Origin of the sequence: Rhizobium sp. CF122 (assembly GCF_000282035.1) — a bacterium.
In the GTDB taxonomy this organism is placed as follows: domain Bacteria; phylum Pseudomonadota; class Alphaproteobacteria; order Rhizobiales; family Rhizobiaceae; genus Rhizobium.
Map to the genome: position 1 here is coordinate 110,653 of NZ_AKKA01000068.1, position 55,363 is coordinate 166,015.

The 55,363-nt window shown below is 59.9% G+C and carries 57 protein-coding genes, 1 tRNA gene and 1 pseudogene (2 of these 59 running past the window's edge); 25 read left to right on the plus strand and 34 right to left on the minus strand.

Going from position 1 to position 55,363, the window contains the following annotated elements; translation table 11 throughout:
* Positions 1–730, plus strand: the 3' portion of a protein-coding gene (locus PMI09_RS12170; RefSeq protein ID WP_007793674.1) for a ferredoxin--NADP reductase. Its footprint begins 83 nt before the window's first position; only the last 730 of its 813 coding nucleotides appear in the window; its start codon lies off the left edge, out of view; the stop codon is at positions 728–730.
* Between the two features lie 44 nt (positions 731–774).
* Here the strand turns inward: PMI09_RS12170 and PMI09_RS12175 are convergent, their stop codons facing one another.
* The 5 genes from PMI09_RS12175 to PMI09_RS12195 form a co-directional block, all read right to left on the minus strand.
* The gene (locus PMI09_RS12175; protein ID WP_007793677.1) at positions 775–1,392 is read right to left on the minus strand and encodes a GntR family transcriptional regulator; all 618 of its coding nucleotides are present in this window, start codon (positions 1,390–1,392) and stop codon (positions 775–777) included.
* Between the two features lie 138 nt (positions 1,393–1,530).
* Positions 1,531–2,739 carry an ABC transporter permease gene (locus PMI09_RS12180; RefSeq protein WP_007793682.1) on the minus strand — a complete coding sequence of 403 codons (1,209 nt, stop codon included), beginning with the start codon at positions 2,737–2,739 and terminating at the stop codon, positions 1,531–1,533.
* The gene (locus PMI09_RS12185; RefSeq protein ID WP_007793684.1) at positions 2,729–3,445 is read right to left on the minus strand and encodes an ABC transporter ATP-binding protein; all 717 of its coding nucleotides are present in this window, start codon (positions 3,443–3,445) and stop codon (positions 2,729–2,731) included. The genes PMI09_RS12180 and PMI09_RS12185 overlap by 11 nt, the downstream gene beginning before the upstream one ends.
* Positions 3,446–3,457: 12 nt before the next feature.
* On the minus strand, positions 3,458–4,756 hold the full coding sequence (locus PMI09_RS12190) for an efflux RND transporter periplasmic adaptor subunit (RefSeq protein ID WP_007793688.1): 1,299 nt from the start codon (positions 4,754–4,756) through the stop codon (positions 3,458–3,460).
* A 533-nt stretch (positions 4,757–5,289) separates the two neighbouring features.
* Positions 5,290–5,484 carry a hypothetical protein gene (locus PMI09_RS12195; protein WP_007793691.1) on the minus strand — a complete coding sequence of 65 codons (195 nt, stop codon included), beginning with the start codon at positions 5,482–5,484 and terminating at the stop codon, positions 5,290–5,292.
* Positions 5,485–5,994: 510 nt separating this feature from the next.
* On the opposite strand from PMI09_RS12195, the gene PMI09_RS12200 reads away from it, so the two are divergent.
* Positions 5,995–6,070 (plus strand) — tRNA-Lys (locus tag PMI09_RS12200).
* Between the two features lie 72 nt (positions 6,071–6,142).
* Here PMI09_RS12200 and PMI09_RS32190 read toward each other — a convergent pair.
* Complete coding sequence (locus PMI09_RS32190) at positions 6,143–6,334, minus strand: hypothetical protein (RefSeq protein ID WP_081499066.1); 192 nt, start codon at positions 6,332–6,334, stop codon at positions 6,143–6,145.
* 319 nt (positions 6,335–6,653) lie between these two features.
* A complete protein-coding gene (locus tag PMI09_RS12205) occupies positions 6,654–6,860 on the minus strand; it encodes a hypothetical protein (RefSeq protein ID WP_007793693.1) in 207 nt (68 codons plus the stop codon).
* 825 nt (positions 6,861–7,685) lie between these two features.
* Here PMI09_RS12205 and PMI09_RS12210 point away from each other — a divergent pair.
* On the plus strand, positions 7,686–7,937 hold the full coding sequence (locus tag PMI09_RS12210; protein WP_007793700.1) for a GlsB/YeaQ/YmgE family stress response membrane protein: 252 nt from the start codon (positions 7,686–7,688) through the stop codon (positions 7,935–7,937).
* 70 nt (positions 7,938–8,007) lie between these two features.
* On the opposite strand, the gene PMI09_RS12215 is transcribed toward PMI09_RS12210, so the two are convergent.
* Entirely contained in the window at positions 8,008–8,289 is a 282-nt protein-coding gene (locus tag PMI09_RS12215; RefSeq protein ID WP_007793703.1) for a hypothetical protein, read from the minus strand.
* 216 nt (positions 8,290–8,505) lie between these two features.
* On the opposite strand from PMI09_RS12215, the gene PMI09_RS12220 reads away from it, so the two are divergent.
* From PMI09_RS12220 to PMI09_RS12245, 6 genes are read left to right on the plus strand one after another with little or no spacing between them, the layout of a single operon-like run.
* On the plus strand, positions 8,506–10,398 hold the full coding sequence (locus PMI09_RS12220; protein WP_007793706.1) for a peptidylprolyl isomerase: 1,893 nt from the start codon (positions 8,506–8,508) through the stop codon (positions 10,396–10,398).
* Between the two features lie 15 nt (positions 10,399–10,413).
* On the plus strand, positions 10,414–11,430 hold the full coding sequence (gene trpD / locus PMI09_RS12225) for an anthranilate phosphoribosyltransferase (protein WP_007793708.1): 1,017 nt from the start codon (positions 10,414–10,416) through the stop codon (positions 11,428–11,430).
* Between the two features lie 9 nt (positions 11,431–11,439).
* On the plus strand, positions 11,440–12,252 hold the full coding sequence (gene trpC, locus PMI09_RS12230; RefSeq protein WP_007793712.1) for an indole-3-glycerol phosphate synthase TrpC: 813 nt from the start codon (positions 11,440–11,442) through the stop codon (positions 12,250–12,252).
* Between the two features lies 1 nt (position 12,253).
* On the plus strand, positions 12,254–12,754 hold the full coding sequence (gene moaC / locus PMI09_RS12235; RefSeq protein WP_007793714.1) for a cyclic pyranopterin monophosphate synthase MoaC: 501 nt from the start codon (positions 12,254–12,256) through the stop codon (positions 12,752–12,754).
* On the plus strand, positions 12,751–13,974 hold the full coding sequence (locus PMI09_RS12240; RefSeq protein ID WP_007793716.1) for a molybdopterin molybdotransferase MoeA: 1,224 nt from the start codon (positions 12,751–12,753) through the stop codon (positions 13,972–13,974). The genes moaC and PMI09_RS12240 overlap by 4 nt, the downstream gene beginning before the upstream one ends.
* A gap of 54 nt (positions 13,975–14,028) precedes the next feature.
* Positions 14,029–14,445 carry an ACT domain-containing protein gene (locus PMI09_RS12245; RefSeq protein ID WP_007793719.1) on the plus strand — a complete coding sequence of 139 codons (417 nt, stop codon included), beginning with the start codon at positions 14,029–14,031 and terminating at the stop codon, positions 14,443–14,445.
* A gap of 6 nt (positions 14,446–14,451) precedes the next feature.
* Here the strand turns inward: PMI09_RS12245 and PMI09_RS12250 are convergent, their stop codons facing one another.
* The 6 genes from PMI09_RS12250 to PMI09_RS12275 form a co-directional block, all read right to left on the minus strand.
* On the minus strand, positions 14,452–15,153 hold the full coding sequence (locus PMI09_RS12250; protein WP_007793722.1) for a class I SAM-dependent methyltransferase: 702 nt from the start codon (positions 15,151–15,153) through the stop codon (positions 14,452–14,454).
* 19 nt (positions 15,154–15,172) lie between these two features.
* A complete protein-coding gene (locus PMI09_RS12255) occupies positions 15,173–15,604 on the minus strand; it encodes a GNAT family N-acetyltransferase (protein ID WP_007793724.1) in 432 nt (143 codons plus the stop codon).
* Positions 15,605–15,659: 55 nt separating this feature from the next.
* On the minus strand, positions 15,660–17,528 hold the full coding sequence (locus tag PMI09_RS12260) for a DEAD/DEAH box helicase (protein WP_007793728.1): 1,869 nt from the start codon (positions 17,526–17,528) through the stop codon (positions 15,660–15,662).
* 97 nt (positions 17,529–17,625) lie between these two features.
* Positions 17,626–19,485: a CHASE2 domain-containing protein gene (locus tag PMI09_RS12265; RefSeq protein WP_007793737.1), complete on the minus strand. Its 1,860-nt coding sequence runs from the start codon at positions 19,483–19,485 to the stop codon at positions 17,626–17,628.
* 7 nt (positions 19,486–19,492) lie between these two features.
* Positions 19,493–20,026, minus strand: coding sequence for a FecR domain-containing protein (locus tag PMI09_RS12270; RefSeq protein ID WP_007793741.1), 534 nt, complete (start codon positions 20,024–20,026; stop codon positions 19,493–19,495).
* A 108-nt stretch (positions 20,027–20,134) separates the two neighbouring features.
* A complete protein-coding gene (locus PMI09_RS12275; RefSeq protein WP_007793745.1) occupies positions 20,135–21,280 on the minus strand; it encodes a citrate synthase in 1,146 nt (381 codons plus the stop codon).
* A gap of 85 nt (positions 21,281–21,365) precedes the next feature.
* Here PMI09_RS12275 and PMI09_RS12280 point away from each other — a divergent pair, with 85 nt between their 5' ends.
* Complete coding sequence (locus tag PMI09_RS12280; protein WP_007793748.1) at positions 21,366–22,454, plus strand: citrate synthase/methylcitrate synthase; 1,089 nt, start codon at positions 21,366–21,368, stop codon at positions 22,452–22,454.
* 52 nt (positions 22,455–22,506) lie between these two features.
* Here PMI09_RS12280 and PMI09_RS12285 read toward each other — a convergent pair whose 3' ends face one another.
* The 6 genes and pseudogenes from PMI09_RS12285 to PMI09_RS12310 all read right to left on the minus strand — a co-directional run bounded on the left by PMI09_RS12285 (position 22,507) and on the right by PMI09_RS12310 (position 29,340).
* Complete coding sequence (locus tag PMI09_RS12285; protein ID WP_007793750.1) at positions 22,507–24,345, minus strand: ABC transporter ATP-binding protein; 1,839 nt, start codon at positions 24,343–24,345, stop codon at positions 22,507–22,509.
* A gap of 222 nt (positions 24,346–24,567) precedes the next feature.
* A pseudogene (locus PMI09_RS12290) lies at positions 24,568–25,037 on the minus strand (SRPBCC domain-containing protein); the annotation flags it as partial.
* Between the two features lie 73 nt (positions 25,038–25,110).
* Positions 25,111–26,739 carry a CTP synthase gene (locus tag PMI09_RS12295; protein ID WP_037082873.1) on the minus strand — a complete coding sequence of 543 codons (1,629 nt, stop codon included), beginning with the start codon at positions 26,737–26,739 and terminating at the stop codon, positions 25,111–25,113.
* 140 nt (positions 26,740–26,879) lie between these two features.
* On the minus strand, positions 26,880–27,383 hold the full coding sequence (secG, locus tag PMI09_RS12300) for a preprotein translocase subunit SecG (protein ID WP_007793758.1): 504 nt from the start codon (positions 27,381–27,383) through the stop codon (positions 26,880–26,882).
* Positions 27,384–27,490: 107 nt separating this feature from the next.
* Complete coding sequence (gene tpiA, locus PMI09_RS12305; protein ID WP_007793760.1) at positions 27,491–28,261, minus strand: triose-phosphate isomerase; 771 nt, start codon at positions 28,259–28,261, stop codon at positions 27,491–27,493.
* Between the two features lie 194 nt (positions 28,262–28,455).
* Positions 28,456–29,340 carry a phospholipase gene (locus PMI09_RS12310; RefSeq protein WP_037082913.1) on the minus strand — a complete coding sequence of 295 codons (885 nt, stop codon included), beginning with the start codon at positions 29,338–29,340 and terminating at the stop codon, positions 28,456–28,458.
* Positions 29,341–29,556: 216 nt separating this feature from the next.
* Between PMI09_RS12310 and parE the strand changes: the two genes are divergently transcribed.
* The gene (gene parE / locus PMI09_RS12315; RefSeq protein WP_007793765.1) at positions 29,557–31,629 is read left to right on the plus strand and encodes a DNA topoisomerase IV subunit B; all 2,073 of its coding nucleotides are present in this window, start codon (positions 29,557–29,559) and stop codon (positions 31,627–31,629) included.
* A gap of 5 nt (positions 31,630–31,634) precedes the next feature.
* Here the strand turns inward: parE and PMI09_RS12320 are convergent, their stop codons facing one another.
* The gene (locus PMI09_RS12320) at positions 31,635–32,090 is read right to left on the minus strand and encodes an OsmC family protein (RefSeq protein ID WP_007793768.1); all 456 of its coding nucleotides are present in this window, start codon (positions 32,088–32,090) and stop codon (positions 31,635–31,637) included.
* Positions 32,091–32,093: 3 nt separating this feature from the next.
* Positions 32,094–32,711, minus strand: coding sequence for a GntR family transcriptional regulator (locus PMI09_RS12325; RefSeq protein WP_007793772.1), 618 nt, complete (start codon positions 32,709–32,711; stop codon positions 32,094–32,096).
* A 204-nt stretch (positions 32,712–32,915) separates the two neighbouring features.
* On the opposite strand from PMI09_RS12325, the gene PMI09_RS12330 reads away from it, so the two are divergent.
* The gene (locus tag PMI09_RS12330; protein ID WP_007793774.1) at positions 32,916–34,094 is read left to right on the plus strand and encodes an AI-2E family transporter; all 1,179 of its coding nucleotides are present in this window, start codon (positions 32,916–32,918) and stop codon (positions 34,092–34,094) included.
* Here the strand turns inward: PMI09_RS12330 and PMI09_RS12335 are convergent, their stop codons facing one another.
* On the minus strand, positions 34,095–34,553 hold the full coding sequence (locus PMI09_RS12335) for a GNAT family N-acetyltransferase (protein WP_007793778.1): 459 nt from the start codon (positions 34,551–34,553) through the stop codon (positions 34,095–34,097).
* A gap of 119 nt (positions 34,554–34,672) precedes the next feature.
* Here PMI09_RS12335 and PMI09_RS32195 point away from each other — a divergent pair, with 119 nt between their 5' ends.
* Positions 34,673–35,083 carry a hypothetical protein gene (locus PMI09_RS32195; RefSeq protein ID WP_007793782.1) on the plus strand — a complete coding sequence of 137 codons (411 nt, stop codon included), beginning with the start codon at positions 34,673–34,675 and terminating at the stop codon, positions 35,081–35,083.
* Here the strand turns inward: PMI09_RS32195 and PMI09_RS12340 are convergent.
* From PMI09_RS12340 to PMI09_RS12350, 3 genes are all read right to left on the minus strand, one after another.
* Positions 35,080–36,216 (minus strand): DUF2336 domain-containing protein, encoded by a 1,137-nt coding sequence (locus PMI09_RS12340; protein WP_037082877.1) that lies wholly within the window; start codon positions 36,214–36,216, stop codon positions 35,080–35,082. The genes PMI09_RS32195 and PMI09_RS12340 overlap by 4 nt on opposite strands.
* Before the next feature lie 100 nt (positions 36,217–36,316).
* Positions 36,317–36,919, minus strand: a complete 603-nt coding sequence (locus PMI09_RS12345) for a flavin reductase family protein (protein WP_007793787.1) — start codon at positions 36,917–36,919, stop codon at positions 36,317–36,319.
* Positions 36,919–37,503, minus strand: coding sequence for a nitroreductase family protein (locus PMI09_RS12350; RefSeq protein WP_007793791.1), 585 nt, complete (start codon positions 37,501–37,503; stop codon positions 36,919–36,921). The genes PMI09_RS12345 and PMI09_RS12350 overlap by 1 nt, the downstream gene beginning before the upstream one ends.
* Positions 37,504–37,616: 113 nt before the next feature.
* Between PMI09_RS12350 and PMI09_RS12355 the strand changes: the two genes are divergently transcribed.
* Positions 37,617–38,717 (plus strand): hypothetical protein, encoded by a 1,101-nt coding sequence (locus PMI09_RS12355; RefSeq protein ID WP_007793793.1) that lies wholly within the window; start codon positions 37,617–37,619, stop codon positions 38,715–38,717.
* Positions 38,718–38,803: 86 nt separating this feature from the next.
* Here PMI09_RS12355 and thrS read toward each other — a convergent pair whose 3' ends face one another.
* The 4 genes from thrS to PMI09_RS12370 all read right to left on the minus strand — a co-directional run bounded on the left by thrS (position 38,804) and on the right by PMI09_RS12370 (position 42,430).
* A complete protein-coding gene (gene thrS / locus PMI09_RS12360; protein ID WP_007793796.1) occupies positions 38,804–40,789 on the minus strand; it encodes a threonine--tRNA ligase in 1,986 nt (661 codons plus the stop codon).
* 122 nt (positions 40,790–40,911) lie between these two features.
* Positions 40,912–41,436, minus strand: coding sequence for a DUF1697 domain-containing protein (locus PMI09_RS12365; protein WP_007793799.1), 525 nt, complete (start codon positions 41,434–41,436; stop codon positions 40,912–40,914).
* A gap of 130 nt (positions 41,437–41,566) precedes the next feature.
* Complete coding sequence (gene yidD, locus PMI09_RS30355; RefSeq protein WP_081499067.1) at positions 41,567–41,971, minus strand: membrane protein insertion efficiency factor YidD; 405 nt, start codon at positions 41,969–41,971, stop codon at positions 41,567–41,569.
* 12 nt (positions 41,972–41,983) lie between these two features.
* Positions 41,984–42,430, minus strand: a complete 447-nt coding sequence (locus PMI09_RS12370) for an iron-sulfur cluster assembly scaffold protein (protein ID WP_007793804.1) — start codon at positions 42,428–42,430, stop codon at positions 41,984–41,986.
* A 307-nt stretch (positions 42,431–42,737) separates the two neighbouring features.
* On the opposite strand from PMI09_RS12370, the gene folE reads away from it, so the two are divergent.
* From folE to PMI09_RS12385, 3 genes are all read left to right on the plus strand, one after another.
* Positions 42,738–43,358 carry a GTP cyclohydrolase I FolE gene (gene folE, locus PMI09_RS12375; RefSeq protein WP_007793808.1) on the plus strand — a complete coding sequence of 207 codons (621 nt, stop codon included), beginning with the start codon at positions 42,738–42,740 and terminating at the stop codon, positions 43,356–43,358.
* Positions 43,359–43,387: 29 nt separating this feature from the next.
* A complete protein-coding gene (gene hisI, locus PMI09_RS12380) occupies positions 43,388–43,843 on the plus strand; it encodes a phosphoribosyl-AMP cyclohydrolase (protein ID WP_007793811.1) in 456 nt (151 codons plus the stop codon).
* Positions 43,844–43,954: 111 nt separating this feature from the next.
* On the plus strand, positions 43,955–44,926 hold the full coding sequence (locus PMI09_RS12385) for a patatin-like phospholipase family protein (protein ID WP_007793814.1): 972 nt from the start codon (positions 43,955–43,957) through the stop codon (positions 44,924–44,926).
* Positions 44,927–44,941: 15 nt separating this feature from the next.
* Here PMI09_RS12385 and PMI09_RS12390 read toward each other — a convergent pair whose 3' ends face one another.
* A complete protein-coding gene (locus tag PMI09_RS12390; RefSeq protein WP_007793817.1) occupies positions 44,942–45,376 on the minus strand; it encodes a CBS domain-containing protein in 435 nt (144 codons plus the stop codon).
* 103 nt (positions 45,377–45,479) lie between these two features.
* Positions 45,480–46,244 carry a rhomboid family intramembrane serine protease gene (locus tag PMI09_RS12395; protein WP_007793820.1) on the minus strand — a complete coding sequence of 255 codons (765 nt, stop codon included), beginning with the start codon at positions 46,242–46,244 and terminating at the stop codon, positions 45,480–45,482.
* A gap of 296 nt (positions 46,245–46,540) precedes the next feature.
* Here PMI09_RS12395 and PMI09_RS12400 point away from each other — a divergent pair, with 296 nt between their 5' ends.
* The 7 genes from PMI09_RS12400 (at position 46,541) to PMI09_RS12430 (ending at position 52,846) form a co-directional block, all read left to right on the plus strand.
* Entirely contained in the window at positions 46,541–47,182 is a 642-nt protein-coding gene (locus tag PMI09_RS12400) for a PAS domain-containing protein (RefSeq protein ID WP_007793823.1), read from the plus strand.
* A 90-nt stretch (positions 47,183–47,272) separates the two neighbouring features.
* Positions 47,273–47,884, plus strand: a complete 612-nt coding sequence (locus PMI09_RS12405; RefSeq protein WP_037082881.1) for a PilZ domain-containing protein — start codon at positions 47,273–47,275, stop codon at positions 47,882–47,884.
* A 56-nt stretch (positions 47,885–47,940) separates the two neighbouring features.
* Positions 47,941–48,906, plus strand: a complete 966-nt coding sequence (gene pip, locus PMI09_RS12410) for a prolyl aminopeptidase (RefSeq protein ID WP_007793829.1) — start codon at positions 47,941–47,943, stop codon at positions 48,904–48,906.
* A 374-nt stretch (positions 48,907–49,280) separates the two neighbouring features.
* Positions 49,281–49,886 carry a transglutaminase-like cysteine peptidase gene (locus PMI09_RS12415; RefSeq protein WP_007793830.1) on the plus strand — a complete coding sequence of 202 codons (606 nt, stop codon included), beginning with the start codon at positions 49,281–49,283 and terminating at the stop codon, positions 49,884–49,886.
* 234 nt (positions 49,887–50,120) lie between these two features.
* Positions 50,121–50,870, plus strand: a complete 750-nt coding sequence (locus tag PMI09_RS12420; RefSeq protein ID WP_007793833.1) for a hypothetical protein — start codon at positions 50,121–50,123, stop codon at positions 50,868–50,870.
* A gap of 116 nt (positions 50,871–50,986) precedes the next feature.
* A complete protein-coding gene (locus tag PMI09_RS12425; protein WP_193385393.1) occupies positions 50,987–52,456 on the plus strand; it encodes a D-alanyl-D-alanine carboxypeptidase in 1,470 nt (489 codons plus the stop codon).
* 111 nt (positions 52,457–52,567) lie between these two features.
* Entirely contained in the window at positions 52,568–52,846 is a 279-nt protein-coding gene (locus PMI09_RS12430) for a hypothetical protein (protein ID WP_007793839.1), read from the plus strand.
* Here the strand turns inward: PMI09_RS12430 and PMI09_RS12435 are convergent, their stop codons facing one another.
* Both PMI09_RS12435 and PMI09_RS12440 read right to left on the minus strand, forming a co-directional pair.
* Positions 52,847–53,284, minus strand: a complete 438-nt coding sequence (locus PMI09_RS12435) for a DUF1489 family protein (protein ID WP_007793840.1) — start codon at positions 53,282–53,284, stop codon at positions 52,847–52,849. It abuts the gene before it with no gap.
* A 59-nt stretch (positions 53,285–53,343) separates the two neighbouring features.
* On the minus strand, positions 53,344–54,750 hold the full coding sequence (locus PMI09_RS12440; RefSeq protein WP_007793843.1) for an L-serine ammonia-lyase: 1,407 nt from the start codon (positions 54,748–54,750) through the stop codon (positions 53,344–53,346).
* 185 nt (positions 54,751–54,935) lie between these two features.
* Here PMI09_RS12440 and PMI09_RS12445 point away from each other — a divergent pair, with 185 nt between their 5' ends.
* On the plus strand, positions 54,936–55,363 hold the 5' portion of the coding sequence (locus PMI09_RS12445; protein ID WP_037082916.1) for a DUF599 domain-containing protein. Its footprint extends 337 nt past the window's final position; only the first 428 of its 765 coding nucleotides appear in the window; the start codon lies at positions 54,936–54,938; its stop codon lies beyond the right edge, outside the window.

Consider the following 55,363-nt stretch of genomic DNA (forward strand, 5'->3'; position numbering starts at 1 on the left):
TTATACGGATCGCTTGTTCCGGTTCACGATGACGCGGCCGCAGGGTTTCCGTTTCCGGTCTGGCGAATTCGCGATGATCGGCCTTATGGTTGACGGCAAGCCGATTTTCCGCGCCTATTCGATCGCAAGCCCCGCCTGGGCTGAAGAACTCGAATTCTTCTCGATCAAGGTGCCGGATGGCCCGCTGACCTCGCATCTGCAGGCGATCAAGCCGGGCGACCAGGTCCTGATGCGCAAGAAGCCGACAGGCACGCTGGTGCTCGACGCGCTCACGCCCGGCCGTCGTCTTTATATGTTTTCGACCGGCACCGGCATTGCGCCCTTCGCGAGCCTGATCCGCGATCCGGAAACCTATGAGAAGTACGAGGAGGTCATCCTCACCCACACGACCCGCGACGTGGCCGAACTGAAGTATGGTTTCGATCTGGTCGAAGAAATCAAAAATGACGAACTCCTGCAGGAAGTCGTCGGTGACAAGCTGCGCCACTATGCGACGGTCACCCGCGAGGACTTCGAGTATCGCGGCCGCATTACGGATCTGATCTCGTCAGGCAAGCTCTTCACCGATCTCGGCGTTCCGCCGCTCGATCCATCAATCGATCGTGGCATGATCTGCGGTTCGTCTGCGATGCTGAAGGACACGAAGGATCTGCTGGAAAAGGCCGGCCTCAATGAGGGCGCAAACAGCAAGCCGGCGGAGTTCGTCATCGAACGTGCGTTCGTCGGTTAAATCCCGCTAGATACACTGATCTACGGCCCTTAACAGGGCCGTTTTCAATTATGGCTGCTAAGATAGTTGATCAGCGCGCTCATAGCTTGGCCGGCATCCTTGGACCTTCCCTGCTGAATGGCCCGTATGACCGTGACGTGCAACGAGATGGACTGATCCATTTGGTCGGGACTCTTGGACGCGGACCAGAGCCGACGCGAATGCGTCTGAACCGGTGCAAGGGCTGACGTTATGAAGGCGTTGGGGCAGGCTTCTTCCAGGATTTCGTCAAAGGCCTTGTCTGTGGCGAAGAATGCCGCCAAGTCGCCGGTTGCCGCGCATACTTCCATCGCTTGCGCACATTCGGCCAGCTCCTTGCGCTGCTCTGAGGTGGCGAAGTCGGCGGCCAGTGCGGCCGCAATCGGCTCAAGCTCGCGGCGGACCTGCATGACATTCTCATGGTCCGTCGGCTTGATCTCGGCCACCTGCAATCCGACACGCGGCTTCACCACGATCAACCCTTGCCACGCCAGCTTCTGAATCGCCTCGCGCACGGGTGTTCGACCGTGCCCGGCAAGGTCGATCAAGTGCTTCTCGGTGACTAAAGCACCTGGTTGCAACGTCAGCGTCACGATCGCATGCTCTAGGGTGAGATAGGCAAGGTGACTGAGTGAGTTCTGCATTCGCGTATCCGTGGCTTCGGAAAATGTCTGGTGTCGCGAAGGCGACTGTAAAAGCTCATGATATATCAGCGTTCGCGCGAACGGCAAGCTGGCGCCGAGCGCGGATCATGCTGCAAAATGGAAGAAACCGGACGGCGCCTACTCGTGCCTCAGCGCCTCGATCGGGTTGAGCTGTGCGGCACGGCGTGCCGGGAAATACCCGAAGACCATCCCGATCGCGGCGGAGAACACGAACGCCACGGCGATCATAGTGAGGTTGACCACGAAAGGCACCTTGAGGACGGTTACTGCCCCATAGCCGAGGCCGACCCCTAGCAGGATCCCCGCGACGCCACCGAATACCGACAATGCCACAGCCTCGACAAGGAACTGCAGCAGCACCTGGTTTTCCAGCGCGCCGATCGCCAGCCGTATACCGATCTCTCGGGTGCGCTCCGTCACGGACACCAGCATGATGTTCATGATCCCAATGCCGCCGACGAGCAGGCTGATCGCGGCGACCGCTCCGAGTAGGCTGGTCAACAGCGTCGTGGTGCCGGTCATTGCGTCCGCAATCTGCGTCATGTCATTGACGCTGAAGTCATCTTCGCGACCAGGGATGATTTTCCGACGCTCGCGAAGCAGGTTTTCCGTCTCGTCCTGAACTTTCGTCGTCGAGACACCGTCGCGCGCCGAGATCACAATCATCTGGACATTGGCGTTCGCTTTGCCACCAATCCGGCGTTGATAGACCTTGACGGGCATGACGACGACATCGTCCTGGTCGTTGCCCATGCCGGATTGGCCGCGCTTGGCAAGGACGCCAATGACGCTGCACGAAACCTTGCCGACGCGAATCTGCTGCCCCGTGGGGTCGGCTGCGCCGAAGAGCTGCAAGCGCACGGTCTCGCCGAGGATGCAGCGCGGGCGCCCACGCTCTTCTGCAGCATCGAAGGTGCGGCCGATCGCCATGCCCCAGTCCTGGGCGATGAAATAGTCGTTGGTCGTTCCCATCACGGTCGTCGAACGGCTCTGCCCGCCGTAAATGACCGTCGCGGTCGTCTGGTTGAGCGGTGCTGTGGCGCGCAGGCCATTGACCTGATCGCGGATGGCATCGACATCCTGGACGGTGAAGCGACGGGCCTCAGAACCTGCGCGACCGGGACCGAATTGACCCGGACGTGCAAACAGCATGTTGGTGCCGAGCCTTGAAAGCTCGGCCGAGACCTGGGCGGTCGTGCCGTTGCCGATCGTCACCAGCGCGATGACGGCCGCCACGCCAATGACGACACCAAGCACGGTAAGGAACGACCGGAGCATGTTGCGACTGATTGCGCGCAGCGCGAGTTTCAGCGTCTCAAAAAACATGATCCGCCCTCCCGCGATGCTCGACTTCCGTCTCGAGCTTGCCGTCGATAAAGCGAAGCAGCCGCTGGGCGTAGGCCGCAATGTCCGGCTCGTGCGTGACCATGACGATCGTAATGCCCTGTTCGCGATTCAATCGCGTCATCAAGTCCATGATCTCAATGCTGGTCTTGGTATCGAGATTACCGGTCGGTTCATCCGCCAGAAGCAGCGAAGGTTCCGTCACAATCGCCCGAGCAATGGCGACGCGTTGCTGCTGGCCGCCGGACAGTTCCTGCGTCTTGTGATGTTCGCGCCCGGAAAGACCCACGAGCCCGAGCGCCTCCTTGGCCGTGCGGTGACGCTGGCTTGCATGCATGCCGCGGTAGATCAGCGGCAGTTCGACATTTTCCAAAGCCGACGTGCGAGGCAGCAGGTTGAACCCCTGGAATACGAAGCCGAGCATATGGCGGCGCAGCAACGTCAGTTGGCTGCGGTCGAAGCCCTGTGTCGACACGCCTTGGAAAATGTAATCACCGGCGCTCGGCACATCGAGACAGCCAAGAATGTTCATGGCCGTCGACTTGCCCGAACCGGAGGGTCCCATGATGGCGACGAATTCATGCTCGCGGATCGCCAGATCAACCCGATCGAGGGCGCGAATTGCCGCCTCCCCCTGACCGTAGATCTTCGAGACTTGCTTGAATTCGATGAGTGGCGGGCTCGTCATCGTGACCCTCGCCTATTTCGCCTGCGCGGTGGCGTCGGTAATCACGGCGTCGTTTTCCTTCAGGTCTCCAGAAACGATCTGAGTGAATTGTCCGTCGGAGGACCCCACTTGGATGATCACGGCTCCCGGCTTGTTTGATTTCAGAACCCAAACGCGCCGCTTTGCTCCAGTTAGGGCTTCGCCGCCCTGGTTGCCGGTCCGCGGTCCCATCCGGGGTGGCCTGAGCAATCCGAAGATGCCGCGATTCCGGGAAGATTCTACAGCCGGCGGCGCATAGCGAAGCGCCGAATTGGGTATCATCAGAGTATTCTTGACCGCTTCGACGGTGACGTCCGCCGTGGCAGTCATGCCCGGCCGCAGCAATAGGTCGGCATTGTCGACCGACAGGATCGCTTTGTAGGTCACGACATTGTTCGTTGTCTCTGATGCAAATCGGATTTGCTTGATCTCGGCCGGAAAGGTCCGGTTGGGATAGGCATCGACCGTGAACGTCGCCTTCTGGCCGACGGCAATCTGACCGACATCGGCCTCGTCGACATCGACCTGCAACTCCATCTTCCTCAGATCGCCGGCGATCACGAAAAGCACGGGCGCCGACAGCGACGCCGCCACTGTCGCGCCCGGATCGACCGAACGCGTCAGAACTACGCCGTTGATCGGCGAGACGATCTTCGCTTTGGCGAGGTTGACCTCGGCAAGCCGCAAATCAGCCTCGGCGGAGAGCACAGCAGCGACATTAATGTCCTTGGCAGCAACCGCAGAATCGAACTTGTAGCGCGCGTCCTCAAGGCTCTGTTGTGTCGACACGTTGCTTTGAACGAGATTGCGGAAGCGCTGGAACGAGCTCTGCGCCGACTCGAGGTCAGCTGTGGCCTTCACAACGTTGGCTTTGGCCGAATCAAGCTTCGCACGCGAACTCTTGACGTCGGCTTCAAGCTTGTTCGTATCGAGCGCGGCAAGAACCTCGCCGGCCTTGACCTCGCTGTTGTAGTCGACGTTTACGTCGCGAACCGTTCCGGACAGCTCGCTTGATATATCCACTTGCTCCGTCGGCTGCACGGATCCCGTAGCGGTGACCAACACGGTTAGGTCGCCGCGCTTAACAGGCTGAGTGGCGTAGCTGTATTGGTTGCCCTCTTGCCGCGAATACAAGTAGGTTACGCCGCCGGCGGCAAGAATCAGCAGAAGCAATACCAATAGGCGACCACGCCAACTGCCCTTGGACTGTTTGCGTGAGGCCGCAAGGACGGCCGCCAGATCGGCGCTCGCCTTTGTCGGCTTGGTTTCGTGCATATCCTTGACGTCGTTCATTCCGGCCTCGATCAACGTGCGGCAATGCAGCCGTCAGCAAAATGAGCACGTCGAAGCTGAACGACAGATTAGCATCGGCCCCCGGATTGGCACGAAATGGCGGTGGAATGAAATGAAATCTTGGTAATGAAAGTTCAGTTTTCCGTAGGATCAATTGGCCTCAAGGGCATTGCTTCGTATTGCCCGGTGCCTCCCTCTATCGGGCGCAGCCAGATTTTCGCCGTCTTTGATCCAAAACATTGAAACGACTGGAGATCGATCGGAGGATTCTTCAGTGAACCAATTCGGATCGTTGCGAGCTCATCGCTAAGACTGAGAAGGCATCCGCCACATCGCGGACAGAAGCTGCGACCCGCATAGGTGGATTGCTCGAAGGATCATCTCGGCCAAAACTGCAAAGACGACGAAAAACGGATCCACTCGACTTGCGGCAGTCCCTGCAGTGGCAGCCCGACGCGGAGTAGCCCGCCTCCAACTGCTAGTGCGCCGTGCAGTAGAGGCTGCCCCACTCCGGATGCGCGTTGACAAAATCATCAGTGAGCCGGCAGACGACGCTTGGCGGCCATGAGCAGATCGAGTTCTGTGGCAGATGGCCCAAACTTCTCATAAAGCCGCTTCGCTTCGGTTTCGTCGAGACGATATTTCCTGGTAAACTCACCGAGGCTGTAAGGTCGCCCGCGCAACACTTTTCGGGTCGCCGGCGGTGCAGATGTGGTCACGCTGGTCATTGCATTCTCCTTGGCTGTACAAGGGGCTAGCTAGAGCGTCGCGTGACTTTGTGAAGATATTGAATGGCCCTCAGAAGGGATTGATTCATTTAATTTTTTTTGGGGGAACCTTCTGACGCTTCGTGCATTTATAAGGCGAGATTGTGAGCTGCGCCAAGCGGACGCGGCGGTTGCGAAAGGATGCCCGGATTTTTCCGCTTTCCCCGGGCGGCCAACGAAACGGCAGTCGAGCTTTCGCCCGTCCGGTTCACGATCTCGTTTCCCCCAACTTTGACAAAGCGCCTTCGGGCGCTTTTCTTTTGTGGTCTTTGGACATTGCAAACGCCGGGCTCGCGCAATCAGGTAAAACCGGTGGAAACGAAGCCCCGCATAGGCTGGTAGCTGCCTTTTCAGGCCCGTTGGCAAGAAATGTGCCTAATGCGCAGGGAACGATGATTTTTTGGTTGACCGCAATGGGGCACCTGCATATGTTCCGCGCACTTCCAGCCGGGCGAACCGTTCGGCATCAGGGAGAGCGTAGCTCAGCTGGTAGAGCAACTGACTTTTAATCAGTAGGTCTCGGGTTCGAACCCCGACGCTCTCACCACAATTCAACGACCGAACATAGATTTTGCGGTGAAAAACGCATCGCGCCATTTTACTTGCTCGACTTGCGTAGCTAGTAGCTGCAGGAGCGGCCGTTGCTCGGTCTGAACCCACCCGAACAGGCGGGATTTACAGAGCGATCGTATTGATAGGACGATGAAAATCCGATTGACGAGGTCTGATCGGAGCTTGTGGTGCAGGCTGAAATGATCGCGGAAAGGCTGACCAGTGCTCCGGCTGCTGCAGATGCGAGAAATCTGTTCATTTGAGCTTCTCCTTCCGCGCCACATAGGCCCGCGTGAGGATATATGACACGCTTGATCGTGTGGCTACCACCAGGTCACCGCGCTCGGCCAGCGACGCCGAGGTCGGTCCTTTAAAGAAGTGAAACGCGATGAAGCAGTCCTCAGCTGATTTCAGTCAGAGTGTTTTCTGTTCGAACATCAGCGCTCCACGAAATTAAGATTGGCGCCGTCTCGTTGCAGTATGGCCGTGTTGTCTGCGGGCAGATGCTGGTCTCGACTGTCGTCACCTGTCCACAGATCGTTTCGTGTCCTTGCCCCAAATTTCCAATGTGACACTTATCAATGCGACGTCGCCTTCCGGCTGGCCAGCAACAGAATATAGTCGTCCGCCGCATCCGCGATGGCCATTGCAACCTCCGCAGGCGCCCACCCTTTTTGCTGCGCATCGCGGATGATCTGATGGAGTGCTGGTTCAACATCGGCACGGCAATCGAGCAGACGTTGGTCATGGGTAGTGTCATTACGAACTGACTGTAGATTGATCATAGCTGGAACCCCTCTCATGTGAAGGAAGTTACCATGACATAGATTGCAGGTTGAGCAAGCAAATGCTTAAGGAAGGGCCGTGATTTCGTTGAGAATGAGCTTTTTCGTCTACACAAGCGGGTCGGCAAAACGATTCACGGCATAATCGGCCGTTAAATCGATGAACAGAGCGTGGTTGATTTACGGGGGTGCAGGAAACGGCGAGATCCAGCGTGGCTTGGCCCGACGCGAACTGATCGTATATTGGTATTGTTATTACGTGGCTGATATGGCCGAGTGTATAAAGATTGGTATGCATTTTGGAACGGTCGCCTAGCGTAACGCCCTCCTGATACGGTGTTTATTCTACGGTCTCGCGCGAAATGCAATTGCACGATGCTTCTCTCGTGAAATGCGCGCTTGAGGCGTCTCGAGATGCCCTTCCGAGAATATGCATCTCGATCCCTAGGGATGCTCGACAGCGTCGAGTGTTTCTTGAATGCGACGTCCAGGGGTTGTGCTCAGGTCGATCGAGGGTGCACTATCATCGTCGAATCTCCTTGAGTCGACGAGGTTTGAACTGAACTTGACGACGGGTCGCGTCAGATGGTCTCCCGTAGCGCCTATCTTCGAGCGAACATTTGCGTTGCGCACCCAAACGGATCGCCTATCTTTTTCGTGTGGGAGAATTGAGTCTCAACGCGGGCGCAAGGCTTGCAACATCATTCGTGCTCCAGGCCTATCTCAGGCTACCGGCGGCTTATTGTTCGTATGCGGAGACTCGCTGTCAGAGACCCCTCAATTCCCTCGCTGGCGCTGACTTCGTTTTCTCTGGAGGAAAAACATATGGAAGACGCAGGCGTAGGTTGGGTAGCCGCTATCATTATCGGCGGCATTGCCGGGTGGCTCGCGGAAAAGTTCATGAACAGCAACATGGGGCTGTTGATGAATATCATTTTGGGCATTGTGGGCGCGATCGTCGCCAATGCCATACTCTCGGGGCTCGGATTCGCGCTGGCTGGCTGGCTCGGCTATCTGATTGCCGGCTTTGTCGGCGCTTGCCTGCTCATTGCCGTTGGCCGGGTCATTCGTCGTTAGGCAATCATGCAAAGTCAAAAGCCGGGCGTCAGCACGCCCGGCTCTCGCCTGGTCAAAATGCCGATCGATCTTATCGACGGCTCATCAATCCGAAAAGATAGGCGACACCGGCGGTCACGGCGAGCGCGAAGATAGGCTCCTCCCTTACCTTGTCGCGCAACCGTTCCGTCATGACCGAGGCCTCATCGGCGACGGCGGTCTTGGCGCCGTGTCCAAGCGCCACAACGCTTTCGGACAGGCGTGCAAGGTCTTCGCGCAATGCTGCGACCTGTGCGGAAAGATCGTCTGCCGCGATCTCCGCCTTCACACGCGCGGTTGCGGACTGGGCGGAGGCGGTTTTCATATCGGCCATTGTCTGCTCCTCTTTTTCCGGATGCTGTTCAACGAATTAGCCCGGGAAAGGTTCCGATATCCGGTGGCTTTTGCTGTGCTCGATGCGCTTGTATGATTGCAGATATAGTGCAGATGTTTTCGCGCGATAACCCTTCATTTCCTGCCGGCTTTGTTCTAAGGAACGTCGAATGCTTTGCCCGCGAACGGGCGAATATGATGCGAGGTTTGCGTTTCGATGTTCGATCTTCTGAGAAGAGCTGCTCACACCTGGGTTGCCAAGCTCCTCATGCTGCTTCTGGTCGCCTCTTTCGGCATCTGGGGTATATCCCGCCAGCTGGTATCAGGCGGCAACAGCACGACCGTTGTCAGCGTCGGAGATCAGCATGTGGACGTCAACGAATTTCGCCTGGCCTACCAGCGGCAGGTCGCAAATCTCAGCCAACAGTTCGGGATGCGGCTGACGGCCGATCAGGCCCGCGCCTTCGGCGTTGAACAGCAGGTACTGGCGCAGCTGGTTGCCGGCGCGTCGCTGGATCAGTTGGCGGAAGACATGAACCTCGGTCTGTCGCAGGATCGCCTTGCGCAGCTGATCGGCGATGATCCGGCCTTCAAGGCCGTTAACGGTCAGTTCGACCGCACCCTCTTTGCATCGCGACTGCGCAATGCCGGCATCCGCGAAGACGACTACATTAAGGAGCGCAGCAAGGTTGCCGTTCGCAGCCAGATCGTTGACGCTGTCTCGAACGGCTTCGCGGCGCCGAAGACGCTCGTCGATGCCCTCAAGCTCTATCGCCAGGAAAGCCGCGGCATCGATTACCTGTTGCTGACAAATGCCAATATCGAACCGATCAAGGCGCCCGCCGAGGATGTGCTCGCCAAATGGTTCGAAGGCGCCAAGACGCGCTACCGCGCACCGGAATACCGGAAGGTTGCCTTCCTCAAGCTTCAGCCGGAAGATATCGCCGATGCCGCCTCTGTCACGGATGACCAGATTCGCGAAGACTTTGAAAAGCGCAAGGATAGTTTCCGCACGCTGGAGACGCGCACGATCGAGCAGCTCACTTTCCAGAGCAAGGATCTTGCCAATGCCGCGGTGGCAGCACTGAAAACCGGCACGACTTTCGATCAGCTGGTGACTGATCAGGGCAAGACGGCAACCGACGTATTCCTGGGCGAGTTCTCCAAGGACAAGGTTCCGGATCAAGCCATCGCGGATGCGGCCTTTGCTGTTTCGAAGGACGGCGGAACAACGCCGGTTGTCGATGGTACCTTCGGCCCGGTTGTGCTCCGTGTCAGCAACATCAAGCCTGAGAGCATCAAGAGCCTTGACGAGGTCAAGGAAGAGATCCGCAAGCAATTGGCTGTTTCCAACGCTTCCCAGGAGCTTATCAACGTACACGATCAGATCGAGGATCTGCGCGGCTCCGGCTCGACGCTGGAACAAATTGCAGAGCAGCTTAAGCTTAAGGCAGTCGTGATCGATGCCGTCGACGCCACGGGCCTCGACAAGGATGGCAACGAGGTCAAGGATATTCCGGCCAAGCAGCAGGTTCTTGGCGCGGCCTTCCGGACCGACGCCGGGGCGGACGCTCCTTCCCTTTCGATCGGTACCGACGGCTATCTCTGGTTCGACGTTCGCGACGTGACGCCGGAGCGCGATCGGCCGCTCAGCGAGGTGCATGACAAGGCAGTCGCCGACTGGACCGCCGAACAGCAGAAGCTCGAGCTCGCCAAAAAGGCCGAGGAACTGAAGCAGCAGGCACAGAAGGGAACGCCGCTCGCCGATATCGCCGCACCTCTTGGTATCACGGTCGAAAGCAAGAGTGGCATTACCCGCGGCACCGACGACGCCGTGCTCGGCCGGGCTGGTGTCAACGCCGCATTCTCGGGTCCGATCGACACGATTGCCAATGCCGTCGGCGGCGACCCGACGACGCAAATCCTTCTCAAGGTCACTGAAGTGAACACGGAACCGACGGGTGACGTGCTCAACAATCAGGACCAGCAGATCACAGCAACGGCAAACGCGGCCGGCGACGACATTCTCGATCAGATGGTCAACCTGCTGCAAACGCAGTACGGCGCATCGATCAATCAGTCTCTCGCCGATCAGGCGGCAGTCCGCTAAGGGGAACACAAGCGCATGACCGATCTGAAGCCGCTTTTGGCGAAGGCTGCGAGCCGCGAGCCGCTGACACGCGAGGAGGCTCGCGAGGCCTTCGACATTCTGATGTCCGGTCAGGCGACCCCTTCGCAGATCGGTGGCTTCCTGATGGCATTGCGCGTCCGCGGTGAAACAGTCGACGAGATTGTCGGCGCCGTGACGACGATGCGCGCCAAGATGCTCACCGTCGACGCGCCGGCCGACGCAATCGACATCGTCGGAACCGGTGGCGACGCAAGCGGCACCTACAATATCTCGACGCTGGCCGCCCTTATCGTCGCCGGTGCCGGTGTCCCTGTGGCCAAGCATGGCAACCGCGCTCTGAGCTCGAAATCTGGCGCCGCAGATAGCCTCGCCGCTCTCGGCGTCAGGCTGGATGTAACCCCCGAGGTGATCTCGCGCTGCATTCGTGAGGCTGGTGTGGGCTTCATGTTCGCCCAGCAGCATCACTCGGCGATGCGTCACGTCGGTCCGACACGCGTCGAACTCGGCACGCGCACGATCTTCAATTTGCTAGGCCCCCTCTCCAATCCGGCCGGTGTTCGCCGCCAATTGCTTGGCGTCTACGCGCCGCAGTGGGTTGTGCCAATTGCCGAGGTCATGCGCGATCTGGGCTCCGAAAGCGTGTGGGTCGTCCATGGCAACGGCCTCGACGAAATCACCACAACAGGAAAGACGAGTGTCGCAGCACTCGAGGGGGGCAAGATCCGCACGTTCGAATTGTCTCCCGCAGATTTCGGCGTCGAGCCTTGCCGGTTGGAGGCCATCAAGGGCGGAGATGGTGTCGTGAATGCGGCCGCTCTGCGCGACGTCCTGAGCGGCGCAAAGAACGCTTACCGCGATATCGCGCTTGCCAACGCGGCGGCTTCGCTGGTCATATCGGGCAAAGCTGAGATGCTCCAGGATGGTATGCGTCTTGCTGCGCAGTCTCTGGACAGCGGTGCAACGGCCGCGGCCCTCGATAAACTCATCGCCGTGTCGAACGACATCGACTAGGATAGAGCCATGACCGACATCCTGAAGAAGATCGAACTCTACAAGCGCGAAGAGATCGCCGCCGCAAAGGCGAAAGTGTCGCTGGCCGATCTGAAGGCGATGCAGGCGGATCAATCGGCGACGCGCGGCTTTCACCGTTCGCTGGTTGCGAAGCGAGAGGCTGGTGAATACGGCCTGATCGCTGAGATCAAGAAGGCCAGTCCTTCCAAGGGGCTGATCAGGCCCGATTTCGATCCGCCGTCGCTGGCCAAGGCTTATGAACTTGGAGGTGCGGCCTGCCTTTCGGTATTGACGGATACGCCGAGCTTTCAGGGTGCGCCGGAATTCCTGATGACGGCGCGTGCGGCGTGTTCGCTACCGGCACTGCGCAAGGATTTCATGTTCGAGACCTACCAGGTGCAGGAAGCGCGTGCCTGGGGTGCCGATTGCATCCTGCTGATCATGGCCTCACTTTCGGATGACGATGCAATGCGCCTCGAGGATGAGGCCTTCGACCTTGGCATGGATGTACTGGTGGAAGTCCATGATGCCGTGGAAATGGAGCGTGCACTGAAACTCTCCTCCTCGCTCGTTGGCATCAACAATCGCAATCTCCGAACATTCGAAGTCAGCCTTGAGGTCAGCGAGCAACTCGCCCCAATGGTTCCAGAGGATCGCCTGCTGGTGGGCGAAAGCGGCATCTTCACGAATGCTGATTGCAACCGTCTCCAGGCGGTTGGCATTAACACCTTCCTGGTTGGTGAGAGCCTCATGCGCAAGGAGGACGTAACGGCCGCGACGCGTGCGCTGCTCTTCGGCGAAGCCGTGCTGGCGGCCGAGTGAGATGAGCGGTGGCCAAACCGGACTGACCCACATTGATGCCTCCGGCGAGGCGCATATGGTCGATGTCAGCGATAAGGTCGAGACAACAAGGGTTGCGACCGCCGAAGGCCACGTGCGAATGGCGGCTGCGACGCTCGATCTCATTCGCACGGGCAATGCGAAAAAGGGTGATGTGATCGGCGCGGCGCGCCTTGCCGGCATCATGGCGGCCAAGCAGACGAGCAATCTGATCCCGCTCTGCCACCCCCTAATGCTTACGAAGGTTTCGGTCGACATCACGGAGGATACCGACCTACCCGGCCTGCGCGTCAGTGCAACGGCGAAGCTGACGGGCAAGACCGGCGTCGAAATGGAAGCGTTGACGGCCGTTTCCGTTGCCTGCCTGACGATATACGATATGGCCAAGGCTGCCGATAAAGCCATGGAAATCGGCGGCATCAGGCTGCTCGAAAAATCGGGCGGCAAGTCCGGAGACTTTCGTCATCCGGAGTACGGCAAATGAGCATGCTCCCCGTTGCCGAGGCGCAAGATCAGTTGCTGTCGCGCGCCAAGCCGGTTCAGACGAGCGAAATCGTTTCCTTGCAGGAGGCCGAGGGCCGCGTGCTGGCAACTGACGTTGCGGCCAAACTGACGCAACCGCCGTTCAATGCTTCCGCAATGGATGGATATGCGCTACGCCGCGAGGATGCTCCAGAGCCCGGCGCCGAGTTGAAGCTCATCGGCACGTCGTCCGCCGGTCGTGGGTTCGACGGTGCCGTCGGCAAAGGCGAGACGGTGCGGATATTCACCGGCGCCCCGGTTCCTTCAGGCGCGGACAGCGTGTTGCTCCAGGAGGATGCGGAGAAGATCGACGGCGGCATCCGCACGACATTCACTGTTCGTATTGGCCAGCACATCCGGCCGCGGGGGCAGGACTTTCTTGAAGGCGAAGCTGTACTCAAGGCGGGGACTGCGCTGGACTTCTCGCGCCTAACCGTAGCGGCTGGAATGAACCATGCGGTACTCGAGGTCTGGCGCAAGCCGGTAGTCGCGTTGCTCGCCACCGGTGACGAATTACTGCCGCCCGGGAGCTCGCCGGCTCCCGCTCAGATCATTGCGTCAAGCACCTTCGGTATAGCTGCGCTGGCGCGCAAGGCTGGCGCCGATGTTCTCGATCTCGGGATTGTACCCGACGACAAGCGCGCGATTTCGGCTGCGGTCGAGCGCGCCCGGCAGGCTGAGGTCGACGTCATCGTGACGCTTGGCGGGGCGTCGGTGGGCGACCACGATCTGGTGCAGGCGGCGCTGCTCGCCGCGGGGATGAAACTCGATTTCTGGCGGATCGCCATGCGCCCGGGCAAACCGTTAATGGTGGGCAGGTTCGACGAGACGCATGTTATTGGTTTGCCCGGCAACCCGGTATCGAGTCTGGTCTGCGGGCTGCTGTTCCTGGAGCCTTTGATTCGCAAACTTGCCTCACTTCCGCCGGTCAAGCGCGAGGCAAAGGTGGAGACGACAGCAACGCTCCGTGCCAATGACCAGCGACAGGACTATGTGCGAGCCACGCTGTCGCGATCGTCATCAGGCGCATTGACGGCGAAGCCGTTCAGCAAGCAAGACTCGTCGATGATGAAGATATTCGCCCAGGCCGACTGCTTAATTATCCGACCGCCGCATGCACCGGAACTGCCCGCGGGAAGTCCCTGCCCGGTGATATTGTTAAGGCCAGACCTTCTCGACTGAGGCCGTTTTATTTGTGGTGCCGGGTATGACTGGCGAACTGAAGGCAGGATTGCGATGACGAATGAGACCGTTCGGGACACGCATGCGATGCTGTCCGGCATGACGCCCACCCTCATGGAGGGTGAGTTCGTATTCTGCGTGACCTCAGACCAGGATGTCGCCAGGCTTGCGGCTCCCGATGCGCTGGCCTGGTTTCGTGAGCGTGAAGGAATCTCCCTGATCCTCTCGAAGAGCCGGGCAGCGGAACTCGGTTTCAATTGCGATGTGCCGATGCGGCGTATCGTTCTGGAAGTCTTTTCGTCGCTGGAAGGTGTGGGCTTGACGGCCGCGGTTGCCTCCGAATTGGCAGCCCATTCAATGCCGTGCAACATGGTAGCAGCCTACCATCACGATCACGTCTTCGTTCCAGCTGCCATGGCGGACTTGGCGCTGGACGCCTTGCTGAAGCTACAGAAAGCATCGTCTAACTGAGCGTCCTCATCGATCAGCCGGATGCGGCAGCGTGAATACGCCGCCAATGGCAGCCTGTCCGGTCGAAGAGTCGCCAAAATCGGGGACGGCATATTCCGCGATAAGCTCCAACGCTGCGCGCGGCAGTGACCGTCTGCCCGGATCCCCTATGAGCACCTCGATGCCCGCCTTGCGACTGGCCGTAAGGAACTGCAAAACTCTCTGCGCAAGCTGGGCACTGTAGAAGACATCCCCCGCAAGAATAATATCGACGTCGGGCGGGTCGCCTGCGAGAACATCAGCGCTCGTTACTTCAACTGTCACGCCGTTCGCTTCGGCGTTGAGAGCGATTACCGCGATCGCGTTCGTGTCGATCTCCGCTGCAATCACCCGGGATGCTCCGCATTTTCGAGCCGCGATCCCGACTATGCCCGAACCTGCGCCGAGATCGAGGATGCGACGATTGCGAACGATGTCTCGATGCTCCAGGATATGGCGAGCAAGTAGGGTTCCGCCGGCCCAGTTATAGGCCCAATAAGGCGGTGAATCCTCCTCGTCGCTGGATCTGAGACGCGAGAGCCCACTGCCGGGATGAGCTGTATAAAGCTGTATCTCAGGCAAGCCGGGTGCCGGTTTCAGTTGCAGGTTTTCGACGATAAAGGTGTGAACATCCACTAGCGAGAGAGCGCCGCGATTTGGGCTACGCTCACGGCGGTGCAGTCCCCTCATTCCCTTCCCACTCGCCCAATCAATAATTCTTCATCGCCAGATGCGGCATCCCGCCATCCGGGAACTCGTTGCCGAACGCGACGAATCCGAAGCGTTCGTAGAGGGCTATTTTGTCACTTTGTGCCGTCAGATAAAATCGATTCTCACGAACGGATCGGTGCTCGTTCATCGCATAGGTCAACATCGCGCTCGCGACACCGTGTCCGCGCCATGCCTTGCTGACCGCGACGCGGCCGATTTTCACATGCTCCTTCGCATGGATGATCCGGAGTGTCCCGCAAACCTCGCCGCCCGCCACAGCGACGACATGATGCGCCGTGAGGTCAAGCGCATCGAATTCTTCATCGGCAGGTACATTCTGTTCGGCGATGAAGACCGCACGTCGGAGCTTGAACGCCTCGTTGCAAAGGGTGCTGAAAACAGGAACCGGTAAGACGATCATATTTGCCATTATCCTCTCCCCTGTCTCTAGCGGCGACGCAAAAACTGCGTCGCCGTTGGGATGGTTATCCCTTCTTTTTTGAGAACTTGGGCTTCGGGCCACCGCTGCCCTTGCCCTCGAACTTCGGCTTGCCCGGCTTCTTGCCCCAGGGCTTTGAATCGCGTCGCTCGTCGCCCTCGCTGCGGGCTTCCTTGCGGAACTTATCCTTCGGGCGGTCGTCGCTGAATTCACGACGCTCGCCAAAGGCCTTCTTACCAGCATAGGGTTTCAAGGCTGTTGGTTTGCTGAAATCGGGTGTGCCGTCGAGGGGCGTGACGCGGATGCCGCGCTCCATCGTCTTGTTCTGACCGATCGACTGCAGGAAGCTGTCGGCGCGGGCCGCTGAAATCTCGACGTAAGTTTCGTCGGTCTGCATCTTGATCGCGCCGATCTCTCGTTTCGTCAGATTGCCGTTTCGGCAAAGCATCGGGATCAGCCAGCGTGGCTCTGCATTCTGCTTGCGGCCGACCGAAATCGAAAACCAGACGCTCGCCCCGAAGTCATCGCGCGGACCCTTCTGATACGGTTCGCGTGGCTCGTCGGCGGTCTCGCGGCGCTTGCCACCGCGGCTGTCCTGGACCGAGACCTCGACCAGATCCTCCGGTGCAGACTGGTTGGAGCGGTAGAGATTGACGAAGGCCGCGGCGAGCTTTTCGGCCCCATGCGTATCGAGAAGCCGCTTGACCAGGTCCTGAGCTTCCTCGCTCGGCGCTTCCTCGAAGATGGGGTCGGCAAGCAGACGCGCTTCGTCGCGTGCCGTGACCTCTTCCGCTGACGGTGGACGAGCCCATGCGGCCGAGATGCCGGCATTGCCAAGAAGGCGTTCAGCCTTGCGGCGCACGTTCAGCGGCACGATCAGTGCACTAACGCCCTTGCGGCCGGCGCGACCTGTGCGACCGCTGCGGTGAAGCAGAGTTTCGGGATTGGTCGGCAGGTCCGCGTGAATGACGAGGTCGAGGCCGGGAAGGTCGATACCGCGGGCGGCGACATCCGTCGCGATACAGACGCGAGCACGTCCATCGCGCATCGCCTGCAGTGCATGGCTGCGTTCGTTCTGTGTCAGCTCGCCAGACAAGGCGACGACGTGGAAGTTGCGATTGTGAAAGCGAGCGGTGAGATGGTTGACCGCCGCTCGCGTCGAACAGAACACGATTGCATTAGTTGCTTCGTAGTACCGCAGGACGTTGATGATTGCGTTCTCGCGGTCGCTTGGCGACACGACAAGAGCCCGATACTCGATGTCCCCATGTTGCTTTTCTTCGGTCGCCGTCGCGATCCGCACCGCGTTCTTCTGGTAGCTCTTCGCCAGCTTAGCAATGGCCGCCGGAACGGTTGCTGAGAACATCAGGGTCCGACGGTCATCCGGCGAGGAATCCAGAATGAACTCGAGATCTTCGCGGAAGCCGAGGTCGAGCATTTCGTCGGCTTCATCAAGCACGACGGCCTTGAGTGCAGAAATGTCGAGCGCGCGCCGGCGGATGTGATCGCAGAGGCGACCGGGTGTGCCGACGACGATATGGGAACCCCGCTCCAGCGCGCGGCGCTCGCTGCGGATGTCCATGCCGCCGACGCAGCTGACGATCAGGGCACCTGTTGCTTCGTAAAGCCATTCTAGCTCGCGCTTGACTTGGAGCGCGAGTTCTCGCGTCGGCGCGATCACGAGCGCCAGCGGTTCGGCCGCAGGCCCAAAACGGTCCTCGTTTTCCAGTAGCGTGGGCGCCAGCGCGAGGCCGAAGGCGACGGTCTTGCCGGAGCCGGTCTGGGCCGAAACGAGGGCGTCCGACGCGGCAAGCGCAGGGTCGAGCATGGACTTTTGAACCGGCGTCAGCTCGGTATAGCCGCGTTTCACCAACGCCTTGGCGATCGCCGGAACGACGCCGCTAAAATCTGTCATGTTGTCTATCTTTCGGAAGTCTCACGCGCACGTTGCGCCTTGGCCGGCAGTTGCCAGCAGAGAAGTTGGCCGTTCCTACTTGGTCAGACGCAAAATGTCAAAGCGGATGTCCCTGCCAGAGCCATACGTCGATGCCTTCGTTTCTGCCACGAATGCGCGCTTGCGCTGGGCCTTCGAGCTGGCCAGAGCGAAGCGGTGCGCTTTCCGGCCCGGCCGCCGCCATCAAGGCGGCGCTCAATGCCAACTTGAAACCGCGTTCTGCAGCTACTTCCATCAGGCGGCTTGCGACATTCACGGTGTCACCGGTCGCCGTAATTTGCTGGCGATTGCCGCTCCCGAGCCGCGAGGCGACGACCGGACCGCAATGTGCCCCAACCTTGAAACCGATCTTTTGGCCGCTCATGGCCGAATGGGCGATGAGCCAGGGCCGCATCCGCTCACACAGGCTGACTGCGCAGGCGGCGGCCCGCGTCGCGTCGTCGTCAGCCGGTTGCGGCAAGCCGAAGAGAATCATCGCTCCATCGCCCATGAAGCTGGTGACTGCCCCGCCATGCGAGCGCGCCTCCTCGTCGACAAGCTCGAAGAAATCGCTGAGAACTTCGCGGACATTCGTCGCGCCGATTGCCTCGCTCAAGCCCGTGAAACCGGAGAGGTCGATGAAGATGACCGCGGCGTCCTGTCGGATCGGTTTCGCGAGAAAGTTCGGATCGCGCGCGAGCCACTCGCCCATGCCCGGTGCCTCGATGCGCTGCAAGAGGTCGCTTTGCGCCGCGAAGTGCGCGGCCTGGCGACGATCGATCCAGATCTCGGCGGCGCCGAAGAGCAGGACGGGCGGCAGGGCTGCTGCGATGGGCAGTGCTGCGCTGAACCAGTAGCCATGCGCGAAGGCGGCAACGTTCAAAGCGGCCCATGCGAGCGCCGCGGAGGCAATGATGGCATAGCCGATGGCGCTGCGCCGCCACGCAAGCAGGCTGATCAGCAGCAGCGGCAGAGCCAAGGCTATAAGCGAATCGAGCAAACGTACGTTGCGGTCTCTGACGATGCTGTCGCCGGCAATCAGATGTGTCGCCGCCGTCGCCATCACCTCTACGCCTGGGAGCACCGGATCGAAAGGTGTCGGGAAGACGTCGCCGCCGCCGGTCACGGTCGAGCCGATCACGACAATCCTGTCCTCGATCGCCTTGGCGGGGAGCTTTCCGGCCAGTGCATCCGCAGCGCTGAAGGTCGGAATGGTGCCGCGTGGGCCGTAGAAGGTGACTGGCAGCCGCTGCCCATTGTCGGTCGGCAGATGCCGGTCACCAAGTGCAAGGCCGCCAGGCGAGAACGCCGGATTGATGCCCAGTGCCAGCGAAGCGACCCGCAATGGAAACGAGGCATCGACCCGCTCGCCGCCGCGGGAGATCAGGGGAATGAAACGCGGTGTGCCTGACTCATCGGTAGCCACGTTGACGACGCCAATGGCGGCAACGTCGGAAAAGCGGCCAAGGGGTAACAGCATCTTGCTGGCAGTCGGTATCGCCGCCAGCGGATCGTTGGCGTCGATGCCGACCACCTGTATCTCTTTCGGGAAAACGCCGGCGGCGGCGATGACACTGGGCGTCTGCTGCAGTGCCAAAGCCAACGCTGCATCGCCCTCGTCCGATCCGGGATCAACCAGCAAGAGATCGAGCGCTATGACCTTCGGCTTCAAGGCGCTGACGGCGGACACCAAGCGGGCGAGTGTCGCCCGATTGAGCGGATAGCCGTTGTCGGCGGCGGTCTGATCGTCGATTGCGACGATGCTGGTGATCGGAGGTGGCACCCGCGCGCCGACTACAGTGCTTCGAAGATCGGTCAGCGAAGCCTCGAGGCGGTCGAGGAAGCTCATACTGCCCGAAAGATGCATATAGCCGAGAAGCCCGCCCCATAGTGCGGCCAGCAGCAGCGCGATCGTGATCAGGAGCCGTCTGCCCTGCATTGGGGCGCTATTGGCCAAGGCGGGCAAGCAGGGCTGCGGCGCGGGCCGGTGGCCAGCGGCGGACAGCCAACGGGGTGCTGCCTCGCGTGACGTCAACGCCCTCGCCTACACTCAACACGACCCGCCGTCCCGCCGAGGGACGACCGACCGCGACGCGGCCGCGCACGACGAAGACGGAGGTCGTGCCGCTATTGACATCGACAGCCCAGCGCGTGCCGCGGACGGCCGCGATCGCTTGTGGCGTGACGACCTCGAATCCGCCCGGCCGCTGGGCGCGGTCAACATCCACGAGCACGGCCTTGTTGCGCAATGACACCGCGTCCGGTCGCCCATCGCGGTTACGGTCGATGATATTGAAGCGGGCCCCACTCTCGGCAACGATCGTCACGCCATCCGCGCACCGCATGACTTGCCGCGAGGTCCCCGCCATGCGCTCCATGGTGCATCCGCTCGCTTGTGCAAACGCTGCATCCGAGCCGAACAGACAGGCAACGCTACCCCATACGACCAGCGCCAAAAGCATTCTGGAGTTTACAAGCATATCCGTCCCCTACCTGAATGCACCATCGGACGACCCAGCGTGCGGCGGCCATCATACGCTGATTGCTGCAGCACGCATGCCGAAACGTCAACGGCTATCCGACAGAGTCTATGCTTTAAGCGATGTTTCGATTGACGGTCCCGTATAGCGCGCCCTTGGACGAATGAGATGGCCGCTCTCGACCTGCTCCATGGCATGAGCGAGCCACCCGACGGTACGCGCGAGCGCGAAGATCACAAGCGGCGCATTTGCGGGAAGATCGAAGACAGCCGTCATAGCCGTCAGCGCAAAATCGATGTTGACGCTTTCTCCAATGATTTCCTGCCCCGCCCTCGCCAGTTCGGCGTAGCTCGGGGGTAAGGAGAACTGGGACATCAGCGCCTTTGCCCTGATGTCTCCGTCCGGATAAAGAGGGTGGCCAAAGGCGGGGAGCGATCTTCCCTGCGTCAGCGCCTGCCGTACGGTCGCGCTGGCCCCAAGGGCATTGACGTCTTCGATCAATGAGGCGACGCCCTGCCACGCGCCGCCGTGGAGCGGCCCAGTCAAGGTCGAGAGGCCCGACAGCACGGCAGCCGATAGCGTTGCGCCTGAAGAGGCTGTGACTCGGGTGGCGAAGGTCGATGCGTTGAGTTCGTGATCTGCGAGGAGCACAAGCGCGCGCCTGATGCAGTCGGCGGCTTCAGGCCTGCGCCAACTCATGGCGAGGCGCAGATGCAATGGCAAAGCGCTCGTATCTGGTGCTAGGGCACCAGAGACGCTCGACAGGATACTTTGCGCTTCGGCCTTCAGCACCTTCGGCGACCGTCCAAGGGTCGGCAGGTCGTGGGTGACACGCTGCGCGAGCAGAACAAATGCGCGTTCCAGCGAGGGCGCCGCTTCCGGAGCCTCGCCCGGCGCCGCCGCAATCTGTCCAGAGTTCCATAGAAGCGTTGCGGTTTCCTCCAGCGTCGCATGTTCCGCCCAGGCGGCGGCGTCATGGCCACGATAGTAGAGCCGGCCATCCAAAATGGTGGAAATAGCAGATGGCAGTACCGGATCACCCCATTGGATGGTGTCTGCCGCAACCGTCTCGGTCTTTCGGCGGCCCGCATGTCGCTCGGCCAGCCGCGTCACGTCAGCTGCGCTGTAAAGACTTCGCCGCGGATCGGTGGCATCAGGTTTGGCCCGGATGCGGCCGCGGCTCACATTGGCGTAAAGCGTTTGCGGCTTCGTGCCGAGTTTCTCAAGCGCCTGCTCGGCGGTCAGCCAGGACATCCTGTCCTCTTACATTGATCAATTACATCAAGATTGACGTCAATCAATCTAGGCTCGATCCTGCTCTGCGTAAAGGAGAAACACCATGAAGAACGGTTTGGAAGATGTCATCGCAGCTGAAACGCAGCTCTCCGATGTGGACGGCGAAGCGGGCCGCCTGATCATCCGCGGTGTGTCGCTCGATCATCTCGTGTCTACAGCAACCTATGAAAGCGTTGCCGCCCTCTTGCTCGACGGACTGATGGAGCGGCATTTTACTCTAGCGGCTCTCGACCGGCGGTTGGGCGAAATGCGGGAGCGCCTGTTCGCGCACGTGACGACGCTCGATTCGGAGCTGTTGGCTTTGCCGCCTGTGGAAGTCATGCGGGCTCTCATCGCTCGCCTGCAAGATGGCGAGGATTTCGAAGCCGCCCTTCGATTGCTGGCTGCGCCTGCCGTCTTCCTGCCGGCGATCCTCCGTCTGCAGGCTGGCAACGACCCGGTAGCGCCGGACGGCTCCCTTTCTCAGGCGACCGACATCCTGCGCATGCTGACCGGCCAATTGCCGAGCGCGGAACAGACGGCTGCACTCGATGCCTATCTGGTGACCATCTCCGACCACGGACTGAATGCCTCGACCTTCGCATCGCGCGTCGTCGCCTCGACGCGCGCCGGCCTGACCTCATCGGTGCTTGCGGCGCTGAGTGCCCTCAAGGGACCGCTGCATGGCGGCGCCCCCGGCCCTGTGCTCGATATGTTCGACGCGATTGGAACCAGCGAGAATGCACGCGACTGGCTCGGCCAGGCACTGGACCGCGGCGAGCGCCTGATGGGCTTCGGCCACCGCATCTACCGGGTGCGTGATCCGCGCGCCGATGCCCTGAATCAGGCTCTTCGGTCGCTCGTCTTGGCCGCGCAGGTCGATCGCGAGCGGATCGACCTTGCGGAAGCCGTCGAGCACGCGGCGCTTGCAATCCTCAAGGAGCGTAAGCCGAATCGTCCGCTTAATGTTAATGTCGAATTCTACACAGCGTTGCTACTCGATGCGCTGGGATTTCCAAGAGAGTCCTTCACCGGCGTCTTCGCGATCGGCCGGACCGTGGGATGGATTGCCCATGCGCGCGAACAGAGCCTGGAAGGCCGGCTGATCCGTCCCCGCTCGGTCTATGTCGGGCCATTGCCGCAAGCGGCATGACGTCGCCAATAAGACAGCCCGGCCGCGTGGCGGCCGGGCCCGGGCTGCTGTTTCAATCCGCAGGCTCGACGCCCAGAAAACCACCGGATTGGCGGGCCCAGAGCCGCGCATATATGCCGTTCTCCTGGAGCAGGTCGGCATGCCCCCCTTCCTCCACGATACGCCCCCTTTCCAGCACGACGATCCGATCCATACGTGCAATCGTCGAGAGACGGTGCGCGATCGCCACAACGGTCTTGCCTTCCATGAAGCCATAAAGCGTGTCCTGAATAGCGGCCTCGACTTCTGAATCGAGTGCGGAGGTCGCTTCGTCCAGAACCAGGATAGGCGCGTTTCTCAAGATCGCTCGGGCAAGCGCGATGCGCTGGCGCTGGCCGCCGGAAAGCTTCACCCCACGTTCACCCACATGCGCGTCATAGCCGGTCCGTCCCTCCTGGTCGCTGAGTCCCGGTATGAAACCATCGGCGTGAGCCTTGAGGGCCGCGGCTTCGATCATGGACTGCGGCATGTCCTCGCGACCATAGGCGATGTTGTCCCGCACTGAGCGATGCAGCAGGGTGGCATTTTGCGCTACCACGCTGAATCGGCCGCGCAGGCTCTCCTGCGTCACTGCGCGGATGTCCTGACCGTCGATCAGGATCCGTCCGCTTTCAGCTTCAAAGAAGCGCATGGCGAGATTGACGAGCGTCGACTTTCCCGCCCCCGAACGGCCAACGAGCCCGACCTTTTCGCCGGCTTTGATGTTGAGCGTGACGCCATCAAGCCCACCGCCTTCCTTGCCGTAGTGGTGCGTGATGTTCTCGAAGGACAGCGAGCCACCATTGAGCTTCATCTCAGCTGCTTCGCAGCGATCCGGAATATCGACCGGCTGTGCGATGGTGCCGAGCTGGTCGCGCGCGGCCCCGACATAATTGAATAGGGCCGCGACCGCATCGAGCAGCCATTCGGCCATGGCGGTGATGCGGAAGCCGAGCGCCAAAGCGGCGGCGACCATCCCGAGCGGGGCAGCTCCCGATTGCCAAAGGATGAGCGAGTAGCCAATCAGGCTGACCATCAACAGGCTGCTGAGAAAAACCATGCTGCTATTGACCAGGACCTCGAGCCCTTGCACCGAGATAAAGGCCCGACGCACCCTGTCGAGATGGCTGCGGTTGTCCCGATCCTGGTCTCGCTGACGGGAGAAGAGCTTGATCGTGTCCATGTTGGCGAAGGTGTCGACCAACAACCCGGAGAGCGCCGAGTCCGCCTCCTGAAACCGCTGCGACGCATTTCTTACGCGCGGGATCACGAAGCCCATGAGCGTGAAGTACAGCCCGACCCACGTGACCATCGGGACCACCAGACGCGCGTCTGCCGAGGCCATCAGCCAGATGGAGCCGAGGACGTAGATCGCCACATAGGAGATGATGTGAATGACTGAATAGGCGGCTCCCGTCGCTGTGTTGCCGAGTTCCTGGACCCGGTAGGCGATGCGTCCTGAAAAGTCGTTCTGGAACCAGCCGACCGACTGGCCCTGCACATGGCGAAGTGCGCGCCAGCGGACCATCGCGACGGCAGTCGGCCGGAACGCGATGTCATCGAGTGCCTCTCGTGCGGCGGTGGCCAGCGGACGGATGACTAACAGCAGAAACGCGGCGATAAGGAGCGCGGCGCCATGGCGCTCCCAAAGCTCGTCGGGGCGAATGGCCGCAAGCGTATCGACTAGCCGGCCGGCGTAGCCGATCAGCCAGACTTCCAGGATCGCGCCAACGGTAGTGAGTAGCAGGCTCGCGGCAACGACACCACGAAGCGGCTGCAACGTATCGAAGATAAAAGGCCAGACCCGGTTAGACAGGGGGCTTTGGTCATAGCGTTGGAATGGATCGAACAGCTTTTCGAAGCGACGAAACATGAAGGCCCTCCAGGGGCAGGATGATGACATTTGATGACGGGCCGAACAGGCAGCCCACACCGGCACTGCTGCTCAGCGGTAATTTCCGGTGCCGTTGGTTCTCATCAAACGATCTCCCCATGGGTCGCTTTGCGCCAGCTTCAACTGGCGCATGGCGCGTTCTTACCATCTTGGGCTGCGTATGTGAATGTCTTTGCGCGAAAAGGGAGAATTCTGCCTCTGCCCCTTGAGATAGGCAGCGCGTTGCTCGAGCGTCTGCCGGCAACCGAGCTCATTGTCTTCCAAACCTATCCCGACAGGAATGTCATCGGTCATCATGGTAACCTCTGTGCCGTCCGCGGTCGGCCGCATATGGGTGCGGATCGTCATTTCGCCTGCAAAGGCCGAATCGTCGGAATTGAATACCGTCTTCCAGACGACGAGAGAGTTCGAGATGAACTGCGCAATTTTCCCGCGGAACCGGTCGGTCTTCTCCGAGGTCTTGCCCTCCATGTCGGTCTCTCCGTCCGGATAGACGAGCGACATGCTGAAGGCGCGCCGCCTTGCCTGCCCTCGAACTCATGTACAATGCCGCGCGTCTCGCCTGGCGGCAGCCATGTAGCAACGGCCTTGGCATCGAGGAAGGCCGCATAGACCGCGCTGGGCGGTGCGTGAATGATCTGGGAAACAGTCGTGCTGCGGTTTTGGCTCATCCGACGCAAGATAGCGACGGTACGCCAATTGAAAAGACCGCCGCGCCGATATGGCGAGGCGGCATCTTATTGATCAGACCAGGCGACTCTGTTCAGTCGCCGCTTCGATGAAGCTTGCGAACAGCGGATGCGGATCGAGTGGGCGGCTCTTAAGCTCAGGATGGTACTGGACGCCGATGAACCAGGGATGATCCGGATATTCGATCGTCTCTGGCAACACGCCGTCCGGCGACATTCCCGAGAAGACGAGACCGCAGTCTTCCAAACGATCCTTGTAATCGATATTGACTTCGTAGCGGTGGCGATGGCGCTCGGAAATATCGGTCGAGCCATAGATCTCGGAGATCTTGGTGTCCTTCTTCAGCGCAGCCTTGTAGGCGCCAAGGCGCATCGTGCCGCCGAGGTCGCCCGATGCCGTGCGCTTCTGCAGCTCATTGCCCTTCACCCACTCGGTCATCAGGCCGACGACCGGCTCCTTCGTCGGGCCGAATTCGGTCGAAGACGCGCTATCCACGCCGGCAAGGTTGCGGGCTGCTTCGATGACGGCCATCTGCATGCCGAAGCAGATGCCGAAATACGGCACCTTGCGTTCGCGCGCAAAGCGAGCCGCATGGATCTTGCCTTCCGAGCCACGCTCGCCGAAGCCGCCGGGAACGAGAATCCCGTGGACCTTCTCAAGGTAAGGCGCCGGGTCTTCCTTTTCGAAGACCTCTGATTCGATCCATTCGAGCTTGACCTTGACGCGATTGGCGATGCCGCCGTGATGCAGCGCTTCGATCAGCGACTTATAGGCATCCTTGAGGCCGGTGTACTTGCCGACGATCGCGATCGTGACTTCGCCTTCCGGCGTGCGGATCCGGTTGCAGACCTCTTCCCAAGGATCGAGGCGCGGTTTCGGTGCCGGCTCGATGCCGAAGGCTGCCAGCACTTCGTTGTCGAGGCCTTCCTTATGGTAGGCGATCGGCACGTCGTAGATGTTGGCGACGTCGAGCGCCTGGATCACGGCGGACGGGCGGACATTGCAGAACAGCGAGAGCTTACGGCGTTCCGCTTCCGGAATTTCGCGGTCGGCGCGGACCAGCAGGATGTCGGGATGAATGCCGAGGGCCTGCAGTTCCTTGACGGAATGCTGCGTCGGCTTGGTCTTCAGCTCGCCTGCGGCCGGAATATAGGGCATCAGCGTCAGGTGGACGTAGATCGCCGTGCCGCGCGGGAGGTCGTTGCCGAGCTGGCGGATCGCTTCCATAAAGGGCATGGCCTCGATATCGCCGACCGTGCCGCCGATCTCGCAGATGACGAAGTCGTAGTCGTCATTGCCCTCGGTGACGAAATCCTTGATCTCGTTGGTGACGTGCGGAATCACCTGAACGGTTGCGCCGAGATAGTCGCCGCGGCGTTCCTTGTCGATAATGTTCTTATAAATGCGGCCAGTGGTGATGTTGTCGGTCTTGGTCGCCGAACGCCCGGTGAAGCGCTCGTAGTGGCCGAGATCGAGGTCAGTTTCGGCACCGTCGTCAGTGACGAAGACTTCGCCGTGCTGGGTCGGGCTCATGGTGCCCGGGTCCACGTTCAGATAGGGGTCGAGTTTGCGAAGCCGCACCCGGTAACCACGGGCCTGCAGCAACGCTCCGAGTGCCGCGGCCGCAATTCCTTTACCGAGAGAGGAAACCACGCCGCCAGTGATGAATACGTATCGCGCCATGGGATTCACCGGATACCTTTTCAAAAACGATTCCACCAGCCCAAAAATTCATTTCCAGAATTTTTGGCGCCAGCGCGGAATCTGAACAAAAGAAAACCGGCAGACCCGAAGGGCTGCCGGCGGTTTATGCTGTCTGCCGCTTACTGTCCGCTTGGGACGGTGGCTGGCGCCGGAGCGGCAGGCGTGGTGGCCTGCGGTGCTGCCGGAGCAGTTTGAGTGGACGGGGCCGTTGCCGGGGCTGCGGGCGCGGTTGCTGCCGGAGCCGGAGCGGATGCGCCGCCCGTCGGAACGCCGTTGCTGCTCTGCGGGGCCGGAGCTGGTGCGACCGGAGCGGTGTTGCCGTTCTGGCCGCCGAGCGAATCGAGGATGCCGTTGCCCTGCCCGCCCGTCGCCGGAATACGGTTCAGAATATCCGTCGGACGGCTCTCATAGCGGTTGAGGATGCCGAGACCAAGCGATGTGATGAAGAACAGCGCCGCCAGGATCGCGGTCGTGCGCGTCAGCGCATTGGCCGTGCCGCGGGCAGACATGAAGCCCGAACCGCCGCCGATACCGAGGCCGCCGCCTTCGGAGCGCTGGATGAGCACGACGCCTACAAGCGCCAGCACGATCATGAGATGGATGACAATCAAAACGGTCTGCATGGGTCCAGTCCTGCCCACGCGCGCGGCGGGCATAAAGTAAAATTCTGGCGCTCTTTACATGAGGTCATCCGCTATTCCAAGCCCTTCGGCTCGGAATATACACGGCTCTAAGCAAGCAACGCTTCGTATGCGCCGTAAATGGCGAGGAAGTCGGTCGCTTTCAAGCTCGCGCCGCCGATCAGGGCGCCATCGACGTTCGCGACGCCCATCAATTCTCTCGCATTGCTTGGCTTGACCGAGCCGCCATAGAGGATACGGATCTCCTTGCCGGCATCGCCAAATCGGGCGACGAGCTCGGAACGCATGAAGGCGTGAGCCTTCTCGACGTCTTCCACGGTCGGCGTGACACCGGTGCCGATCGCCCAGACGGGCTCGTAGGCAATGACCGTATTCTCCGGCGTCGCGCTATCCGGTACCGAGGCGGAAAGCTGACGCTTGATGATGTCGAGGGTCTGGCCGGCTTTGCGCTCGTCAGCCGTTTCACCGATGCAGACGATCGCCGTTAGTTCCGCGGCGAAGGCGGCCTCTGCCTTGGCGCGAACAAGGTGGTCGGTCTCGGCGTGGTCGGTGCGACGCTCCGAATGCCCGACGATGACGTAGGTGCCGAAGCAATCCGCAATCATCTCGGCCGAGATATCGCCGGTGTGGGCGCCCGACGGATTCTGGTGGCAATCCTGCGCGCCGATTGCAAGCGGGCTATCTGTGCAGAGCGCCGTGGCCACATAAAGCAGCGTCGCCGGAGGGCAGATCAGCACCTCCACCTTCGCGGAAAGTTGCCCCTGAACACCTTCAGCGATCGCCTTGATCTGGTCGAGGGAGGCACGTGTGCCGTTCATTTTCCAGTTTCCCGCCACGAGCGGGCGCACGTCAGGTGTCATGCCAGCCTTCCAATCTTCCACGTATCGAGCGGCCTTAGCAAAAGCAGGGATCAATGAAAAGGTTTCGCCCCTTTCGTTAAGGGAAATAACGGCTTTTTGTCGCGCAGATGCTTAAAATTTGGGGCTGATGTTGCTGAAAATCATAGAGCGGGACGCCTTGTACGTCATCCGGCCTCCTGTCTTCTGAGCGATCGTCAGGAACCCAATATCCAGTTTAGCGTACGGCGCCAATCGATCATGCGGATCGGCGTTCCGTGATTGCCGGTCTGATAGAGCGTGAAATGCGTAGGGTAACCTGCCTTCAGCAACTTCTCGAAGAGCGTCTGCTGGTCTGTCGCCTCATAGACGGGATCGCGGCTGCCATGCGCGAACCAAAGCGGCAGCCTGGCCTTGAAGAAAGGACTTTTGGCAAAATCCGGATCGGCAACGCCACTCAGGATCACCATCCCCTTGAGGCGCTTTGCGCTATCCGGATCGCGGCTAATACCCCAGCAGACCTGGCTGCCCATCGACGCACAGGCCAGGATGAGCGGCTTACCGGGCGATTGTTTGGAAACGTAACGGATCAGACCTTCAATCGCGGCCACTCCATCGCTATCGAAGCTCTTGACCGACGGCGAGTAGTAGACGCCGCCGTTGCCGGCCACTAGGTTCTTCAAGCGATTGAAGTTTCCGCCGAAGCTGTAGTCGTTGGCGCCGAGACGCCGGTCGCCGTTGCGTCCGTGAACGAAGATGACCGTAAATGCGGCTCCCGAGCTTTGTCCCACCCGGGTGACATCGAGCCGTTGGCCGCCAAGCTGCAACGTCTCATCCGATTGCTGCTTTCTGATGCCGAGAGACACGTATTTTTGTTGGGCACGTTTTTGGGGTATCTGATCGCGGCCGTTAATGTCGCGCATCTCGTCGTACTCGATGACATCGAGCGAGCCACCGTTGCTCGTCTCCAGCACATTTTGTGTGGAAAAGAGATCGTCCTTAAAGGGTGGCAGCCGCTCAGCGGCCTGGCCGCTTGCTGACGCCGCTAGGAAAAAGGCCGCAATTGCGGCGATAATGGCACAATGACTTGTGGACATTCGCATGCGCATGGTTCCCTGAGCCTTGTGGCCGCTTGCCATTCCACGCCCATCAACGCAAACCAATTCCTGAGAAAGTCCGCCGGATGGGCGGCGTCGCGTAACAAGGCGCTTTCTGGCAGAATCTGCCTGATTCGCAAACGTGACATCAAATGCGGTGATTTTGGGTCAGGCATGGCATAAGCCGCCTGCCCTGAACAGGATGAAGATCTGAACGACCCCATGGACGATAGCAACGACCTCTTTTCCGGACTGCCCCTGACACCGAAGCAGGAGGAGGCTCCAAAGCCTGCCGCGCCGCCAAAGGCAGCGCCCGCCGAGGCCGCTGCTGCGGTCTCGCGTCCAGCGCCCGTGAGCTCGACATCCGACGACTACGGTGCGTCCTCAATCCGCGTTCTCGAGGGACTCGAGCCCGTTCGCATGCGTCCGGGCATGTATATCGGCGGCACCGACGAAAAGGCCCTGCACCATCTGTTCGCTGAGGTGATCGACAACTCGATGGACGAAGCGGTCGCCGGCCACGCCAACTTTATCGAGGTGTATCTCGACCGCGAAGGCTATCTGACAGTCAGCGACAACGGACGCGGGATACCCGTCGAAAACCATCCGCAGGTTCCGGGCAAGTCGACGCTCGAAGTCATCATGACCAAGCTGCACGCTGGCGGCAAGTTCGACGGCAAGGCATACGAGACATCCGGCGGCCTCCACGGCGTTGGCGTTTCTGTCGTCAACGCGCTTTCCGACGTGTTGGAAGTCGAGGTTGCGCGTAACCGGAAGCTATACCGCCAGCGCTTCTCCCGCGGTTTGCCGCAGGGCGAACTGGAGGAACTCGGCGACGTCCATAATCGTCGTGGCACGCGTGTTCGCTTTCACCCCGATCCGCAGATTTTTGGCGAGCACGCGAAGTTCGACGCGGGGCGCGTGTTTCGTATGGCACGCTCCAAGGCTTACCTGTTTGGCGGCGTGGAAATCCGCTGGAGCTGCGAAGAAGGTGTGCTTCCGCAAGGCTCAGAGATACCTGATAGGGCGGTCTTCCACTTCCCCGGCGGCCTGAAGGATTACCTGCAGGCGACGATGGGCAAGGAATTCACTGTCACTCGCGAGATATTCGCAGGCAAGACCGAGAAAACCAGCGGTCACGGCTCGCTGGAGTGGGCGATCACCTGGTACGGCGGCGATCCTCAGGTCCATTCGTATTGCAATACCATCCCGACACCCGAAGGTGGCACGCACGAGGCAGGCCTTCGTATCGCGCTGACCAAGGGCCTGAAGAACTATGCCGATCTGACGCAGAACAAGCGCGCCGCCCAGATCACCACCGATGACGTGATGATCTCGGCCGTCGGCATGCTGTCGGTCTTCATTCGCGAACCTGAATTCGTCGGCCAGACGAAGGACAAGCTTGCGACCGTTGAAGCTCAGCGCATCGTCGAAAACGCACTTCGCGATCCGTTTGACCACTACCTCGCCGACAATCCGAACGAAGCAGCCAAGCTGCTCGATTGGGTCATCGAGCGCGCGGAGGAACGCCTGCGCCGTCGCAAGGAAAAGGAAGTCAACCGCAAGACGGCCGTGCGCAAGCTGCGTCTGCCCGGCAAGCTCGCTGATTGCGCACAGAACATCGCCCAGGGTGCCGAACTCTTCATCGTCGAAGGCGACTCGGCAGGCGGCTCGGCCAAGCAGGCGCGTAACCGTGCCAACCAGGCGATCCTCCCGCTACGCGGCAAGATCCTCAATGTCGCCAGTGCCGGCCGCGAAAAGCTTGGCGCCAACCAGCAGCTGGCTGATCTCGTGCAGGCGCTCGGCTGCGGCACACGCTCGAAGTATCGCGAAGAAGACCTTCGCTACGAACGCATCATCGTGATGACCGACGCCGATGTGGACGGCGCTCACATTGCATCGTTGCTCATCACGTTCTTCTATCAGGAGATGCCCGAGCTGGTCCGTGGCGGTCACCTCTTTCTTGCCGTGCCGCCGCTTTACAAGATCACCCAGGGCGCGAAGTCGGCTTATGCCCGCGACGACGCGCACCGGGCCGAGTTGATGGAGACCGAGTTCAAGGGTAAGGCCAAAGTCGAAATCAGCCGCTTCAAAGGTCTCGGCGAAATGCTGCCGGCGCAGCTCAAGGAAACCACCATGGACCCAAGCAAGCGCACGCTGTTGCGCGTGGTGATTGACGAGGTGGATTTCGAGGGCACACGCACGGCGGTCGACGATCTGATGGGAACGAAGCCGGAAGCTCGATTCCGGTTCATTCAGGATCGTGCTGCCTTTGCGGAAAACCTAGATATCTAGAACGTCTAGTCGAGGCGTACGGTAATCTCCGTCTTCACGGAGTTGGCGAGGAAGCACAATTCGTGCGCCTCGTGATGCAGTTTTTCTTCGAGTTTACGGCTGGGATTGTCGCTTGAGTAAGTGACGCGCGGCCGAAGCTCGACACGGCTCACCATCGTTCTGCCCTGCACGGTTTCCATGAGGCCGGTTGCTGCATCGACATAGCTGTCGACCATGATGCGCTTCTTTGAAGCAAGCCAGAGGTAGAACAGCATGTGGCAGCTTGACAGCGACGCAACGTACGCCTCTTCCGGATCCACATTCTCAGCCACGGCATAGGGCAGCGGCACATTGTGTGGCGAAGCGGAGGCGGCGACGGTGGCACCGCCGTCGAAGCTCCATGTGTGTCCGCGGCTGTATCGTCCGTCGATAAAATTTGCCGCGCCCCGGTCCCACGCAACCTCTGCGGAAAACGTCGTCATCTGTCATTCTCCTTCGCGCGTCAGGCGCGCTGTTGTCATTTGCAAATGGTCCGACAATGCTTGCAGCGCTGCGGCTTCGTCGCGACGTGCGCAGGCATCGATGATGGCGCGATGCTCGGCATGGAGGATGACGCGCTCATCGGAGCCCTTCGGCTGCCTCGAGTAGGCGCGACGCGATTCACGTCGCAGTTCGTCGATCATAGAAAGAAGGCGGGCATTGCCGCATCGCCCATAGAGCGTTCGATGAAAAGCGACATCCAGCTCTTCCAGGGTAGCAGGGTCCTCCTCTTCAACCAGATCTTCATTGAGACGCTGCGCCTTACGCAAGTCGCTACCACCGAGGGTCGGCAGCGCTCCACGCAGTGCCATACTCTCCAACGCCGCACGGATATCGGCGAGCTCGCGCGCCTGCTCTTCCGTCAAACCGGCGACAGCTAAGCTTCGATCCGGCCGCCGGTCGAGCAGGCCCGACGCCAGCAGTCGATCAAGCGCCTGACGCACCGGCTGCCGGCTGACACCAAATCGCTTCGCCAGGAGCTCTTGCTTCAAGACTGTTCCTGGCAGCAGACGCCCGGCTTCTATTTCGCGCCGCAGCGCCGTTGCAATTGTGGTTGTATCCATGGATCCAAACTATCTGCTGAAATGAATTTTGGCAACGCTGTTGCGGGATTTCTGTCATATTGATTGCGGAGAATGGGGCTAAGGAGCGTAGTATAGATCGCCGGGGATCTCGGGTGCCAGTCGACGGCATAAATCCGTCATTGTGCTTGCGCCCGAGGGATGCATGGCCCATATCCATAGTCAAAATAAGGGGAAAAGAACGACGTGAGCCTTCCGAACAACAATATCCAGCGAGAGTCGCGATGGCTCGGCCCTTCGGGCCCTGCCCGCACGCCGTTAATTCCCTCGATCTCTGCAGCGCGCTGGCTGCTGGTTCTCGTTGTCGCGGCTGGCGTTTACTTCTTCTACGGCTTTGCCGTCCCCGTGCTTGCGGCGCTAGTCATCGGTTTTGCGAGCTGGCCGCTTTACCGCCGATTGCTCGAGCGCGTCGGCGGAAACACAACAATCGCTGCCACCATCGCGATTGTACTGATCGTCACGTTCCTGGTTTTGCCCATCGTTTTTGCCGTGACCTACACGACAGGAGAGGTGCGGGAATGGGTCGCCTGGGCTGTGCATGCAAACAGGTCGGGCGCGCCGACGCCGCAGTGGATCATCGCCCTGCCCTTCGCTGGCCCTTATCTCGATGAGTTATGGACCAAATACATCGGCAGCCCCGGCTCCATGGGTGAGGTCATCCAGGCTGTCAGCGGCGCCAACATCGGCAACATCTATCGGGCGATTCTCGCCGCAGGCGGCGGCGCCTTCCACCTGCTGCTGACGCTGCTTTTCATGCTGATTGCGCTGTTCTTCGTCTACCGCGATGGTTCCGCCTTCTCGCAGCAGATCGATATGCTCGGCGAGCGCATTCTCCCCAACCGCTGGGAGCGGATTTCCCGGGTCGTGCCGGCAACGATCAGTTCGACCGTCATGGGCATGACACTGATCGCTATCGGCGAGGGCATCGTGCTTGGCGTCGCCTATTGGATCGCCGGTGTCCCCTCACCTGTCACGCTCGGCGTCCTGACTGGCATCATGGCCTTAATACCGGGCGGTGCGCCGCTCTCCTTTACGCTGGTGTCCGTCTATCTGCTCGCCAGTGGCTCACACGTTGCCGGCGTCGGTCTTTTTGTTTGGGGAACGGTCGAGTTGTTCATTGTCGACAAGACGCTGCGCCCGAAGCTCGTCGGCGGCCCGATCAAATTGCCATTCCTGCCCACGTTCTTCGGCCTTGTGGGCGGCGTGAAGACCATGGGCTTCCTCGGCCTCTTCATCGGGCCGGTTCTGATGGCCCTGATTGTCGCGATCTGGCGAGAGTGGATGCACGAGGTTCACGATGCGGAAACGGGGCCACAAGTCATGATCGACGAACAGGCCCCGCCAGCGTCTCGCGCGGCTGAATGATCAGGCGAGCCGTTTTTCCATGAACAGGCTGAGTGGGTCCGGCAGATAGCTGCCGAACGGCTCGATGTCGACATAGCCGTATTTGCGGTAGAGAGCGATTGCCTCCGGCTGGTAGATGCCAGTTTCGAGCCGAACGGCCCAAAGCCTCTTTTCAGTTGCGGCTGCTTCGAGCACATTCATCAGCTTGCTTGCCACCTTCAAGCCACGCGCGGCCGGGTCAACGAACATGCGTTTGATCTCCGCCGTTCCGTCGCCAACCTCGACCAGCGCGCAGCAGCCGAGGATTGCGTTATCGTTGCGGGCGACAAAGAAGCTGACGGTCGGCTTTTCCAACGTCGAGATGTCGACGAGGTGGTTGCTCTCCGGTGGATACAGCGACTGCGCATAGGTGTCGGACATGTCGAGGAGACGGAGCACGCCTTCCTGGCGCGGTGGTTCCAGAGCAATCGTGATGGACACGGGATTTTCCTGTCTTGGCGCGCGCTCCCGCATGACGAAAAGTTATTGCTGGGGCGCCTTCATTCCGTTGGAATTACAGTCTCTAAGAGGCAGAGTTTCAATATTCATAAGGCCATATTATGCAAGCGGTATTGGTTGCAATGACCATCTTAGGGTGCAACGACTCGGTTACACAATGCAACTACATCGCCACGGTCGAGAAACAGTGGCAGACAGTTACAATGTGCGACGCTGACTCGGAAAGGCAGCTGAAGCAGTTTACAAATGCAGGCTACCCAACAGTCATTGCCGTTTGCGAGCCGCCGAAGCCCGCTACGCCGCCGGATACACCAAAGGCTGTCGTAGAAAACATACCAAAACCGCCCGCACCAGCTGAAACACAAAGCCGGTTGTCGGTCTTCGCTGATCGGGTGGCAGGCCAGGTACGCGCACATCTACCATCCGGCAGCGATATGAAAACAGTGCTGGTTTCACCCGTCCATTTTGTCTCGGGAAGTTATTCCTGGGTCGCGAAACGGCTTCACCCCTAGGCCGCCGCGAGAGATGCTACTTGCGCGTACGCGCGCGCATGCTGTCGCTGCTCCGCAATGTGCAGCCTCTCGACCATCTCGAGGAGTTCTTGGGCAGCACCGTGCGTTCCATGCCAACGGAACTTCTCGAGCAGCTTGCCGCAGACGTCGCCCAGCATGGTGGCGGAAAGATTCTTCGATGCTTCCCGCCACAGCAGCGTTGCCTCGACGAAAATCACGCTGATGTCGCGGGCAAGGCCGGCCGATTCGTAGAGGGCGCGCACGGCGTGCATGCGCCCGGTTGCAAGGATGGAGCGAACGCGTCGCTCGTCACAACCCGTAAGGTTGACAATTGCAGTCGCGAAGAACTCCACCTTGCCGGAGCAGAGGGCATGTATCAGAAAGGACGGCGTCAGCTGGCCGCTTACCCGCAAATGTTCGACAAGGTCTGAAATCTCGCGCGGCGTAAGCTCGCCCGCAATCGAGACGACAGCGGCTTCGTTGGCCTCCCGGCTGATCCGATGCCGCCGGCTCGGATCGATCGTCGCTTGCGCCAATGGCAGATTGACGAGGGCGACGCTGACATGCTGCGTCAACAACTGGCGAGCGTCCGCAGGCAAATCCCCACGATCCAGCAGCAGATTGCGGATCTCGCAATGGTGGCCGAGACGCTCGGCGATTCTCTTGAGCGAGTAAGGTGCGATCGCGGCTCCTTCGTTTTCGAGAAGGCACATGATGGTCTCTTCTTCGCCAATTTCAGCAAGTGCGGCGGCGACCGGCCGTGAGATCGTTCCACGCGCTGCAATCAGCATTCGCGTAACGTCGCTACCGCCGGCAGCAAAATCCACCAGATCGGAATCCGACAGCAAGGGCGAGCATGTGACGGCGTGGCATGCAATTTCGGGCTGATCCGCTGCGAGCGAGAGAATAACGGCGCGCGGTGCGTCCGGCGACCACGAGATCGCCTCAGCAAGAGCCAGCCTGACCTTGGGGGACGGGTCGTCGAGCAGGAAAGTCATGGCCATCTCGGCGGCCGCGCGTTCTGCTGCAGCCATCTCGGACTGCAAATAGGCTCTGCCGAGGGCATTGGCCGCACGGGCCCTGTCTCCGGCCTTGGCGGTTTCCGCCCAACGAAGAAATGCTTCTACGATCACCCGTGTGCCCCATGCCCGAATGCGATTCTCTCGCACTCCAATCAGTGAATTTACGGTACGGGCAAAAAGTTTATGATTGGTTCACCATGTTCGTTAAGCGTCAAAGCTGCGGCCGGAACATTTCGAATACGTCGCAGCCTTCGCTGTAGTCCATGTAACCCATGCGCGCGATCGGCCTAGCGATCGCCATATCGAGGCGGCCATCGCGAATGATTGTTTCGTCGATGCGGATGCCGATAACCTGGCCGAAGACCATGATGTTTTCGGAATCCCCGCCGGTGAGTGACTTCGGCACAAGGGTTTCCGTTACCTTGCATTCGAGCACGGCAAAGGCTTCGGCGACATAGGGCGCATCGACAAGCTCGCCCCTCCTTGCCGTCAGACCGGCAAGCGCAAACTCGTCGACGCCGTAGTCGACGGCCGCCGACGAAACGTTCATCTTCTCCACCAGGTTCCGGCTCACGAAGTTGCAGGTGAACTCGCCGGTTTCGATCGCATTCCTCTGGCTGTGCTTGAGACCGGCAGAGGAGAACATCACGAGTTTCGGGCGGTCGGAGATCGCATTGAAGAAAGAGTACGGCGCGAGATTGATCGAGCCGTCACTTCCCTTGCTGCCGATCCAGCCGATTGGACGCGGCGCGACAATCGCCTTGAAGGGATCATGCGCCAGACCATGCCGGTTCGTATCAGTGGTATAGAACATCAGTCCTCTCCGCCAACCCAGGTGACTGTCTCGGTCAACTCCGGACGCGGGCGTTCGATGGCAGGAAACGTCGTCGAGCCCATGTGAATAAAGCCCGCGATCTTCTCGCCCGGCCCGACGCCGAGGAGCTCATAGGCGCGCTCGTCGTAGGCGAACCATTCGGTCAGCCAATTGGCAACCCATCCATGGGCATTGGCGGCAAAGATGATGTTGAGGCAGACTGCGCCGGCAGACATCAACTGCTCCCACTCGGGGATCTTGATGTGCGGGCCGGCCTTGCTGACGACGGCAACGACGACAGGAGCGCGAGTGAAACGGGTACGTTCCACTTGTATCATTTCATCAGAAAGCTCTGGCTTGGCCTCGAGTGCAAGCTTCAGAAGTTTTTCGCCGATCCGGGCACGCTCTTCGCCGCGATAGACGATAAAGCGCCAAGGCGCGAGCTTGCCGTGATCAGGCACACGGGACGCCAGGCGCAAAATCTCTTCGATCTCGGCCTTGTTAGGCCCCGGCTCGCACATCTGAAACGCGGGAATAGAACGGCGGACACCGAGATAGTCGATGAGCTTGATATCGGATTTCATGCGGGAGAGACTTCCATTTTCATGACAGCATTTCGGATGGGTCTTGAATTTGCCATCGCGTTGGTCTTGAAGTGGCCTCTGTGATTTCAGATGTCAATTGGTTCGCACGACACATGGTTGGCATTTCGCCATATGCACGCATAAGCCTGGCCTTGGCTTTCACCGCTCTACTGCCTTTAAGCAGCCAGGCGCAGGATGCCTTCCAGACCTTCAAGCAGTTGGATACGACGGCGAAGATGCCGAAGCTGAATGCCTTCATCGCGCCGGGTACGGCGCCGCAGGGTTCGAAGCTGCACGAGGTCGCCCTTGAGGCAAAGCTGACGGCCAATGGCGATGCGGTTCAGGACGGACTATCCTGGTATGTGTTTAGCCCCATGACGGGCTCTGATGGCAAGCTGCCGCTGATCGCATCCTCACAGGGCGGCTCTGCGGACTTCCAGCTCGCGCCAGGAGATTATTTCGTCAATGTTTCCTTCGGCCGCGCCGGTGTTACCCGCAAGCTAACGGTTCCCGAAGACGGTCAGGTCGACAAGCAGACGATGGTGCTGGAAGCCGGTGGCTTGCTGTTGAACGCCGTATCGGGCTCAGACGTCCGCATTCGGCCGGATCAGCTCAGTTTCTCGATTTATTCCGCTGAGGTGCGTGAGGACGGCGAGCGCGGTCTTGTCATGGCTGACGTGCCGCCCAACACCGTGGTTCGTCTCAATGCCGGGACCTACCACATCGTCTCCGAATACGGCGACACCAACGCATCGATCCGTGCTGACATCCAGGTGGAGGCCGGCAAGCTGACAGAAGCAACGATCCAGCACAAAGCCGCGCAGATCACCTTCAAACTCGTATCCGATGCTGGTGGCGAAGCGATTGCCGATACAGCCTGGTCGATCCTGACCGCCGCTGGTGATAGTGTCGGCGAGAGCGTTAGCGCCTTCCCGACGATGGTCCTTGCCGAAGGCGAATACTCTGCCGTCGCTCGAAACAAGGACAAGATCTACCAGCGCGATTTCAAGGTTGAGGCTGGCAAGAACACCGATGTCGAAGTGCTGATGAAGGACGTACAACCCGAAGAGCCGACGGAAGCCGCTAAAACGGTGCAGGTTCAGCCCGATCAACAGCCGCCAACGGGTGACGCCGCGCCGAGGACGCAAGCGCCGCTGCCTTCCTACGACCAGTTGCAGAGCGGCGGCGCTGGCACCGGCGACGACGTGGAGTAATCGGCTTTCAGAGTATCGCAGACAAAGAAAAACCGCCCGATCCTGTTAAAGACCGGGCGGCTTTGTATTTTAGAGCTGGAGGCAGGTCAGGCTGCCTTGGCCTTCCTGGCTTCCGCCTTCCGGCGGATGTCTGGTGGCGTGGCTTCGAGCCCGAGGCTTGCAATCGCCTCGTCAAGCGACATCGAAGTTTGCTCCTGGCTGCCGAGACGGCGGATATTGACGGTGCGCTCTTCCGCTTCCTTCTTGCCGCAGACGATGATGACCGGAACTTTCGTGACGGAATGTTCGCGGATCTTGTAATTGATCTTCTCGTTACGGAAGTCAGTCTCGACCGTCAGGCCGGCGTCGCGAAGTGCTGCCGTAACTTCGGCGCCATAGCCATCGGCCTCGGAGGTGATCGTCGCCACAACCACTTGCTGTGGCGATACCCACAGCGGCAGGTGTCCCGCGAAGTTCTCGATCAGGATGCCGAGGAAGCGCTCCATCGAGCCGCAGATGGCGCGGTGGATCATGACCGGCTTCGTCTTTTCGGAGTTGCTGTCGATGTAGAACGCACCGAAGCGTTCCGGCAAGTTGAAGTCGACCTGCGTCGTGCCGCACTGCCATTCCCGGCCGATCGCGTCCTTCAGCGTATATTCGAACTTCGGACCGTAGAACGCGCCCTCGCCCGGCAGGATGCCGGTCTTGATGTTGTTCGACTGCTGCTGGATCGTCTCCAGCACATCAGTCATGACGCTTTCGGCGCGATCCCAAAGGTCGTCCGAACCAACACGCTTTTCGGGGCGCGTCGAAAGCTTGATGGTGATCTCGTCGAAGCCGAAGTCCTTGTAGACGGACAGGATCAGATCGTTGATCTTCAGGCACTCGGCTGCCATCTGCTCATCGGTGCAGAAGATGTGCGCGTCATCCTGCGTAAAGCCACGCACGCGCATCAACCCATGCAGAGCGCCTGACGGCTCGTAGCGGTGAACGGTACCGAATTCCGCAAGACGGATTGGCAGTTCGCGGTAAGACTTCAGGCCGTGCTTGAAGATCTGCACGTGACCGGGGCAGTTCATCGGCTTCAGCGCGAAGACACGGTCGTCATCCGTATCGTCGCCGGCAACCGTGACCTTGAACATGTTGTCGCGGTACCAGCCCCAGTGGCCGGAAGTTTCCCAGAGTGACTTGTCGAGCACCTGCGGCGCGTTGACCTCCTGGTAGTCTTCAGCGAGGCGGCGGCGCATATAGGCGACAAGCGTCTGGAACATGCGCCATCCCTTGCCGTGCCAGAAAACGACGCCCGGACCTTCTTCCTGGAAGTGGAAAAGGTCCATTTCGCGGCCGAGGCGGCGATGATCGCGCTTCTCGGCTTCGGCAAGCACGTGCAGGTAATTGTCGAGATCTGCCTGCTCGGCGAATGCCGTGCCGTAGATGCGGGTCAGCATCGGATTGTTGCTGTCACCGCGCCAGTAGGCGCCGGCCACTTTCATCAGCTTGAACGCCGTGCCGATCTGGCCGGTGGACGCCATATGCGGCCCGCGGCACAGGTCGAACCAGTCGCCCTGATAGTAGATCTTCAGATCCTGGCCTTGGGGAATCGCATCGACGAGCTCGACCTTGTAGCTTTCACCCTTGGCGGCGAAAACGTCCTTGGCCTTCTCGCGCGACCAGACTTCTTTCGTGAACGGCGCGTTGCGAGCGATGATCTCCTTCATCTTCTTTTCGATCTTTGGCAGATCGTCCGGTGTGAAGGGCTCGTTCTTGGCAAAGTCGTAGTAGAAACCGTTCTCGATGACCGGGCCGATCGTTACCTGCGTGCCGGGCCAGAGCTCCTGCACAGCTTCCGCCATCACGTGGGCTGCGTCATGCCGGATCAGCTCCAGCGCGCGACCATCGGTGCGGGTAATGATTTCAATCGCGCCTGCCGTCACCGGATCGGAAAGGTCGCGGACCTGGCCGTCGATCGCAATCGCGACTGCCTTCTTGGCAAGTGACTTGGAAATGGATTCTGCGACATCCTTACCGGTTGCGCCAGCATCGTAGCTACGCACGGAACCATCGGGAAATGTCAGGGAAACGGATTGGGACATCTAGAATTCTCCTTGTCCAGTCCCGCCAACGAATGCGGGTGGTTGCAATGAAGCGCTTCGTCCGCACGAATGCGCCGCCGCCTGATACCGAGATTTGCCGATTGAGTAAAGAAGAAGCCGGTTCAGCCGATCATTTCCGCAAGGCCGCGAACTGTGTTCCAGTTTCGCAGCGTGCCGACGCCCATGCGCTTGGTCGTCAGTGCCGAAAGCAGCTTCCATTCGCTTGGCTTTCCGGCAAAATCGATCCAGAGATCACCGCCGGTGAGCGCCAGACGCTGCTTCGGATCGGCATAAGGGCGAAGCGCCTCGATGGTGGCGGGGTCGAGCGGTTTGCGCATCACACGGACGATCACCTGGCTGCCCTCGCCGTCCAGAAATGGATTGGACTTTGCAAGTTTCAACCAGTCGGTACTTTCGCGCACGATAATATCGACGGGCTTGCCGAACCTCGCTTTGAACGCGGCTTCCAGCCTTGCCTCAATACCCGCCAGTGGCAAGGCGTCCGCCTCGAACACGATATTGCCGGTCGAAACCAGCGTCCTCGGATCTCGGTAACCGATATTTTTGGCCATGTCGCGAAGGTCGGACATCACCACGCGGCGACCGGGCGCAAGCACGATACTATGCAGCAGCGCAACGTAGATCATGCTTTCTAGAACTCCGTGTCGCCGCCCTTGGGAAGATCGTCAGGGTTATGCTTGAGGCCGCATCGATGCGCTTGTGGAAGGCATCGGCGACATCGTGACGACCGCGAAAATACCCTAGATGCGCCCTGCGTCATCTCTCTGCTGCCTTGCGCCCCAACGCGAGGTAGCGCCACGGTGTCCACCAGTGTAAGTGCTCGCCGAGCTTCTCGGGAACCGGGTCGAGTCCGCTGGTGCCTCCGGGTCCACAACGCGCGACGCGAAACAGTGTCATCCATCCACCGCTCCACAACCCGTGGCGCGCAACTGCCTCATAACCGTACTCAGAGCAAGTCGGAATGTGGCGGCATGAATTCCCGATGAAACCAGAGAGCGTCAGCTGATAGGCGCGAATAAAGCCCATCCCGAGCAACCTCCCCGGTGTCTTGCGGAACGGGCCGGAGTAATTGCGGGAGTAGGAGCGTGCGGGTCTACGGCGCGCAGCGGCGCCACCCTCATCTTCGTCGTCATCGCGATTGATCGAACAGAATTCGCACATCGGCTATGCCGCTCAGGCCTCGACCGTTTCGGCGCGCTTGGCCTCGATCTGGCCAATTGCGTCAACAACGGCATCGAAGGTCAACATTGTGGAGGCATGTCGCGCTTTGTAGTCCTTGACGGGGCGGAGATAGCGCATGTCTTCGAAACGGCCTTCCGGCCCCTCGCCGTCCGCCTTCAACATCGCCAGCATATCCTCTCGCGCCTTGCGTAGCTCACTCGCATTGGCGCCGATTACATGGCGCGCCATGATCGAAGAGGATGCTTGTCCAAGCGCGCAAGCCTTGACGTCATGCGCAAATCCGGTCACGGTGCCGCCGTCCATTTTCAGCCAGATTTTGACCTTGGAGCCGCAAAGCTTGGAATGCGCCTGGGCGCTGGCGTCCGCGTCCGGCAGGCTGCCGATCAGTGGAATGTTGCCCGCAAATTCGAGGATCTTGCTGTTGTAGATATCGTCCATCGTGGATTCCGCTCCAGAATTCATGCGGATCGGCGCCTCAAAACTCATTGTAGCACAAAAGAAAAACACAGCGTGTCGTGCCGGGAGACTTACATAAGGATGCCGTTTTCCTATATGTATGTCGTTCGAAGGCCAGAAAAATGCAATGGCCTCGGCTAAGTTTGATTGGGAAACCGTGCCGGACGGGCAGCAATTCAAGCCCTGAAAGCCCCGGAGCCTGCCAAAGGTGCATGAATTCCCTTGAGTGGAATTGCCAGTGGCTAGTCCGAAAGACGGTCCGCAAAAGCGGATCAGGAGACAGTTGCATATGGACGCCATCATCAAGAATTTTCCGCAGACCCCCGCCGATCTAGAAGCCGATCGGCCAAGCCAGAGAGAAGCCGAGGACGCCATCCGCACGCTGCTGCGTTGGGCGGGCGACGATCCGTCGCGTGAAGGCCTGCTGGATACCCCGGCGCGCGTGGCAAAAGCCTATCGCGAACTTTTCGCCGGCTATGATATGGACCCGGAAGACGTGCTTGGCCGCACCTTTGAAGAGGTTGCCGGCTACGACGACATGGTCCTGGTCAGAGACATTCCCTTCTTCTCCCATTGCGAACACCATATGGTTCCGATCATCGGCAAGGCGCATGTCGCTTACATGCCCGACGGCAAGGTCCTTGGCCTTTCGAAGATCGCGCGGGTCGTCGAAATCTACGCTCGCCGCCTGCAAACGCAGGAAACCATGACGGCCCAGATCGCAAAGGCCATCGACGACACGCTCGCTCCCCGCGGCGTCGCCGTCATGATCGAGGCCGAACATATGTGCATGGCGATGCGCGGTGTACAAAAGCAGGGCTCGACCACATTGACGACAACATTTACCGGAACGTTCAAAACTGAGCCGGCTGATCAAGCCCGATTCATGTCTATGGTCCGGGGCCGCTGAATACGGCTTCGATTAAGAAAGCCGCGACGATGCCCTTTGCGTTCAACACACCGTCCGACGATAAATCAGAACTCGAGGACGCGGGCGATTTCACGCCGCGGTTTGACGATCGCGGTCTGATCACCGCGATCGTCACCGATGCTACCGATGGCGAATTGCTGATGGTGGCGCATATGAATGCGCAGGCTCTCGCCCTGACCATCCAGACCGGAAAGGCGCATTATTTCAGCCGCTCGCGGGGCAAGCTCTGGATCAAGGGCGAGACTTCTGGCAACACCCAGATGGTCAAGGAAATACGGACGGATTGCGATCAGGATGCGATCTGGCTGAAGGTAGAGGTCGCTGGCCACGATGCCACCTGTCACACCGGCCGCCGGTCCTGCTTCTATAGAACCGTCAACCTCGAAGAGGGCAAGCCGATGCTCGAAATTGTCGATGATGAGCTCCAGTTCGATCCCAATGAAGTTTACGGAAAAGACTCTTAGCCGAAAATTGCCTCTTATTGGGCCAAAATCTACGCCTATATACGAATTGGAAAGGGACGCGGGCCACTAATATAGTTCGTTTTTGATTGTTTGCCGGGAGGGAGGCGAGCCATGCTGAATTGGGGTTTGTACCGCCAAAGCTCCGACGTAGGCACGTCCAACACCAGCACCCCGACAGCGCCAGACATGAACGCTCCCGCCATTCCCGCGTCTGCGCCCAAAAAAACCAAACTTGCCCTTGCGCTGGGAGGAGGTGCGGCGCGCGGTTGGGCGCATATAGGTGTCCTACGCGCCTTGGACGAGGAAGGCATCGAGATCGGCATGGTCGCCGGAACCTCGATCGGAGCCTTGGTCGGGGGTTGCTATCTGGCCGGCAAGCTTGATGAACTGGAAGGATTTGCCCGTTCGCTGACAATGCGGCGCATCGCCAGTCTGCTCGACCTGACGATCGGCGGCAGCGGCTTGTTCGGCGGCATGCGGCTGACAAAGCGCATGCAGGAACATCTAGAGGGCCTGAACGTCGAAGATCTGGACCGGCCGTTCGTGGCCGTCGCTGCCGAGGTCAACACCGGGCACGAGGTCTGGATCGCCAACGGATCGCTGATCACGGCGCTTCGCGCCTCCTATGCCCTGCCCGGTATCTTCGAACCCATTCGCAGCAACCAGCGGACGCTTGTCGACGGCGCCTTGGTCAATCCGGTTCCCGTCTCCGTATGCCGCGCCTATGAGCAGCCGCTCGTGGTTGCGGTCAACCTGAACTACGATCTTTATGGTCGATCAGCCGTCGTCCGGCACAATGCCACCCTCTCGCCATCCGAAGTGCACCGGCGCGAAGAGGCGCCCTATGCCAGGCTCGGCATGACCGGTGTGATGGTGCAGGCGTTCAACATTATCCAGGACAGGATTGCGCGTGCGCGCCTTGCGGGCGATCCGCCGGATATGTCGCTTCAGCCGCGCCTCGGCGACATCGGCTTGTCAGAGTTCCATCGCGCCGGAGAAGCGATCGAGCGCGGCTACGAGGAAGCTAAGCTGCGGCTTCCTGAATTGAAACGTATGCAGGAAATATTCGCCGGCTCTCTCTAGGCGCCGGCGAAGCGTTCAGCCGGCGATGTAGGCCTTGATCTGCTCTGCTTCCAGTTCGACTTCCGCGATACGGGTTTTCACGACGTCGCCAATCGAGATGATACCCGCGAGCTTGCCATTCGTCTCAACGGGAACGTGGCGGAAGCGACGGCTTGTCATCAGCCCCATCAGGTCGTTCACGGTTGAATCTTCATGGCACCGGTAAACCTTTGCGGTCATCAACGAGCCAACGGGCTGATCGAGACAGGCGGCTCCCCCCTTGGCGATCGCATGCACCACGTCGCGCTCCGTGAAAATCCCGGAAATCTTGTTCTCCATCCCAACGATGACAATGGCGCCGATCTTTTTCTTGCTGAGAATCACAGCCGCTTCGGAAACGGTCGTGTTCGGCCCGGCGGTTACGACATCCCTGCCTTTTGTATCGAGTATGGCCTTGACTGTATTGGACATTTTGAACCTCCTATGTCGAAAGTGAAGCACTTCTACTGATCACAGGCATCCGCGGCGGTTTCTCCTCCCATTACGGATCAGTTCGAATGGTGCACTCCAACTCTCAAGATTGCAATATATCCGATGCTTCTGAAGTTAGCGGCTCCTCGGGCGGCTTCCGGTCAAAAAGACTGAAGAGAATGAAGCCGAAAATGAACCCTCCGATATGGGCGTCCCAGGCGATTGCCTGCGACCCGTCGCCGATCAGCGGGACGCCGACGGCAATCAGCAGATTGCCCACGAACCAGAAGAGAATGAATGCGACGACCGTGCGGCTGTGAAACGCTTCGAGCATCGAAAGACGCGCATTGAGATGCGCCGGCCGGGCAATCCGCTGTTCCGGTGGGAATGCAAAGCGGCAGGCGGCGCCCATCAGGCCGGACACAACGCCGGACGCGCCGATCAGCAACGTGGCCTCTCCCCAATTCAAGGCCGCATGGAGAGCGGCGGACGCGATCGCGGATAGCACCCAGAAGGTGACAAATCGGAACGCGCCAATTCGGCGCGCCACCGGCGTACCAAAGGCCATCAGCCATAGCCCGTTGAAAACGATATGCTCTATGCTGCCGTGAAGGAGCGAATAGGTGATCGGCGTCCAGAGAAGTTGCGGGCCCTGCTCCGACAACGGCGTGATGTACCGCAACGGAATGAAGCCGAAATTGAAGAACAGCCAGTCGAGACCGTTGCCAGATAGAAACAGTGATTGAACGGCGTATATCAGCCCCAATAGCGCAAGTGCTGCGAGCACCGAGCCTGGAAGGTTGAAGATGGGTGACCGCGGCGCCGGAGGTTCCATCGCCGCTTGCGGCTCGACCGAGTGCTCGTTCATCTTCGTCCTCGCTTGATTGCGGCACAGCCTTACAGGACGAAAGGTCAAAAAAAAAGCCGTCCGGCAAAGACCGGACGGCCTTCGAGCGTCTAGGGATAGACCCGCGCCCGACAGTCCGTGCTGAACTTCCCGAAGGCAGGAAGCGATGAGGAAACACTGCCACGGCACGGCTGGCGGCTCAATCGAAACCCTTCCTTAACCTTAACCGCCGCGAGTTGGCACGAAATACGCACGGCATCAGACTGCACGGCCATGACGGCTGTGTTTTGATCCAAAGTGAAACAGCCGGTGCCGTAATGCGTCTCAAAACCACGATCGACCTATTCGAATATTGGAATCGCATCCGCGGCCAAGACCTTGCGCCGTTGAGATCGCAGGTCGAACCAACGGATTTGCGGCAGATTCTATCAAGTGTGTTTCTCCTCGAAACAACCGACACAGGTCGCGTCGCGTTCCGTCTTGCCGGAACGCGTATTTGCGATCTCTTTGGCCGCGATCTCGGTGGCGCCCCGTTTTCCGAGCTCTGGGCGTATGGGAATGACGACATCGAGCCCACAGCGGTCGGCATCATGACACACGCGATCCCCGCGCTGCTCAACGCCACGGGTTTCACGGCGGCCGGTCATCGTGCCTGCTTCGAAGTGATCCTGCTGCCGCTACGCTCCGACAACGGCGAATGCGACAAGCTGCTGGGCGCCATCGCTCCTGCGGCCGCGTTAAGCTGGCTCGAAGTCGTGCCGCTCCAGTTCCTCGCTCTCGATCGCAGCCGATTGCTGCACGAACGGCTTGGTGGCGATGAGAAGCCTAATGACACGGAGCTTGAGGACAAGCACACGCTATACGCGCGTCCACCCTCGATCACCGATACAATGCGACGCGTCATGTCTGGTCTATTTGCTGAAGCCGACACTCCCAGTGTTCCGGTTCGACACAACTGATTGCGTGCGTAGAGGACGAACCTGAACAACCTTCTGTTAAGGGATTGCGGGTAATGATCGGGCGGTTGTATTTTATGAAGAAGCCCTTTGATGCACGCGTTCCAGCAAGTTCAGACGCAACGGACTGCGCCTCGCCTCGAACAAGGTGCCTTTCAACGCGTACCTATTAACATGCAGGGCCGGTTGATGCTGGCGAATTACGAGGAATTTGAGTGCCTGGTGATCGACATGTCGCCGGGCGATATGTACGTGACTTGCCAGGGACGTCCGCGCGCCAGCGAGCGTGTTGTAGCCTACATCGACCACCTCGGACGCGTCGAAGGCTATGTGCAGACGGTCGATGGTCGTGGTTTCTCCATGTCGATCCATGCGACCGAACGCAAGCGGGAGAAGCTCGCGGCGCAGCTCACCTGGCTTGCAAACAAGCATGAACTCGGTCTTCCTGAAGACCGGCGTCACGATCGCCTGACGCCGCGCGAGACCAAAACCGAAATCACGTTGGAAGACGGCGCCCGCTATAGCTGCCGCATCATGGATTTGTCGCTCTCCGGCGCCGCAGTCGATGTCGAGGTGCGTCCGCCGATTGGTACACCTCTCCGCCTCGGCAACATGCGTGGCCGCGTCGTCCGTCATTTCGTAGAAGGCGTGGCGATCGAGTTCCTGTCGATCCAGTCACGCGAAACGCTTCGCGAGTTTCTTTGATTGCTGTCACCAGTGCGTCGCGCACATGATGCGTGAGGCTGCCGGAAGGGTGGCGCATGACGAGTCTCTATCCTGAAATAGAACCCTACGACCACGGCCTTCTTGATGTGGGCGACGGGCAGCGGATCTATTGGGAGGCCTGCGGCAATCGGAATGGTTTGCCGGCGCTCTACCTGCATGGAGGCCCCGGCTCCGGCTGTTCGACGTTCGCTCGTCGCTACTTTGATCCCTCTGCCTATCGCATCGTCCTCTTTGACCAGCGCAATTGCGGCCGTAGTCTGCCAAGCGCTGCCGATATGAGCACCGAACTTCACGCGAACACTACCTGGCACTTGGTCGAGGACATCGAGAGGCTGCGAAATCACCTCAGGGTGACACGCTGGTTGCTGCTCGGAACCTCGTGGGGTTCGACCTTGGCACTTGCCTATGCTGAGACCTATCCCGCGAGCGTTCGCGCGATGGTGCTTGCAGGGGTTACCACCACGCGGCCTTCGGAAATCGACTGGCTCGTGCATGGAATGGGCAGGCTCTTTCCCGCGGAGTGGGACCGCTTGCTGAACGCACTTCCTGCCGATTTCAGGGAACTCGGCGTACTTGAGGGGTATCACCGTCTTCTCAACTCGCCCCGGAAAGACGTCCGCCTTGAGGCCGCGCGCAATTGGCACGACTGGGAGGCGGCTTCGATCCTCCGCGCTGATCCCAAGGGGCTCCCTCGCCGTTGGCAAGATCCCAGCTACCTGCTGACACGGGCTAGGATCACACATTACTTCCGCAATCTCGCCTGGCTGGACGACAGCGTCCTGCTGCGTGATGCAGAAAGACTGGCGGGCATACCTGGTGTGCTTGTTCAGGGGCGGCTAGACCTCGAAGCGCCACTCGTAACGGCGTGGGAGCTCTCGAAAGCCTGGCCGCAAAGCAGGCTTGTTGTCGTGGAGAATGCCGCCCATTCGGCATCGCACGAGGATTTGGCCGGCACAATCGTCGACGCGACAGACACTTTTCGCGAAATTTCTCAAAAATAATTCTGGCACCGAAGCTGAAATCGCTCGGCCAATCGGCCACTTTTGGCGCTAGTTCCTCGGTTTCAATCGAAGCGCAGGCCAGCACCGCGACCGGCTTGGATGGTAAATAAAGTCCTCCAGAAACCTCCAGTCTGGTCGCGCCGTTAATAATTTGTCCCAGAACGCTCCGATCACACGCCGGATCGCCTTTCCTGGGAAGGAACAATTTTAATCAAAATAAGCGCGAAAGCGCTTCGAATTTTAGGTGTATTCGATTTTGTTTTTAGTCGATTTCTCTGCGTGTTTGAATCAACTAAGCCTTTAATTTAACTGCGTAATTTTGCGCTGAATAAAAGCGTCTGTGTCAGGTTCTTCTCACAACGGGGAGACGACAAATGACGATAGCGACTTTCATCAAAGGCAGTTTGGCCGTCGGTGCGATGTTGATTGCGATGGCGGGTTCGGGACAAGCGAGCCCCCTCAACATGACGATCCTTGGAAACGCGAGCCCGCCGATCGGCGCCTATCAATTCTGCAAGGAGATGCCCGCCGATTGCGCCAATGCGGCCGGTGATCAAGGCGAACTCCTTCTGACGGAAGAGCGCTGGAAGGCGATCCTCAAGGTGAACTACCAGGTCAATTCGTCGATCACGCCGCTGACTGACAAGGAAATCTACGGTGTTGAGGAGCGCTGGGCCTACCCTCGCACGGCTGGCGATTGCGAGGACTATGCGCTGTTGAAGCGCAAGATGCTGATCGAGGCCGGCTTTTCGCCTTCCGATCTGCTGATGACTGTGGTCCTGCAGCCGAATGGCGAAGGCCATGCGGTGCTGACGGTCCGCACCGACCGCGGCGATTTCATTCTCGATAACATGCGCAACAAGGTCATGCTTTGGGCCGACACAGAATACACGTACCTGAAACGTCAGTCCGCCGACGATCCGACTCGCTGGGTCAAGCTGCAGGATGGTCGCGCAGTAGCGGTCGGCAGCGTCAAGTAGGCATGCTGTCGCCGGATAGATGGCGACAACCATACGGCTCCGGTCGTCCCCCGCATCCCCGTCCCTGACCGGCGCCATAGAACCGCTCCCGCTGTCCCGGGAGCGGTTCATTTTTTTCGGCTTCAATGTGCGTTTAATTGTCTGTTAACTGTGGTAGCCGGATTATTGCCGAAATAATCAACGGCACCGGCGACTCCTGTTCTTTTCGCGGCGGTCTGACATCCGAAGGCCGCCATGAACCATACAGGTACTGCCCACGAGATTGAGGAATCGCCGCTCCTGTCGACGCGCTTCATCGTCCGTCTTACGGTCGTTGTCGCCTGCCTTGCGGCATTGACGCTGATCATCAGTTTCGGTGGTCGCTGGTTTGGGGGCCGCATTTCCCTCGCCGGCAATACAGATTCGACCGCTCCGATCACCCTGACGATCGGCCGCGATACCCTCAGTCTTCCCGAAAACACGCTGCGCTTCCCCAGCCAGCGGAAAGACGGCCTTTCCGAACGGGCGGACCTCTATCTCACATGGCCGGAAATGCAGGGCTACAGCAACGAGCATCGCGAGCGTTTCGACGACATTGCCCGGTCGTCGGGACTGATCTTCCTCCAGATCGCGCAGAGCACGATGTCGCGGGATATGTCCGGACGCCTCGAGCCGATCTACTCGCATCTGATCGAGGGTGACGGCGTGCCCTTTGCCAATGGCATGACGCTGCACCGCCTGCGCGCAGACGCAGGTTATGCTGGCGAAGTTCTGTTGACCGCGCCACGCCCCGGCGCCCCGGATTACGTCGTGCGTTGCGCCTTGCCAGCGACGCCTCAAATGGCCACCAGCGGCGATTGCCAGCGCGATATAAAAGTCGGTCGCGACTTAACTGTGCTTTACCGCTTCTCAAGCACGCATCTGCCCGATTGGGACCATATTGACGCCGCTATTCGCCATTTTGTGGAGGCGCGACTTGTGAACGCTTCTGCGACACGTCGCTAGAATGATCCGATGTGGCGAAAGAAACGATTAATCATAAACGGATTGGTAACCCCAGACGGATAATTTGCGGAGAGAACGATCGCGCCGGGAGGCGGGCGATCTTTCCAGTATCCGAAATGCAAGCGAAGAGTAGAATAGTGCTAAGGTCAGTCTCCTCCGTATCTCCATCGCGATCCCGCAATTTTCTGATAAGAGCGATTACGGCGCTGTCTCTCGCGGCCGGTATCGTCATGGCCGACTCGATCGATGCCGATGCGGAGGCTGCCAATTCGAAATATGCGGGCATCGTTGTCGATGCAAAGACCGGCAATGTTCTCTACAGCGAGAATGCGGATCGTCTGCAGTATCCGGCGTCCCTCACCAAGATGATGACCCTCTACCTGACGTTCGAAGCGTTGGAACAGGGGCGCATCCGTCTGGACACATCGGTTCCTTTCTCCGCACACGCTTCCGCTCAGGCGCCGACAAAGCTTGGTGTGCGCCCCGGCGGTACGATCACCGTGGAACAGGCAATACTTGGCCTCGTGACGCTTTCCGCCAATGACGCCTCTACGGCGCTTGGCGAGTTGCTTGCCGGCTCGGAAGACCGCTTTGCACAGGTGATGACGGCCAAGGCGCACGCGCTCGGCATGACACGCACGACCTATCGCAATGCCAACGGCTTGCCGAATACCGCCCAGATGACGACCGCGCGCGATCAAGCCCGCCTCGGTATCGCACTTCGCCAGCATTTTCCGCAGTATTACGGCTATTTCTCAACGCAGAGCTTTAAGTTCGGCAACCGTGTTATCCGGAGCCACAACCGTCTCGTTGGTTCCGTGCGCGGCGTCGATGGCATCAAGACCGGCTATACACGTGCCGCCGGTTTTAACCTGGTGAGCTCCGTTCAGGTCGATGGCAAGTCGATCGTTGGCGTTGTTCTCGGCGGTGCTTCGACCCCTGCCCGCGACAATCAGATGCGCAAGCTCATTGCAGCCTATCTGCCGAAAGCATCCAGTCGCGGCGGCTCCTCAGATCTGATCGCCCAGATCGTGCCGCAACCTGTAGCGCCTGTCGCTGAAACACGCGTTGCTTCAGCTGCGCCTGAGGTCAGCCTGCCGCGCACCGCACCGACCCCGGACACTCGCTACCAGCCGGCCTCCGCGCAGGTCGCCTATGCCGATCTTGCCAAGCCAGAGTCCGACAATCCGCTGCTCCAGCAGGAAATGCCGGCCCCGAAGAAGGTCAAAACCCAGGCTATCAAGCAGGCATCTGTCGCCACGCCGACGCCTGCACCCGCCTATGTGCCGCCGGAACAGGGCGACACGACTGTCGACGAACTGACGACGGCATCGACCAAGGAGCCGCAGCTGGCTGGCTGGGCCGTCCAGATTGGTGTTTCCGCCAGCAAGGAAGGCGCAATGGATCTGCTCGACAGCGCCAAGAGCAAGGGTGGCAAGGCCCTTCGTTCCGCGAAGCCTATCGCGGTCGCTAACGCCGGAAGCTACCGTGCACGCTTCGGCGGCTTTGATGACCAGCGTGCTGCTGTGAACGCCTGCAATGCCCTGAAGCGGGCTGGTGTGAAGTGCTGGGCCACGGCCCAATGATCAAAAGGACTGCCGCCTGACATACACGGGCGGCAGTCCAAGACGTCGTGATCGGTGTGTTTGATCCGACGGAGTTCTGAGACTCGGTTTGTAATGCGTACGAGGATGAGAATGGCGATCAACGAGAATATTCCGGAGTTTCCGCCACACGGCCGGGTGACCGGCAAGAATCCGCGAGCCGGTTTGCACCCGCTACATGAAGCGGCCTTGCGACTGGCGGAAGTGGGGTTGCAGCGGCAGAAGCCCAAAACGGCAAAGACCAAAGATCTAATTAACCTGCTGCTGTGCCATGGCGCGCGGGCGTGGCGCTGCTCGCAAGCGGAAGCCAATATCCACCTTCACGTCACCTGCCCGGAAGGGCGAGCACCGGTAACACTGCGCCTGCGCTGATCAGAGCAGGCCGAGTTCAGAAAGCTCGCGGCGAAGGTCTGCGGGCATTTCCGCAATTCCCTCGCCCAGGCTGTTCAGATCGCGCGGCACGTCCTCTTGCGGATAATAGCGCCAGCCCTGGAACGCTCGCTTCGGCTGTACGGCCGTTTCGATGACTTCAGGCCCCAGCACAAGATGGCATCGTGAGATTCCTTCGCCATCTGTAAAAGTCTGGATGTCGAGCAGTTTCTGGCGCGCCTGAACCTGCCCCTTGATGACCCAATAAAGTGAACCGCCTTCGAGCAATTCCTCGACACGTTTCGGGACCATCCTCGTCGTATGGACGGAATGAGGCTCAAGCCCGGCCGCGATCGCCCGCAGAGAGCGTTCGGCGACCCATTCGCGCAGATCGTCAATCGAGTCCGCGCCTACGCATAATTTAATGAGATGCAATGCCATGCCGCCGTTGAAATCCTTTTATCGGGCAGCGTCAAGCGGCAAGTCGCATGTCCACAAAGTCAACATTCCACGACGTTGACGGCAAGCCCGCCAGTGGATGTCTCCTTGTACTTCTCGCTCATGTCGTTGCCGGTCTGCCGCATGGTCTCGATGCAGGCATCAAGCGGAACGAAGTGCTTGCCGTCTCCCTTGATCGCCAGCGACGCGGCCGTAACCGCCTTGACTGCACCGAGAGCATTTCGTTCGATGCAGGGAACCTGCACGAGGCCCGCGACGGGGTCGCAGCTCATACCGAGATGATGTTCCAGCGCGATTTCGGCGGCGTTCTCGATCTGCTCGGGCGTGCCGCCCATGACGGCGGCGAGGCCGGCAGCTGCCATTGCGGCTGCAGATCCCACCTCTCCCTGACAGCCGACTTCCGCGCCGGAAATAGAGGCGTTGTGCTTGATGATCCCGCCGACAGCGGCGGCGGTGAGCAGATAGTCGCGGATACCGTTCTGGTCCCAGTCGTCGTGGAAATGCTCGTAATAACGGATCGTTGCGGGGATGACGCCCGCGGCTCCATTCGTCGGCGCCGTCACGACGCGACCCCCGGCGGCATTTTCCTCGTTCACGGCCATGGCGTAGACGCTCAGCCAATCGTTTGCGAGTAGCGGGTTGATGCGATTGCTGCGCCACTCTTCCTGCAGCTTGTCATGAATCGCGCGGGCGCGGCGGCGAACGTTCAGTCCGCCCGGCATGATGCCATCGACCTTGAGACCGCGTTCGATGCAGGAGCGCATTGCTTCCCAGATGCGATCGAGACCGGCGTCCAGTTCCTCGCGGCTCCGCTGCGTTTCCTCGTTGGCACGCTTCATCTGCGCGATCGAGAGGCCGGAGCGCGCAGCCATATCGAGCATTTGCTTGGCTGACGCAAAAGGATACGGAACCTTGCGTGAATCAGAGGGCGTCTTCTTCTTCGCGCGCATCTGCTCGAGTTCGGTGTCAGTCACCACGAAACCGCCGCCGACGGAATAGTAGATGCGCTTGATCAGCATCCGACCGTCTTTGTCGAAGGCGGAGAAGGACATACCGTTGGCGTGTCCGGGCAGCGGCTGCTTCTTGTCGAAGATCAGGTCGTTCTTCGGTTGGAAGCCATAGCTCGGATGGCCGGGCGGCGAGATGCGCCCGGTACGCTCCACCTGATCGATGATGCCGTCCATCTTGTCCGGATCGACGCTGTTAGGCTGCTCGCCCATCAGTCCGAGAATGACGGCCCTGCCCGTTCCATGTCCGATCCCGGTATGCGCTAGCGAACCGTGCAGGCTAACCTTCATGGACGCAACCTGAGCGCCCGAGGTCGGGCGCGGCCAATCGTTCGAGAGAATCAGATCGAGGAACCGATTGGCGGCAGTCATCGGACCCATCGTGTGCGAGCTGGAAGGCCCGACACCGATCTTGAAGACGTCGAAAACGGAAAGGAACATGACTGCGTCCTGTAAAGTTGCTGCGCAAACCTACGCCACCGGCTCTCGCGATCCCCGCGACGGACCGACATAGCATTTCACGCGTGCGACATCTGTAAAACGAAGCGCGGCTGCTTGCCAGTCATTGCAGCACGCGCCCGCATCTGTAGAGTGGCGCGGCGACGGGAATCTGATTCAATATAATGATGACGACAGCGGATTACATTGCACTGGTGTTCTTTGCGGCGATCTGGTTCTGCTATGCGCGCCTGCTGCAAAGCTCGAGCTTCTTTGGCAGGACCAGCCTCACGCACGCCATGCGGGAGCGCCGGCGCGAGTGGATCTACAATTCGCTGCGGCGCGACCTGAAGATGATCGACACTCAGATCATGGCCGGCCTGCAGAACGGCACCGCTTTCTTCGCCTCGACGTCGATCTTCGCCATCGGCAGCTGCTTTGCGCTGCTGGGCGCAACGGAGAAGGTCGACGCGGTCTTCGCCGACCTGCCTTTCGTCTTTCATAGTGGGCATGCCGTCTTCGAAATGAAGGTCGGCGGCCTTGCAGCGCTGTTCGGATATGCCTTTTTTAAGTTCGGCTGGTCGTATCGCCTCTTCAACTACTGCACGATCCTTTT

Excerpts from the sequence above, each read along its gene's own strand:
- PMI09_RS12175 (WP_007793677.1), bottom strand. The coding sequence starts at position 1,392 with ATGCAGAACTCACTCAGTCACCTTGCCTATCTCACCCTAGAGCATGCG.
- PMI09_RS12180 (WP_007793682.1), bottom strand. The coding sequence starts at position 2,739 with ATGTTTTTTGAGACGCTGAAACTCGCGCTGCGCGCAATCAGTCGCAAC.
- PMI09_RS12185 (WP_007793684.1), bottom strand. The coding sequence starts at position 3,445 with ATGACGAGCCCGCCACTCATCGAATTCAAGCAAGTCTCGAAGATCTAC.
- PMI09_RS12190 (WP_007793688.1), bottom strand. The coding sequence starts at position 4,756 with ATGAACGACGTCAAGGATATGCACGAAACCAAGCCGACAAAGGCGAGC.
- PMI09_RS12195 (WP_007793691.1), bottom strand. The coding sequence starts at position 5,484 with ATGACCAGCGTGACCACATCTGCACCGCCGGCGACCCGAAAAGTGTTG.
- PMI09_RS32190 (WP_081499066.1), bottom strand. The coding sequence starts at position 6,334 with ATGAACAGATTTCTCGCATCTGCAGCAGCCGGAGCACTGGTCAGCCTT.
- PMI09_RS12205 (WP_007793693.1), bottom strand. The coding sequence starts at position 6,860 with ATGATCAATCTACAGTCAGTTCGTAATGACACTACCCATGACCAACGT.
- PMI09_RS12210 (WP_007793700.1), top strand. The coding sequence starts at position 7,686 with ATGGAAGACGCAGGCGTAGGTTGGGTAGCCGCTATCATTATCGGCGGC.
- PMI09_RS12215 (WP_007793703.1), bottom strand. The coding sequence starts at position 8,289 with ATGGCCGATATGAAAACCGCCTCCGCCCAGTCCGCAACCGCGCGTGTG.
- PMI09_RS12220 (WP_007793706.1), top strand. The coding sequence starts at position 8,506 with ATGTTCGATCTTCTGAGAAGAGCTGCTCACACCTGGGTTGCCAAGCTC.
- trpD (WP_007793708.1), top strand. The coding sequence starts at position 10,414 with ATGACCGATCTGAAGCCGCTTTTGGCGAAGGCTGCGAGCCGCGAGCCG.
- trpC (WP_007793712.1), top strand. The coding sequence starts at position 11,440 with ATGACCGACATCCTGAAGAAGATCGAACTCTACAAGCGCGAAGAGATC.
- moaC (WP_007793714.1), top strand. The coding sequence starts at position 12,254 with ATGAGCGGTGGCCAAACCGGACTGACCCACATTGATGCCTCCGGCGAG.
- PMI09_RS12240 (WP_007793716.1), top strand. The coding sequence starts at position 12,751 with ATGAGCATGCTCCCCGTTGCCGAGGCGCAAGATCAGTTGCTGTCGCGC.
- PMI09_RS12245 (WP_007793719.1), top strand. The coding sequence starts at position 14,029 with ATGACGAATGAGACCGTTCGGGACACGCATGCGATGCTGTCCGGCATG.
- PMI09_RS12250 (WP_007793722.1), bottom strand. The coding sequence starts at position 15,153 with ATGAGGGGACTGCACCGCCGTGAGCGTAGCCCAAATCGCGGCGCTCTC.
- PMI09_RS12255 (WP_007793724.1), bottom strand. The coding sequence starts at position 15,604 with ATGGCAAATATGATCGTCTTACCGGTTCCTGTTTTCAGCACCCTTTGC.
- PMI09_RS12260 (WP_007793728.1), bottom strand. The coding sequence starts at position 17,528 with ATGACAGATTTTAGCGGCGTCGTTCCGGCGATCGCCAAGGCGTTGGTG.
- PMI09_RS12265 (WP_007793737.1), bottom strand. The coding sequence starts at position 19,485 with ATGCAGGGCAGACGGCTCCTGATCACGATCGCGCTGCTGCTGGCCGCA.
- PMI09_RS12270 (WP_007793741.1), bottom strand. The coding sequence starts at position 20,026 with ATGCTTGTAAACTCCAGAATGCTTTTGGCGCTGGTCGTATGGGGTAGC.
- PMI09_RS12275 (WP_007793745.1), bottom strand. The coding sequence starts at position 21,280 with ATGTCCTGGCTGACCGCCGAGCAGGCGCTTGAGAAACTCGGCACGAAG.
- PMI09_RS12280 (WP_007793748.1), top strand. The coding sequence starts at position 21,366 with ATGAAGAACGGTTTGGAAGATGTCATCGCAGCTGAAACGCAGCTCTCC.
- PMI09_RS12285 (WP_007793750.1), bottom strand. The coding sequence starts at position 24,345 with ATGTTTCGTCGCTTCGAAAAGCTGTTCGATCCATTCCAACGCTATGAC.
- PMI09_RS12295 (WP_037082873.1), bottom strand. The coding sequence starts at position 26,739 with ATGGCGCGATACGTATTCATCACTGGCGGCGTGGTTTCCTCTCTCGGT.
- secG (WP_007793758.1), bottom strand. The coding sequence starts at position 27,383 with ATGCAGACCGTTTTGATTGTCATCCATCTCATGATCGTGCTGGCGCTT.
- tpiA (WP_007793760.1), bottom strand. The coding sequence starts at position 28,261 with ATGACACCTGACGTGCGCCCGCTCGTGGCGGGAAACTGGAAAATGAAC.
- PMI09_RS12310 (WP_037082913.1), bottom strand. The coding sequence starts at position 29,340 with ATGCGAATGTCCACAAGTCATTGTGCCATTATCGCCGCAATTGCGGCC.
- parE (WP_007793765.1), top strand. The coding sequence starts at position 29,557 with ATGGACGATAGCAACGACCTCTTTTCCGGACTGCCCCTGACACCGAAG.
- PMI09_RS12320 (WP_007793768.1), bottom strand. The coding sequence starts at position 32,090 with ATGACGACGTTTTCCGCAGAGGTTGCGTGGGACCGGGGCGCGGCAAAT.
- PMI09_RS12325 (WP_007793772.1), bottom strand. The coding sequence starts at position 32,711 with ATGGATACAACCACAATTGCAACGGCGCTGCGGCGCGAAATAGAAGCC.
- PMI09_RS32195 (WP_007793782.1), top strand. The coding sequence starts at position 34,673 with ATGCAAGCGGTATTGGTTGCAATGACCATCTTAGGGTGCAACGACTCG.
- PMI09_RS12345 (WP_007793787.1), bottom strand. The coding sequence starts at position 36,919 with ATGTTCTATACCACTGATACGAACCGGCATGGTCTGGCGCATGATCCC.
- PMI09_RS12350 (WP_007793791.1), bottom strand. The coding sequence starts at position 37,503 with ATGAAATCCGATATCAAGCTCATCGACTATCTCGGTGTCCGCCGTTCT.
- PMI09_RS12355 (WP_007793793.1), top strand. The coding sequence starts at position 37,617 with ATGGTTGGCATTTCGCCATATGCACGCATAAGCCTGGCCTTGGCTTTC.
- thrS (WP_007793796.1), bottom strand. The coding sequence starts at position 40,789 with ATGTCCCAATCCGTTTCCCTGACATTTCCCGATGGTTCCGTGCGTAGC.
- PMI09_RS12365 (WP_007793799.1), bottom strand. The coding sequence starts at position 41,436 with ATGATCTACGTTGCGCTGCTGCATAGTATCGTGCTTGCGCCCGGTCGC.
- yidD (WP_081499067.1), bottom strand. The coding sequence starts at position 41,971 with ATGTGCGAATTCTGTTCGATCAATCGCGATGACGACGAAGATGAGGGT.
- PMI09_RS12370 (WP_007793804.1), bottom strand. The coding sequence starts at position 42,430 with ATGGACGATATCTACAACAGCAAGATCCTCGAATTTGCGGGCAACATT.
- folE (WP_007793808.1), top strand. The coding sequence starts at position 42,738 with ATGGACGCCATCATCAAGAATTTTCCGCAGACCCCCGCCGATCTAGAA.
- hisI (WP_007793811.1), top strand. The coding sequence starts at position 43,388 with ATGCCCTTTGCGTTCAACACACCGTCCGACGATAAATCAGAACTCGAG.
- PMI09_RS12385 (WP_007793814.1), top strand. The coding sequence starts at position 43,955 with ATGCTGAATTGGGGTTTGTACCGCCAAAGCTCCGACGTAGGCACGTCC.
- PMI09_RS12390 (WP_007793817.1), bottom strand. The coding sequence starts at position 45,376 with ATGTCCAATACAGTCAAGGCCATACTCGATACAAAAGGCAGGGATGTC.
- PMI09_RS12395 (WP_007793820.1), bottom strand. The coding sequence starts at position 46,244 with ATGAACGAGCACTCGGTCGAGCCGCAAGCGGCGATGGAACCTCCGGCG.
- PMI09_RS12400 (WP_007793823.1), top strand. The coding sequence starts at position 46,541 with ATGCGTCTCAAAACCACGATCGACCTATTCGAATATTGGAATCGCATC.
- PMI09_RS12405 (WP_037082881.1), top strand. The coding sequence starts at position 47,273 with ATGCACGCGTTCCAGCAAGTTCAGACGCAACGGACTGCGCCTCGCCTC.
- pip (WP_007793829.1), top strand. The coding sequence starts at position 47,941 with ATGACGAGTCTCTATCCTGAAATAGAACCCTACGACCACGGCCTTCTT.
- PMI09_RS12415 (WP_007793830.1), top strand. The coding sequence starts at position 49,281 with ATGACGATAGCGACTTTCATCAAAGGCAGTTTGGCCGTCGGTGCGATG.
- PMI09_RS12420 (WP_007793833.1), top strand. The coding sequence starts at position 50,121 with ATGAACCATACAGGTACTGCCCACGAGATTGAGGAATCGCCGCTCCTG.
- PMI09_RS12425 (WP_193385393.1), top strand. The coding sequence starts at position 50,987 with ATGCAAGCGAAGAGTAGAATAGTGCTAAGGTCAGTCTCCTCCGTATCT.
- PMI09_RS12430 (WP_007793839.1), top strand. The coding sequence starts at position 52,568 with ATGGCGATCAACGAGAATATTCCGGAGTTTCCGCCACACGGCCGGGTG.
- PMI09_RS12435 (WP_007793840.1), bottom strand. The coding sequence starts at position 53,284 with ATGGCATTGCATCTCATTAAATTATGCGTAGGCGCGGACTCGATTGAC.
- PMI09_RS12440 (WP_007793843.1), bottom strand. The coding sequence starts at position 54,750 with ATGTTCCTTTCCGTTTTCGACGTCTTCAAGATCGGTGTCGGGCCTTCC.